Raw genomic sequence first — 54,824 nt, forward strand, 5'->3', positions numbered from 1 at the left:
AAGAAGGCGCCCTTAAGGATCGTTTCGCGCGCGCTTCATTTCGGTTAGGGGTGCGCGTCCCAAGGAGTTTATCACGCATCATGACGATCGTTCCTGTGATCCTTTCCGGAGGGTCCGGCACCCGCTTGTGGCCGATGTCGCGTCCCGAGATGCCCAAGCAGCTGCTGGCGCTGACCGCCGAGGAAACCATGCTGCAGCTGACCGCCAAGCGCGCGCACGGCGAAGCCTTCGCGGCGCCGATCGTGGTCGCCAATGCGCGGCACGCCGATCACATCGACGAGCAGCTCCATGCGGTCGGCGCGGCGCCGCAGGCGGTGATCCTCGAACCGGTGGCGCGCAACACCGCGCCCGCGATTGCGCTCGCGGCGCTCGCCGCCAAGGGTGAAGAGGCGTTGCTGGTGATGCCGTCCGATCACGTCATCGCCGACGTCGCCGCCTTCCACGCCGCGATCGAGGCGGCGATGCCGCTGGTCGCCGACGGCTGGCTGGTCACCTTCGGCATCACCCCCGATGCGCCCGAGACCGGTTATGGCTGGATCAAGGTCGGCGAGCCGCTCGCCGCGGGCGTCCACCGCGTCGCGCGCTTCGTCGAGAAGCCGATCCGCGAGCGCGCCGAAGAGATGCTGGCCTCCGGCGATCACGCCTGGAACGGCGGCATCTTCCTGTTCCGCGCCGACATCTTCCTCGGCGCCCTCGCCGCACACGCCCCCGGCATGCTCACCGCGACGCAGGAGGCGATGACCAAGGCACGGCGTGACGGCGTGCGCATCTACCCCGATGCCGAGGCGTTCGGCGCGTCGCCCGACGATTCGATCGATTATGCGGTGATGGAGCGTGCCGAGCGGGTCGCGGTGGTGCCGGTCGCGATGGGCTGGAGCGACGTCGGCAGCTGGGACGCGCTGCACGCGATCAGCGAGCGCGACGAGAGCGGCAACGCGCATCGTGGCGAGGTGCTGGCGATCGACACGCAGGACTGCCTGATCCGCTCGGACGGAATCCGCATCTCGGCGGTCGGGATCAGCGACCTGATCGTGGTGGCGAGCGGCAACGACGTGATGATCCTGCCGCGCGGCCGCAGCCAGGAGGTCAAGAAGCTGATCGCGGCGATGAAGAACGACTGATGCGGGACCGGACGGTCGCGCTCAGGCGGCGACCGTCCACGCCCACAGTCCGGCGAGCCCCGCCGCGCCGATCAGCAACTGGCGGGGCCGCAACGTCGCGAAATAGGCGGGCGCATTGCCGGCGAGTGCCGCCCGGCGATCGAGCAATGCGGCGAGCACATAGCCGACGATCAGCGGCAGCAGCGCCCCCGACGGGCGACCGATCACCAGCGCGAAACCGGCGAGCGTGAAATAGGCGATGCTGGTCGCGATCTCGACCGGCTTCGACGCGCGCGGATAGCCGAAGCCGAATCCGCGGCGCACGCCGGCGATGAAGGCGAGCACGAGTGCGCCCCAGATGATGCCGAGCTGCACCGCCCAGAACGGCCACGGCGGCGGCAGCACCCAGGCCCCCAAGGCAGCGGCGACCAGCGGCACCATCGGCCCATAGCCGAGCAGCACACCATCGGCGGGAACGTCGGGACGATCGGCATCATGGTTCATGCCGCGAGCAACGAGCGGCAAGCCGCCGGGTTGCCTGGCGAGCCGCGCGTTCAGGGCAGGATTATCGGGATGCCATCCACCGTACGCCGCCGCGCGGCGAGCGCCGCGGGTACCGGCCTGTCGTCGAGCACGACATACAGACGCCCGGCGACGGCTTCGCCGCGCGCGAAGGCGGCGGCGTCGGCGCGCAGGCGATCGAGGGTGACGCGGTCGGTACGGGCGGCATAGACGTTGGCGACCGGGCGACCGGCCTTGGCGGCGCGCCACGCGATCTCCTGGAACACCGCGAGGTTGCCGAACACGTCGGCGGGGAAGAAGGCGATGCTGCGCGACCGGGCAATCAGCGCGTCCCATCGGGGGTCGAGCGTGCGGACGTAGAGACGATGCTCCCCGGCCGGGCGGCTCTGCGCGCGGATCGTGCCGGCCATCGCGGCGAGGTCGATGATCTGGACCGCGACGATACCGATCAACACGAACGTCGCCCGCCGCGCGGGCAGGCGGAAGACGGCGAGCAGCGCCATCAAGACCATCACATAGCCGACGGGCCAGAACATGCGGCCGGATGCCCGCACGGTATGCAACAGGCTCCTGATCTCCGCGGGCAGCGGCAATTGGGCGACGGCGAGGATGGTGAGCACGATCAGCGCCGGGACGAGGTGACGCAGCCGCTGCGCTACCGCGCGCGCGTCGTCGGGGGCCGGCACCCGCCACGCGACGAGCAGCGCCAGCGCCATCAACAGCAACCCGCCGGCACCGAGATACTGGAAGCCTTCGAAACTTCGCCCCGGAGCGGCCTCGTGCGCGGGCAGGACATTCGAGAAGCCACTGCTGCCCGGGTTCCACAACGCATCCAGCGGCATGGCGTAGAGGCCGAAGTCGGGCGCCGGCAGCTGTCCCCCGACACCCAGCCACCGGGCCAGCAACGCGACCAGCAGCAGGATGGCAATGCCCTCCCCCACTACCGCCAACCGGTCGCGGCGCGTGCCCTCGGCAAAGCGCACCAGCAGCGTCGTTGCCCAGATCGCGCCGACCATGACGAGGAGATAATTGTGGATCAGCGTCGCGACGGCGATGAGAGGCAGCCACCAGCGTAGGCGATGGCTCCGGACGGGGTGCAGGAACAACCAGAGCGCGGCCAGGATCAGCCAATGCGCCATCAGATTGACGTGGATATAGCGATTGAACAGCGTCGGCGGGAAGGCGAGCAGCGCGACGCCGATCCAGAGCGCCGCTTGTCCCGGTGCATGGCGGCGGAGGAGCAGCCAGGCGAAGACCGCCTGCAGGATCAAACACAACAGGAGGAACGGGCCGACCAGTTGCGCATCCGCCGGCAGCCGGCCTGCGAACGGCTTCGCGGCGAGCGTCACCAGCGGGTTGCTGTCTGTGAACAGCACCGACACGCCCTCAGGCGCGTCGAGCAGATGGGTCCGTAGCGACGCGCCGGCGCTCGGGTCATGCCAATAGGCATGCGCGCCGAGCGCATTCTCGCCATTGTCGGTGCCCCTGATCAGCCAACCCGGATTGCCGATGTCGAGGATCGCCGGGTGGAAGAAGGCGAGGAACACCGCGATCGGCAGGAGCAGTAGCAGGACGGGGGTGGCAAGGCGGGGCATGCGCGGCACCGTGCTCCCGATGCAGCGTATTTTTGGTTAACGGTGACGGCATGCAAAAAGGGACCGGCGGTTGCCCGCGCGGTCCCTTTTCGTGTGTCGTTGCCTGGAAAGCGCCGTCACGGCGAGAGACCGTGACGTCTGGCGGGTCCGATCGGGCCGGCCCGCCGGGCGTTCCGATGCAGTAACCGGGGCAGGCCGCGCCTGCCCCGATGCCGGATCAGAAGTCCATGCCGCCCATGCCGCCCATGCCGCCACCGCCGGGCATGGCCGGAGCCTTGTCTTCGGGCAGTTCCGACACGGTCGCTTCCGTGGTGATCAGCAGGCCGGCCACCGAAGCGGCGTTCTGCAGCGCGGTGCGGACGACCTTGGTCGGGTCGATCACGCCGGCGGTCACCAGGTTCTCATACGTGTCGGTCGACGCGTTGAAGCCGAACGACGTGTCGTTCTGGTCGAGCAGCTTGCCCGACACGACGGCACCGTCGTGACCGGCGTTCTGCGCGATCTGACGGACCAGAGCCGTCAGTGACTTGCGGACGATGTCGATACCGCGGGTCTGGTCCTCGTTGACGCCCTTCAGGCCGTCGAGCGACTTGGTGGCGTACAGCAGCGCCGTGCCGCCGCCGGGGACGATGCCCTCTTCGACCGCTGCGCGGGTTGCATGGAGCGCGTCGTCGACGCGGTCCTTGCGCTCCTTGACCTCGACCTCGGTCGAACCACCGACCTTGATCACCGCAACGCCGCCGGCGAGCTTGGCGAGACGCTCTTGGAGCTTCTCACGGTCGTAGTCGCTGGTGGTGTTCTCGATCTGCGCACGGATCGCCTCGGTGCGGCCCTTGATCGCATCGGCTTCACCCGCACCGTCGATGATGGTGGTGTTGTCCTTGTCGATCGTGACGCGCTTGGCGGTGCCGAGCATGCCGACGGTGACGTTCTCGAGCTTGATGCCGAGGTCTTCCGAGATCATCTCGCCCTTGGTCAGGATCGCGATGTCCTCGAGCATCGCCTTGCGGCGATCGCCGAAGCCCGGTGCCTTGACCGCTGCGACCTTGAGGCCGCCGCGCAGCTTGTTGACGACGAGCGTGGCCAGAGCCTCGCCCTCGATGTCTTCGGCGATGATTAGCAGCGGGCGACCCGACTGGACGACGGCTTCCAGGATCGGGAGCATCGCCTGCAGGTTGCTGAGCTTCTTCTCGTGGATCAGGATGTACGGATCGTTGAGCTCGACCGTCATCTTCTCCGGGTTGGTGATGAAGTAGGGCGACAGATAGCCGCGGTCGAACTGCATGCCCTCGACGACGTCGAGCTCGAAATCGAGACCCTTCGCTTCCTCGACGGTGATCACGCCTTCCTTGCCGACCTTCTCCATCGCTTCCGCGATCTTCTCGCCGACTTCACGGTCGCCGTTGGCCGAGATGATGCCGACCTGCGCGACTTCCGACGAACCCGAGACGGGCTTCGAGCGCGCCTTGATGTCCTCGACGACCTTCAGGACGGCGATGTCGATGCCGCGCTTGAGGTCCATCGGGTTCATGCCGGCGGCAACCGACTTCATGCCCTCACGGACGATCGCCTGCGCCAGGACGGTCGCGGTGGTCGTGCCGTCGCCGGCGATGTCGTTGGTCTTCGAGGCCACTTCGCGCACCATCTGCGCGCCCATGTTCTCGAACTTGTCCTTGAGCTCGATCTCCTTGGCGACGGTGACGCCGTCCTTGGTGATGCGCGGTGCGCCGAAGCTCTTGTCGATCACGACGTTGCGGCCCTTCGGCCCAAGCGTCACCTTCACCGCATCGGCGAGGATGTCGACGCCGCGGAGGATGCGCTCACGCGCGTCGCGGCCGAATTTTACGTCCTTGGCTGCCATGGTGGCTACCCTTTCAGTTGGTCTAGAAATTCACAAAAGTCACACCAAGGAAGGTGTGACGCGAAGTCAGCCGACGATCCCGAGGATGTCGCTTTCCTTCATGATAAGAAGGTCTTCGCCGTCGACCTTGACCTCGGTGCCCGACCATTTGCCGAACAGGATCTTGTCGCCGGCCTTGACGTCGAGCGGGGTGATCGTGCCGTTCTCGGCGCGCGTACCAGTGCCGACGGCGACGACCTCGCCCTCCTGGGGCTTTTCCTTGGCGGTGTCGGGGATGATGATCCCGCCAGCCGTCTTTTCCTCGGCCTCGACGCGCTTCACGAGGACGCGGTCATGCAACGGACGAAAAGTCATTGCGAAGTCCCTCTTTCAGTCAGTGTTACAGATTTCTGGCACTCACGAAACGCGAGTGCCAACGGGGCGGATATGTGCCGGCCGCACGGGATCGTCAAGGCTTCCGCCGCGCAGAAAATCGCGATGCGGCGGCAGACGGTGCGCTGCGCGGGACGGCGGGCGGTGCGTCCACCATGAACCGTTGGTGCTGAGCCTGTCGAAGCACCGTGAGACTCACCTGCCCTTCGACAGGCTCAGGGCGAACGGGTGGGTGTGGGCCGACCTTTCTAATTGAATCAGCGCGCGATCACCACGTCGCGGTAGCGCGGGTTGAGGAGGTGGAAGGCGAGCAGCGCGACGAGATAGGCGAGGCCGCAGGCGACGAAGAACGGGCCGTAGCTGCCCACCGTATCGAGCAGCAGGCCGAGCGACTTGGAGGCGATGAAGCCACCCGCCGCGCCGGCGAACCCGCCGAGCCCGATCAGCGTGCCCTGCGCGTAGCGGGGAAATTGATCGCCGGGCAGCGCGAACAAATTGGTCGAGAAGCCCTGATGCGCCGCGCAGGCGAGCCCGATCATGCCGACCGCGACCCAGATGCTGCTCGCCTGCGCGGCGAACATCACCGGCAGCGCGAACAAGGCGCAGACGAACATCGCGCGCTTGCGGGCACGGCCCACCGCGACGCCGCGCTTGAGCAGCCGCGACGAATACCAGCCGCCGGCAATCGCGCCAAAATCGGCGAGGATGTAGATGGCGACCAGCGGCGGGCCGAAATTCTTGAGGTCGTAGCCGTAGCGGGTGTGGAAGAAATCGGGCAGCCAGAACAGGAAGGTCCACCAGACCGGATCGATCAGGAAACGACCGGTCATATAGGCCCAGGCCTCGCGATGGCGCAGCACGGCGAGGAAACCCGCGCGGCCGGCATCGTCGGCAGGCTCGGTCTCGATCCACGCGCGCTCTTCGGCGGTGACGCGGGGATGGGCGTGCGGCGGATGGTAGAGCCGCCACCAGGCGGCGAGCCAGACGAGGTTGAACAGGCCGGTGATGATGAACGCCCAGCGCCAGTCGAGCACCAGATTGACGACGATGAAGCCGATCAGCAGCGGCGTAACCACCGCGCCGACGTTGGCGCCGGCGTTGAAGATGCCGATCGCGAGCGCGCGCTCCTTGCGCGGAAACCATTGCGACGCCGCGGCGAGCGCCGAGGGATAGGTGCCCGCCTCGCCGAAGGCGAGCGGGATGCGCGCGATCGCAAAGCCGGTGGTCGAGGTGACGAGCGTCTGCGCGAAATGGCCGATCGTCCAGCTGCCCATCGCGAGCAGATAGCCATTGCGCGCGCCGATCCGGTCGATCAGCCAGCCGAACAGCAGGAAGCCGAAGCCATAGGCGACCTGGAAATAACCGGTGATGTCGCCATAGCCGGCGTTGCTCCAGCCATAGAGCGCGGTGAGCTGCGGCTTGAGCACGCCGAGCACCAGCCGGTCGATATAGCTCAACACCACCGCCGCGAAGAGCAGGCCGCAGATCAGCCAGCGGATGCGGCCGCGCGGCGGCGTCACCGCATGGACGGCGGTTTCGGGTGCGCTGGCCGCGGCGTCGCCGATCTCGCTCACCTTACCAGCTCCACAAGGTGCCGTCTTCGAGACGGTTCACGGGCAGATAGGCGCGCTTATAGGCGTGCGTGGCGGCGAGGTCCGTGTCGATCGACACGCCGAGGCCGGGCGCGTCGCCCGGATGCATCGTGCCGTCGGTGAAGCGATAGGCGTGCGGGAAGACCGCGTCGGTCTCGGCGCTGTGCGGCATATGCTCCTGGATGCCGAAATTGGGCACCGACAGGCCGAAGTGCAGCGCCGCCGCCATAGCGACCGGCGACAGATCGGTCGCGCCATGGCAGCCGGTGCGGACCTGATAGAGATCGGCGAGCGCGGCGATGCGGCGCAAATGGGTGATGCCGCCGGCGTGGACGACGGTGGCGCGGATATAGTCGATGAGCTGGTTTTCGATCAGATGCTTGGCATCCCAGATCGAGTTGAACACCTCGCCCACCGCGAGCGGCGTCGTGGTGTGCTGGCGGATCAGGCGGAAGGCGTCCTGGTTTTCCGCCGGGGTCGCATCCTCGATCCAGAACAAGCGATAGGGTTCGAGATCCTTGCCGAGCCGCGCCGCCTCGATCGGGGTCAGCCGGTGATGGACGTCGTGGAGCAGATGCACGTCCCAGCCGAGCGCCTCGCGTGCCGCGGCGAACAATTCGGGGACGACGCGCAGATATTTCTCGGTCGACCAGACCGCCTCGTTCGGCAGGTCGCCGTCGGCGGGTTCGTAGCGCTGGCCCTGTTTGGCGACGCCATAGGTGGAGGCGAGCCCGGGCACGCCGCATTGCAGCCGGATCGCGCGATAGCCCTCGTCGCGGTGGCGCAATGCGGTCTCGATCGTGTCGGCGATGGTGGTGCCGTTGGCGTGGCAATAGACGAGGCAGGCGTCGCGCGCGGCGCCGCCGAGTAACTGATAGACCGGCAGGCCCGCGACCTTCCCCTTGATGTCCCACAGCGCCATGTCGACGGCGGCGATCGCGGTCATCGTCACCGGGCCGCGCCGCCAATAGGCGCCCTTGTAGAGATATTGCCAGACATCCTCGATCCGGTGCGCGTCGCGGCCGATCAGGCAGGGGACGACGTGATCCTCGAGATAGCTGGCGACGCTGAGTTCGCGGCCGTTCAGCGTCGCGTCGCCGAGGCCGGTGGTGCCGTCGTCGCAGGTGATCTGCAACGTGACGAAATTGCGTCCCGGCGAGGTGACGATGACGCGGGCGTCGGTGATCGTGGGCATCGGATGATCCTTCAGGCGATGTCGAGCGCGACGGTCTGCACGTCGCGGCTGTTGGGGCCGGTCATGATGTCGAAGCGGCCGGGCTCGACCAGTTCGCGCATGTCACGGTTCCACAGGCGGAAGGCGTCCGGGCCGAGCGTCAGCCGGACGGTGCGGCTCTCGCCGGGCTTGAGCGTCACCCGCGCGAAACCCTTGAGCGCCTTGACCGGGCGGGCGACCGACGACACCTGATCGCGGACGTAGAGCTGGACGACCTCGTCACCGGTGCGGTCGCCGATATTGGCGACGTCGACCTCGACGTCGACCGATCCGGCCACGCCGATCCGCGCCGCCGACAGCCGCGGCGGCGACAGGCGGAAGCGCGTGTAGCTGAGCCCGAAGCCGAACGGGAACAACGGCGCGTCGTCGTCGAACAGATAGCCGCGCCGCGCCGACGGCTGGTGGTCGTAGTAGAAAGGCAATTGGCCGACGTCGCGGACCACCGTCACCGGCAGCTTCGCGCCGGGATTGACGTCCCCCCACAATGCATCCGCCATCGCGTGCCCACCCTGCTGGCCCATATACCAGCATTCTAGCATCGCATTGGCGTTGGCGACCACGGTCGGCCAGCTCGGCGGCCGGCCGTTGATCGCGACCACCACCACCGGCTTGCCGGTCGCCTTCAATGCGGTGAACAGCGCAGTCTGCTCGCCGAGCAGGTCGAGCGAGGTGCGATCGCCGAGATGCGTCTTGGCATAGCCTTCGCGGCTGGTCTGCTCGGTGTCGCCGATCGCGAGGATGACGACGTCGGCGGACGCGGCCACCGTCACCGCCTCGGCGATCAGCGCGCGATTGCGGGCGGGATCGGCGAGCAACACCTCGTTCGCGGACCGATCCTCGCTCTGGGTGATGAACACGCCCTGCGCGTGGACCACCTCGGCCCTGCCCTTCAGCTTGGCGCGGATGCCGTCGAGCAGCGAGACGGGATCGGTCGGGATCGACGAATAGCCGCCGAGCCGCGCGACCGCCGCATTGGGGCCGATCACCGCGACGCGGCGATGACGGTCGACCGAGAGAGGCAGCGTGCCGTCGTTCTTGAGCAAGGCGATCGAGCGCGCCGCGGCCTCGCGGGCGAGCGCCAGTGCCTCGGCATTGGCCGTCAGGCGGGCGGCCGCGCGGGAATCGACGCGTGGCTCCTCGAACAGGCCCGCGCGCATCTTGAGTGTCAGCATACGCGCGCAGGCGGCGTCGATCGCGGCGACGCTCACCTTGCCGGCGCGGACCTGATCGGCAAGCGTGCGATAGGCGACGCCGTCGGGCAGGTCGCTGTCCACCCCGGCGGCGAGCGCCAGCCGCGCCGCCTCGCCGACGTCGCCGGCGATATGGTGGAAATAGTCGAGCTCGGGGATGGCGGCGTAATCGCTGACGATCGCACCGTCGAACCCCCATTCGCCGCGCAGCACGTCGCCGAGCAGCCAGCCATTGGCGTGGCTGGGGACGCCGTCGATCTCGTTGTACGAGGGCATCACCGCCCCGACCCCGGTCCGCTCGACCACCGCGCGGAACGGCGGAAAATAGCTTTCGCGCAGCTCGCGCTCGCCGATCTGCGCAGGCGCGACGTTGTTGCCCGCCTGCGGCTGGCCGTGACCGGTCATGTGCTTGAGCGTCGCGAACACCTTGCCCGGCGCCAGCTCCCGCCCCTCGCCCTGCAGGCCGTGGACCGCGGCGACGCCCATCTCGCCGCACAGATAGGGGTCCTCGCCGAACGTCTCCTCGATCCGCCCCCAGCGCGGATCGCGGGCGATGTCGACCACCGGCGAGAGCGCGAGCACGGTGCCGTGCGCGCGCACCTCGCGGCCGATCACCGACTGGACGCGGGTCATCAGATCGGGATCGAAGCTGCCGGCGAGCGCGATCGCCTGCGGGAAGCTGGTCGCCTCGGGGGCCATATAGCCGTGCAGCGATTCCTCGTGGAACAGCACGGGGATGCCGAGCCGTGTTTTGGTGCGCGACCAGTCCTGCGCGGCGTTGACGAAGGCGATCGTGTCGGCGGGCTTGCGCCAGCGGCCGGTGACGTCGGTGCCGGTGTTGGTCGCGGTCGCCGCACCGCCGCGATCCGACGGCCGCGCGATCTGGCCGATGCCGTTTGGATAAGCGGCGCTGGCGCGGGCCGGATCGAAGCCGCGCGCCTCGTCCATCACGTCGCGCTTGGTGGTCGACAGCGTGATGAGCTGCGCCACCTTCTCGTCGAGCGTCATCCGGCCGAGGAGGTCGCGAACCCGCAGGTCGACAGGCGCGCGCGCGTCCTTGTACAGCGGCGACGCCGGTCGCGCGGCGGCGGGGAGCAACGCCATCAGCGACACCCCCGCACTCCAGCGCAACACCTCACGACGGGACGAAACGGCAGGACGCGACGTCAAGACAGGCTCTCCAGGATTGGCAAACCAATACGATGCGGCTTGCCTGTTATGTTGATAGCGATAACATGAAAGCTGGACCGCGGACTTGTCAATCGTTCGCGACGGGAGAGTGAGATGAAAGGGTATCGTGCGCTGATCGGAGCGCTGGGCGCAAGCTGGCTCGCGCTGGCCAGTCCGGCATTCGCCGACGACGGCTATTCCTTGTGGCTGCGGACCAGTGCCCCGGCGACCGGTCAGGCCGCCGTGACGCGGCTGGGCGACAGCGCGACGCTGCGGCTCGCCGAGAGCGAGCTGCGTCGCGCATTGCCCGCGGGGACGCCGCCGGTGGTGGTCGCGACCGCCGCCGCGCCGGGGATCACCGCGCTGGGACTCCCCTTCGCCGGATTGGGCGACGAGGGCTATCTGGTACGCCGCGTGACGCTTGCGGGCCGAAGCGTGCTGCTGGTCGCGGGCAACGGCGATCGCGGCACGCTGTACGGCGCCTTCGCGCTGCTGCGCGCGCTCGGCACCGGCGATCGCGCCGAGACGGTGGCGCTGCGCTCGGCGCCCAAGGTGAAGCTGCGGATGCTCAACCATTGGGACAATCTCGATGGGACGGTCGAGCGTGGCTATGCCGGCCAGTCGTTGTGGGACTGGTGGACGCTGCCCGACTTCAAGGACCCGCGCTACACCGATTACGCCCGCGCCAACGCCTCGATCGGCATCAACGGCACGGTGATCAACAACGTCAACGCCAAGGCCGACAGCCTCACCGCGCCCTATATCGCCAAGGCCGCCGCGCTCGCCGACGTGCTGCGCCCGTGGGGTATCCGCGTCTATCTGTCGGCGCGCTTCTCGGCGCCGGTCGAGCTGGGCGGGCTCAAGACCGCCGACCCGCGCGACCCGGCGGTCGCCGCCTGGTGGCGTGCCAAGTCGGACGAGATCTATCGCGCGATCCCCGATTTCGGCGGCTTCCTCGTCAAGGCGAACAGCGAGGGCCAGCCCGGCCCGCGCGACTATGGCGCGACTCATGCCGACGGCGCCAACATGCTCGCCGCGGCGGTGGCGCCGCACGGCGGGATCGTGATGTGGCGCGCCTTCGTCTATGCCGAGACCGACCCGACCGATCGCGCCAAACAGGCCTATAGCGAGTTCAAGCCGCTCGACGGCCGCTTCGCCGGGAACGTGCTGGTGCAGGTGAAGAACGGCGCGATCGACTTCCAGCCGCGCGAGCCCTTCCATCCGCTGTTCGGCGCGATGCCGAAGACGCCGCTGATGATCGAATTCCAGATCACCAAGGAATATCTCGGCTTCGCCACCCACCTCGCCTATCTCGGCCCGCTGTTCGCCGAGACGCTGCATGCGAAGACCGGTCGCCGCCGCGACGAGACCGTCGCCGACGTCGTCGACGGATCGGCGGAGGGCCATAAGCTGACCGGCATGGCCGGCGTCGCCAATATCGGCCGCGACCGCGACTGGAGCGGATCAACCTTCAACCAGGCCAATTGGTATGCCTTCGGCCGGCTCGCCTGGGATCCGGACCTGACGTCCGAGGGAATCGCGCGCGAATGGGCGGCGCAGACCTTCGGCACCGATCCGCAGGTCGTCGCCACCACGACCGCGATGATGGCCGGATCGCGCGAGGCGGTGGTCGATTACACCGGCGCGTTCGGGCTCGCGCATCTGATGGCGACCGGCCATCATTACGGACCGGGTCCGTGGGTCGCCGATCTGGCGCGGCCCGAGTGGAACCCGACCTATTATCATCGCGCCGACCCGGACGGCATCGGCTTCGAACGCGGTCGTAGCGGCAGCGACGCCGTCGACCAATATGCCCCCTCGGTCGCGCGCCAGCTCGCCCGGCCGGAGACGACGCCGGAACGCGAATTGCTGTGGTTCCACCATGTTCGCTGGGACCGCCGCATGGCCGACGGGAAGACCCTGTGGGAGGATCTGGTCGCGCATTACGACGCCGGCGTCGGCTATGTCGCCGGCATGCAGCGGCAATGGGACACGCTGCGCGACAGGATCGATGCCGAACGCTGGCAGAAGACGGCGACCTATCTGGTGATCCAGAAGCGCGAGGCGCGCTGGTGGCGCGATGCCAGCCTCGCCTATTGGATGTCAGTCAACCACCGCCCGCTGCCCGCCGGGGTGGCGGCACCCGAACACGACCTCGCTTGGTACAAGGCGCAGAGCTACCCCCATGCGCCGGGACATACGTCGTGACGCGGTCGAGGTAACGCTGCTTCTCCCCGTCTCAATCTCCGGTTGGCCTAACCGAAACCGATTGACTTGCTGACCAATACGGAGAAGATAGCGCTATCAAGGCCGCGACAGACGGGCATGACGAGGGACGGGGATGGCTGGAGCATCGCTGACATTGCTGACGGGCGTTCGCCCCGCGCCGACGATGCCTCAGACGGCATCGCGCCGGGGTGATGCGTCGTTCGTCGCCTTCATCATGACCGAAACCTGATCCGCATCCGACGTCTCCGCCGGTGGCCGTCGGCCGCCGGCGACAATCCATGCTGCGCATGCCGCGACGACGGCAGCGCGTCACCAGAGAGGAACCTGAAGTTGAGCACCGTCCGCACCCTTCGCCTGCGCCGCATCGCGCTCCTGTGCGCCACCACGCTCGGCACGCTGGGCCCGTCGATGGCCGCGGCGCAGGCCGTGCCGCCGCCGCAGGAACAGACCCCGGCCGACGGCCAGGACAACGGCCCCGCCGTCGCGCCCGTGCCGCAGACCGACCAGAGCCAGGGCGCGCCGGGTGAGGACATCGTCGTCACCGGCTATCGCTCGAGCCTCGCCAAGTCGACCGAGTCCAAGCGCGCCTCGACCGGCTTTACCGATTCGATCTTCGCCGAGGACATCGGCAAGTTCCCCGACACCAACATCGCCGAATCGTTCAACCGCATCCCCGGCGTGACGATCACCCGCGACGTCACCGGCGAGGGCACCAACGTCGCGATCCGCGGCCTCGGCTCCAACTTCACCAACGTGACGCTGAACGGCGCGACGATCGCCGTCGCCTCGTCGGGCGCGACCGATGCGCAGGGCACCGACCGTTCGGTCGACCTCAGCTTCTTCCCGACCGACCTGTTCACCAAGCTGACCGTCAACAAGAGCTATACCGCCGACCTGCTCGAAGGCGGCGCGGCGGGCAATATCGACCTGCGCTCGGCCCGCCCGTTCGACCGTAATACCTCCTTCCTCGCCTATAACATCCAGGGCACCAAGCAGACTCCCGAGGACCGGATCGGCGCGCGCGGCTCGCTGATCGGCAGCTGGCGCAACGATACGTTCGGCATCCTCGCCGGCGTGTCGGCGCAGCGCCTGTTCACCGAGACGCGCGGGTTCGAGACGATCGGTTATACCAACCCGGCGCTCACCGCGGCACAATGCGGCGCGACCTCGGGCTGCAACAGCACCGGCGGCGGCAATTGGACGATTCCCGCGACGGTGCCGGTCGGCGCCGGTGCCGGCCTCGTCGCCGGTACGCCGATCAACAGCGCCTTCCTGCTCGCCAACAATCCCGGTGCCTCGATCCAGCAGATCGACAACGGCCTGCTGCCGCGCCTCGGCCGCATCGCCAACATCCGTGGGCCGCGCGACCGCCTGAACGCGATTCTGAGCGCCGAATGGCAGCCGACCGACACGCTGCATTTCTATATCGACGGCCTGTACGGCTATAAGAAGAACGACCTGATCCGCGAGGACATGGCGTGGATCGTGCGCAACGGCGCGTCGATCCCGACCAACCTCACCTTCGACAAGGCCGATTGCAGCGCCGGCTGCACCGTCACCGGCGGCACCTTCGCCAATGCGCAGTTCTTCGACGAATTCCGTCCGTATATCGAGACCACCAAGCTGTTCAGCGTCAATCCCGGCGGCGAATGGGAGATCGACGACAAGCTCAAGCTGACGCTGCAAGGCAATTACGCGCGCTCGACCTTCCACCGCGAGAGCCCGACCGTGGGCTTCACCACCCCGCTCGGCGTCGGCAACACCGTCACTTATTCGAACGACGGCGGCATCCCGAGCATCAAGAGCAATCTCGACCTCAACGATCCCGCCAATTTCGGCTGGTACGCCGGCAGCCGCGTCAACATCCAGGACGAGCGCCGGCTGAACGTCAACAAGGGCTTCCGCGGCGATCTGACCTGGGGCGACAAGGCGCTCAACCTGAAGGTCGGCGGCGCGTTCGACGACGTGTCGCGGCGCATCCGCGGTTACGACAACAGCCAAGCGTGGCAGAATGCGGTCTGCGGCAACAACCCCAACGTGTCGCTGCAATCGCCCAATTCGCAGCCGCCCTGCGAGGGCCTGAACGCGCCGGGTGTGATCCCCGCGGGCTATCCGACCTATCCGGGCCTCGGCACCGGGGCGACCGCCGGAACCAGTGGACCGGTCAGCTATGGCGGATCGCTGATCCCCAACAGCGCCGTTCCGACCTATCTGAGGCCCGGTCCCGCCGGTTTCGTGACGGTCGATTTCCCCGCCTTCGCGGCGGCGAGCAACTATGACTTCTATCACGACAATGCGCCCGAGAGCGGCGGTGCCAACACCGGCGCCAGCGGCGGCTCGATCCGCGAGGTGGTGAAGTCCGCCTTCGCCACGGTCAACGGTGCACAGGAGCTGGGCGGCAACACGCTGCGCTTCAACGTCGGCCTGCGCTACGTCAACACGATCCAGACGATCGCGGGACGCGTCTCGCTGCCCGATCCGCGCAACACGACGGCGACGGGGGCCACCCTGCCCGACGGCAGCCGCTATCCGAACATCGTCAACGTCGTGTCGACCCGCAACGAATATGCGAAATGGCTGCCCGCCGCGACCTTCGCCTACGACCTGAGCGAGCATGCGGTAGTGCGCGTCGCCGGATCGCGGACGATGACCCGGCCCGATCCGTCGGCGCAATTGCCCGGCGTCAGCTTCGGCGCGCCGTCCGCCGACCAGGCGAACATCGGCAATCCGGCGCTGTCGCCGTACATGTCGACCAACCTCGACCTCGGTTTCGAATATTATACCGGGCGCGAGGGCGTGATCAGCTTCAACGCGTTCCGCAAGGCGATCACCGGCTTCACCAACACCTCGATCACCACGGTGCCGTTCACCGCGCTGGCGCAATATGGCATCACCTACGATACGCTGAATTCCACGCAGCAGATCGCGATCAACTCGCGCGGCGGGCCCAATACCGCGCAGGTGCAGGTGACCTCGCAGGTCAACGTGCCCAACAAGCTGACGATCAACGGCCTCGAATTCCAGTGGGTGCAGCCGCTCGACTTCCTGACCCGCCATATCGGCGTGACCGGCTTCGGCTTCAACGCCAACGCCACGATCGTCGACCAGACCAGCAGCGGCCCCGCCACCGCATTCGGCGTCGCACCGTTCACCTACAACATTACCGGTTATTACGAGAAGAACGGCATCATGCTGCGCGTCTCGACGACCTCGCGCGAGGGTTCGCAGAACAGCGGCACCGCGCAGAACGGCATCCCGGCGGCGGCGCTGTACGGCACCGATTACACCACCTACGATTTCTCGTCGTCGTTCGACCTCGACAAGATCTTCGGTTTCGCCGGGGCGCCGCAGCTCACCGTCAACGTCGCCAATTTCACCAACGCGACGCTGCGCTCCTACTTCCAGTTCGAGAATGCGACCTTCACCCAGTACAAACCCGGTCGCCAGTTCCTCGTCGGCCTGCGCGGCACCTTCTAGGCCGGAGCGACATTCAGGGTTTTACGAAAATTCCTCCCCCGCAAGGGGGAGGTGGCGCGGCGAAGCCGTGACGGAGGGAGAGGTAAGCGGTCACTTCGGTTCCGTGTCCTCCCCCTCCGTCATGCCTGCGGCATGCCACCTCCCCCTGGCGGGGGAGGACTTTCAATGAATACCGATTTTGCCTGAGTCGATCGCCGATGGCGCGGACGGGGTTGTCCTGCGGTGACGGAGCCAGATAGGGGAAGGCCATCTGACCCGGGAGTGCCGTTTGGAAGCCGTATCGATCGTCCTGTTCCTGTTGCTCGCCGTCGTCATGAGCGGCGCGGTGTCGCGCATGCTGCCGGTGTCGGTGCCGACGCCATTGGTCCAGATCCTGCTCGGCGCGGTGATCGGCCTGTCGACCTCCTATCGCGTCGAGCTCGATCCCGAGCTGTTCCTGCTGCTGTTCCTGCCGCCGCTGCTGTTCCTCGACGGCTGGCGCATCCCCAAGGACGAATTGCTCAAGGATCTGTCGACGGTGGTCGAGCTGGCACTCGGCCTCGTGCTGCTGACGGTGATCGGCATGGGCTTCTTCATCCACTGGATGATCCCGGCGATGCCGCTCGCGGTCGCCTTCGCGCTCGCCGCCGTGGTGTCGCCGACCGACCCGATCGCGGTCTCGGCGATCGCCGCGCGGGTGCCGATCCCGAAGCGGATGATGCATATCCTCGAAGGGGAATCGCTGCTCAACGACGCCTCTGGCCTCGTTTGCCTGCGCTTCGCGATCGCCGCGGCGCTGACCGGCACCTTCTCCGCCGCCTCCGCCGCGACCAGCTTCCTGTGGGTCGCCGGTATCGGCCTCGCGGTCGGCATCGTCGTGACGCTGGTCGTCACCCGCATCAAGGCGTGGGTATCGCGGCGGTTCGGCGAGGAGCCGGGCTCGCAGATCCTCGTCAGCCTGCTGATCCCGTTCGGATCGTATCTGCTCGCCGAGCATATCCATGCCTCGGGCATCCTCGCCGCGGTGTCGGCGGGGGTCACGATGACCTTCGCCGAAATCTCCCGCCAGGCGCTGGCGACGACGCGGATGCGGCGCAATTCGGTCTGGGACACGATCCAGTTCGCGCTCAACGGCATCATCTTCGTGCTGCTCGGCGAGCAGCTTCCCGCGATCCTCGCCGGCGCCAAGTCGACCGTGCTGCTGACCGGCCATCACGGGCCGGAATGGCTCGGCCTCTATGTGCTGGCGATCGTCGCCGGCCTCGCGCTGCTGCGCTTCGGCTGGGTGTGGGTGTCGCTGCGGCTGACCCTGTTGCGGCGGCGGCTGAACAGCGAGGCGACGCTGCACAGCCCCGACTGGCGGCTGGTCGCGGCCATGTCGCTCGCCGGGGTGCGCGGCGCGATCACGCTGGCGGGCGTGCTCACCATCCCGCTGACGATGAACGACGGCAGCCCCTTCCCTGCCCGCGACCTCGCGATCTTCCTCGCCGCCGGGGTCATCATCGTGTCGCTGGTGCTGGCGAGCATCGCATTGCCGATCCTGCTCAACGGCCTGACGATGCCGGCCGAGCCGTCGAAACAGGCCGAAGAGGATGCCGCACGCGTCGCCGCCGCGGAGGCGGCGATCTCGGCGATCGAACGGTCGCAGCACGACCTCGCCGAGCGTGACGGCAACGCTGATTTCTACGCCGCCGCCGGCACGCGGGTGATGGACCTGTACCGCGAGCGGATCGAGAGCCGCAGCGGCTCGGCCAAGGCGTCGGCGGAGGCGCGGTTGCAAGACCGGCTGGAGCGCACCTTCCGCCTCGCCGGGATCAAGGCCGAGCGCGCCGCGGTCGTCGAGCAGGTGCGCGAACGCGCGATCGGCAGCGCCACCGCGCAGAAGCTGATCCGCGAACTCGACCTGCTCGAGGCGCGCTACCGGATCTGACGGTCAGCGCGCGGCGAGCGTCGCGCGGCCGATGCCGCCGCCGCTCTGCTTGGCTTGGTAGAGCGCGGCATCGGCGAGCGCGACCAGCTCGTCGAGATCGCTCTCGTCGCCGCCGGCGGTCACGAAGCCGAGGCTGACGCCGATCTCGATCTGATGCGTGTCGATCTCGTAAGGCGCCATGATCCGCCGCACGAGGGTGCGCGCGAAGAGGTCCGCCTCGCTCTGGCTGCGCACCCCCGACTGGATGATGACGAACTCGTCGCCACCGACCCGCGCCGCCGTGTCGTGCGGCTGGAGCACCGAGCGGACGCGATCGCTGACCGCGGTCAGCAGCGCGTCGCCGGTCGGATGGCCGTAGCGGTCGTTGACCGGCTTGAACGCGTCGAGATCGAGGCAATGGATCGCGATATCATATTCCTCGCGCATCTGGCTGGTGAACGCCTCGCGCAGGCCGAGCCGGTTGGGCAGCTTGGTGAGCGGGTCGACCCGCGCCAGCGCCGCCATCGCCTGACGCGTGATGATATGCTGGCGCGTCGCCTGATAGAGATGGCGGATGCTCTGGAATGCGGCGAGCATGAAGCAGATCAGGCTGGCACCGAGCAATTGATGCGGGCTGTCGGCCCGCAGCATCGCGCTGATCGCGATCGGCATCGCGCTGAGCACGAGGCAGGCGGTCGCCAGCCACGGCCGGATCGAGGTGTGCGCGACCAGCCCCGAGCAATAGCCGAACAGCAGGCCGGTCGCGAGCATCTGCAACAACACCGCGTCATGGACGAAGGCGCGCGCGCCGAGCATCCCCAGCGAGAACGCCAGGCCGAGGCTGAACGCCGCGAACGCCTGCGCCCAGTGGTCCTGCCGGCGCACCGCCAGATCGGCGCGCCGCTGATGCGCAGCGATCAGCGCCAGCTTGAGCGTCGCGCAGACGACGCCGGACACCAGTGCCCCCCAGGCGATGGGATCGTGCAGGTCGCTGGCGATCTTCAGTCCCAGCGCCGTGAAGATCGCCGTCATCACCGCATTCGGCAGCGCCGTCGCGAACAGCGCATTGCGCAGCTCGGCTCGCACCGGCTCGGCGGTCGTACGGCGAGAGGAAGGCGACGTCATGGTCATCGGTTACCGCGATACAACGAATTAGGGGTTAATTTCACGCCAAATTGGCTGTTCCCGCAAGTAAAGTGCGCAAGGCCTTTAATGTCTGATTTGGACTAAATCGAAGGGCTGCTGGTTTATCGGGTCGCGGTGGCGGTCGAGCATTTGTGACGCTGGAGAGAGACAAATCTACCAGCGATCGGGTATTGGCTGCACCTTCGTTCCTTAGGTCGACATCTAAGACTGCGCATCCCGTCGACACCGCACGGGCATGGCGTCGCAGAAGCCGGTAGCGTCACGCACGATGATGCGCTCGCACGCCGCTGCGATAGTCGTCGCAAGACCCCGCACCTTCCACCAGCTGGGCTATCGCACATGGCTGCAGTGATGAGGCTCGATCGATTTCCTCATTAGATTCGTCACCCCGGACTCGTTCCGGGGTCCACCGGGCCGCGAGAGAACGGCGTCGAATCAAGCCTTTCTCCTCGCCGCGGGGTGGACCCCGGAACAAGTGCGGGGTGACGGGGTGGGCTTGGAAGACGGCAGGCTCGCACGAGCGTCCATCTACGATCGCCCTGCTCACACCGGCAAGCTGCTGCATTTCCTGCATTCGTCCGCGCGATTATGCGACGGGCCGAGGGCCGCCGACGGCATTCGTTTGTTTCTTCTACACTTCTGTTGCGCATGGTAACCATATGACCGGTCTCATTTCCCGCCTCAGACGGCTGCGCCATTCCGATCAGGCGATCGCCGCCTCGGTGCGCGAGACGCTGGTAGAATCGCTTTATGCCTCGCCGCAGTCGCTGGTGATCGGCGCGCTGACCAGCAGCGCGATCGTCGCGATCGTCGCGCTGGTCAGCGGTACGCCGTCGATGCGCGCCTGCGCGGTGGCGATCGCGGTCGTCGCCAGCATCCGCGTCGGCGATGCCGTCCGGCTCCACCGCCGCAGCCCGACCCAAGCGCTGCCGACCGGCGCCTGGGCCCGGCGGCAGGAATTCATCTATCGCGCCGGTGCGGTCTGCTATTCGGCGTTGCTAGGCACGTTCGGCATGCTGACGCTGATCAACAGCAGCGACGGCGTCCTCCAGTTGCTCGCGGTGACGACGACGATCGGCTATGCCGCGGGCATCGCCGGGCGCAACGCCGGCCGGCCGTGGATCGCGCTGGCGCAATTGTGCTTCGCCTCGCTGCCGCTCGCCGCCGGGCTGATCGTCTCGCTCGAACCGCTCAAGATGGCGCTCGCGGTGGTCATCCTGTTGTTCGTCGTTGCGATGATGGACATCACGCTGCAGACTTATGGCGTCATCCTCAAGGCCACCGTCGTCTCGCGCGAGAAAGCGGCGCTGGCCGAGCATCATGCCGCGATGGCGCGTCGCGACGACCTGACCGGCGTCGCCAACCGCACCGCCTTCCGCGAACAGTTCGAGGCGCGGTTGCAGGCGCTGGCCGGGGCCGACCGTCGCCTGGCGATCCACTGGATCGACCTCGACCGCTTCAAGGAGATCAACGATTCCTTCGGTCATCTCGCCGGCAATGCGTTGCTCGCCGGTGTCGCGCGCCGCCTCGACGAGGCGTTCGCGGGCGAGGGCATCGTCGCGCGGCTGGGCGGCGACGAATTCGCCGTCGTCTGCGAGATCACGGGATCGGAGGACGCGCTCGCCACCGGTCGTCGGATCATCGATCTGGTCGCGCTGCCGGTGCATCACAACGGCCGCATGCTGCACGTCGGCGCCTCGCTCGGCATCGCCATCGCCCCCGCCGACGGCACCGACGCCGACACGTTGCTCAAGAATGCCGACCTCGCTTTGTATCGCGCCAAGGACAGCGGCCGCGGCCAGATGTGCCTCTACGAACCGCTGATGGACGAAAAGATCGAACGCAGTCGCACGCTCGCCGCCGATATGCAGGGGGCGCTGGAGCGCGGCGAATTCCATCTGATGTTCCAGCCGATCTACGATCTGGCCGGCGAACGCATCCTGTCGTGCGAGGCGCTGCTGCGCTGGACCAGCCGCAACCACGGCGCGATCTCGCCCGCCGAATTCATCCCGATCGCCGAGGACAACGGCCTGATCGTCGCGATCGGCAGCTGGGTGATCCGCGAGGCGTGCCGCGTCGCCAGCGACTGGCCCGCCGAGGTCAAGATCGCGGTCAATCTGTCGCCGATCCAGTTGCGCTCCGCCAATCTGCCGACGGTCATCATGGGCGCACTGGCGAGCAGCGGCTTCGCCGCCGACCGGCTCGAGCTGGAGGTGACCGAATCGGTGCTGCTCGAGGATATCGAGGCGTCGCTCGCCGCGCTCGACGCGATCAACCGGCTCCACGTCCGCACCACGCTCGACGATTTCGGCACCGGCTATTCGTCGCTGAGCTATCTCACCAAATTCCCCTTCCAGACGCTCAAGATCGACCGGTCGTTCATCACCGACCTCGAACAGAGCCATGCATCGGTGGCGATCGTCCAGACGGTGATCGACCTCGCCGCCAAGCTCGGCATGCGCACCGTCGCCGAGGGCGTCGAGACGCAGGCGCAGCTCGACCAGTTGCGCCGGACGCGCTGCGACGCGGTCCAGGGGTATCTGCTGGCGCGGCCGATGCCGGCGAACATGGTCGGCGCCATGTTCGCCGGCGGAGCGGCGGGGAGCGAGGCCAGGGCGCACGGGCGCGCCTGACCCCGCATGGCTCAGGCCACCGCTTTGTCGAGCAGGCGCGATTGCGCGCCGACCAGACGGCGCATCAGCTTGAGGTCGGTCTCGTTGAGCCGCAGCGCCGCATCGGCCCACAGGTCGACCACCGCCTCCAGCTCGGCGAGCGGCAGCGGATTGACCGAGCGCGACGCCTCGTAGATCGCGCAATGGCCGCTGTGCCGCCGCCGGTTCTGGCGGATGTAGGTCTCCACCTCGGCACGCCCCCGCCCCGGATCGGCGAGCGCGTGGATGATGCCGAGGTCGTAGAGTTCCTCCGCGCTGTACGAGCGGCCGCTGAGGATCATCTGTTCGGCCCGCGCCGAACCGAGTCGCCGCGACAGGAAGCAATGCGCCCCCATCCCGGGAAACAGGCCGAAATTGGTTTCGGGCAGGCCGAAACTGGTGCCGCGCTCGGCGATGACGACGTTGAACGACAGCAAGGCCTCGAAGCCGCCGCCCAACGCGTCGCCCTCGACCAGCCCGATGGTGATGATCGGCCGTTCGAGGCTGAGCATGTTGCGATGGAGGATGCGGACGCACGCGCGGCCGTAGCGGACCAGGGCATCGCGATCGCCGTGCCGGATGTGCGCGGCGAACAGGTCGAGATCCCCGCCCAGCGAGAAGACGCCGGGAAAGCGCGAGCCGAGCACCAGATAGCGGATCGGCATCGCGCCCGAGCCATGTGCCGCGACGATATCGTCCTGCCATTGGTCGAACGCGGCGAGCAGACCGGGATTGAAGCTCGGCCGGCTGCGCTGGCGCATATAGGTCCACAACGTGCCGAGGTCGGGATCGAACTCGGTCTCCAGATCGGTCAGGTCGAACGGCGCGCGCCGGATCGGCTGATGGGGGAGATCGGCCGCGACCGGGCCGGATTGCGTCCTCCGCTGAACGGGTACGACGGGGGGATATTCGAGGGTCATGACGACGTCCTTCTGCACGTACAGCAAGGTGCTGCGGCCGGAGTCTACGTCGAAACGCCGTGCTAAGCGGCTGATGGATAAGGGGTCGTGGCGCATGCCATACGGCGTTGGCCACAGTGCCGGCATAATCCCCCGATCCGCCGCTTACGATCTGGTTACCCTTGGCGATTACGATCCGTCGCGAGGGAGAACACCAATGACCTGCTACATCGTGCTCGGTGCGTTCATTGCCAGCAACGTGGCCCTGATCGCAGGGGTGATGCTCAACCAGCGGGGGTGAGCGCTCTGCGCCCGGCCGCCGCACCGGTGGGGTTATGAAAAGTGCCCGCCCCTTTTGACGGAGGCGGGCAGAGGCTGCATGCCCGATGAGAGGTTCCGACTCAGTCGGCCATGCTGAAGCCTACGCTCACCATGGCGAGTCGTCTTGAGCAAAATCGCTGCTTGGCTTGCCGCCACCGGCTCTCTCCATCCGATACCGCGCCGATCGTGAGTCACGGCACGGCGGCTCCAAGAATTTGGACCCTCGATCGGGCCACATCTCGTGAGCGCGAGGAGGAGCCAGCCCGTCGCAGGCCGACGCCACCATGCCGTGATCGTCCGACGTTGCATGTCGCCGTACAGAGTATAGGTCGAGGGGAGCGACCGGATGCAGCGTGTCTGGACGATAAGGCGCCGGCGACGACCGCACGCCATCAGAGAGGATTATGATGCGATCATCGCCGCTTATTGCCACCTTGCTGCTCGGGGCCGTCCTGCCCTTGCCGCTCGCCGCACAGGTCCCTGCGGCCGGCACCGCGGGCGTCATGGCCAACGCCGGTCCCTACAACGTCGCTATCCTGGCCGGGGGCATCGGGGTCGAGCGCCCCCTCGACAAGGCCGGCGACGCGGTCGCGTCGGGCGCATCATGGACGCTCTCCACATGGGTGCGCCCCGATGCGAGCGCGGCCAACGGCATCCTGATCGCCGTCGGCGACCCGCTCGGCGCCTGCCGTTGCCTCGGCCTGATCGACGGGCGGTTGAACGTCACGGACGGCGCGGTGCGGATGACCGGCGGCGGCAGGCTTGCCGCCGGCCGCTGGACGCAGGTCGCGGCGGTCGCGGACGGACGGACGCTCACGCTCTATGTCGACGGTCGCGCGGTCGCGGCGCGGGCGAGCCGCCCGTCCGGGGTCGCGCCGCGGCTGGCGATCGCCCCGGTCGTCGGCGCCGGCGACGCGCAGCGGCATTTCGGCGGTTCGCTCGCCGATGCGCGTTTCATCCCCGCCGCGCGCGGCGCGAGCGAGATCGCAGCCGCGGCTCGCGATCGTCCGGATTTCGCCTCGGTGCAATTCTGGCAGGTCGGCGTCGGCTGGCCCTTCCAGAAGCAGGCGAACATCGGCCTCACCCAGCAGCAGGATGCATGGACGCTGCCACGGGCGCGGGGCGTCGCGACGACGCCGCCGGCGGTGCGCCTGCCGTTGCCACCCACCGGCCTGGCGCGGGCCAGCGACGGACGCTGGCGGGTCAATGGCTGGCAACTCGCCGGCGCGCCCGAGGTTCGCGAAGACGGTGCGGCGCTGTCCCGGCCCGGGCGTGCGAGCGGTACCTGGCGTCCCGCGACCGTGCCCGGCACGGTGCTGACCACGCTGGTCGACCGCGGCGTCTATCCCGACCCCTATTACGGCCTCAACAACCTCAGGATCCCCGAAAGCCTCGCGCGCCAGGATTATTGGTACCGCACCAGCTTCACGGTGCCGGCGGAGGCGGCCGGCAAGCGGCTGACCCTGGTGTTCGGCGGCATCAACTACGCCGCCGACATATGGGCCAACGGCCGCAAGCTCGGCGATACGCGCGGGGCGTTCATCCGCGGCCAGTTCGACCTGACCCCCGTTGCCGGCGAAAACGTGCTGGCGGTCCGCGTTTCGCCACCGCCGCACCCCGGCATCCCTCACGAACAATCGATCAGCGGCGGCGTCGGGGAAAATGGTGGTCAACTGGCGATCGACGGGCCGACGTTCGTCGCGACGGAGGGCTGGGACTGGATTCCGGGCATCCGCGACCGCGACACCGGGCTGTGGCGCCCGGTCGATCTGCTCGCGCACGGCGACATACGGCTGCTCGACCCGCATGTCGTGACCGACCTGCCGTTGCCGCGCACCGATCGCGCCGACGTTTATGTCACCGTCCCGATCCGCAACGATGGCGCGACACCACGCCAGGTGACCGTACGCGCCGCCTTCGGCGACGTCCGCGTCGAGAAGACGGTGACCGCGGCACCCGGCGAAAGCCAGGTGGCGTTCACGCCGGGCGACTTCGCCCAGCTGCACGTCGCCAACCCCAGATTGTGGTGGCCGAACGGCTATGGCGAGCAGGCGCTGTACCAGCTCTCGCTCGAGGCGCTGGCCGATGGCCGGATCTCCGATACCCGCACCGATCGCTTCGGAATGCGCGAGGTGAGTTATGATCTGTCGCTGTTCGACTCCGCGGGGGCCTTGCGCCGGGTCAACGTGCAATTCACCGATGGCAGCCTGCGTGGCGAGCGGTTGCTCGACATCCGCCATGAGGCGATCAAGCAATCCCCCAACGGCTGGGCGGAATCGCTGACCGTAGCCGGCGAGCGATCGCCCGCGGTGACGTCGGTCGCGACGACCATGCCGGAACCGCATCTGACGATCCGCGTCAACGGCGTGCCGATCGCCGCACGCGGCGGCAATTGGGGGATGGACGACGCCATGAAGCGCGTCAGCCGCGACCGGCTGGCGCCATATTTCCGGTTGCAGAAGGAGGCGCATATGAATGTGATCCGCAACTGGATGGGCAACAACACCGAAGAGGAATTCTACGATCTCGCCGACGAGAACGGCATGATGATCCTCAACGACTTCTGGCAGTCGACCCAGAATGCGCAGGTCGAACCGCAGGACCCGCAACTGTTCCTCAGCAATGCCGACGACGTGGTGCGCCGCTACCGCAACCATCCGTCGATCATCCTGTGGTTCGGCCGCAACGAGGGCGTGCCCTATCCCGCGCTCAACGAAGGTCTGGACGACGTCATCGCGCGCGAGGACGGCACCCGCTGGTTCACCGGCAGCTCCAACGTCATCAACCTGCAGGGGTCCGGCCCCTATAATTACCGCCCGCCCGTGGGCTATTTCACCGGACTAGCCACCGGCTTTTCGGTGGAGACGGGAACGCCGTCGCTGTCGACGCTGGAATCGGTCCGAGCCACGATGCCCGACAGCGAGACCTGGCCGCTCAGCGACACGCTCGCCTACCACGACTGGCATGTCAGCGGGAACGGCGACACCAAGACGTTCACGGCGGCACTCGACACGATATTCGGTCCCGCGACGAGCTTCGCCGACTTCGAGCGCAAGGCGCAGATGATGAATCTGGAAACGCACAAGGCGATGTACGAGGGGTTCCTCGGTCATCTCTGGACCAGGAATTCCGGACGGCTGCTGTGGATGACCCACCCCGCCTGGCCATCGAACACCTGGCAGATCTACAGCTCCGACTACGACACCCACGCCGCTTACTACGGCGCGAAGAAGGCGGCGGAGCCGCTGCACGTCCAGCTCAACCTGCCGGGCAACGAACTGGTCGTGCTCAACACCACGCGCGAGGCGCGCGCCGGCCTGCGCGTCCGCACCCGCGTCGTCGGCCTCGACAATGCCGAATTGTTCTCGCGCGAGGATCGGGTGAACGCCGCCGCCAACGCCGCCACCCCCCTCGCCGCCATTCCGCTGGATCGGCTGTTCGCCGCGCACCCGATGCTGCTCGTCAAGATCGCGATGTCCGACGCCTCGGGACGGATGGTGGCCGAAAACTTCTATTGGCGCGGCAAGGACGAGGCCGCCTATCGCGCGCTGAACGACCTACAGGCCGTAGCGCTGACCGCATCGGCGGCGGCGACGCGGGACGACGGCGACGATCGGGTGGTGACGGTGACCCTCGCCAATAATACGGCCGTCCCCGCGCTCAGCGCCAAGCTCACCTTGGTCGACATGCACGGCACGCGGGTTCTCCCGGCCTTCTACAGCGACAATTACGTCGCGCTGCTGCCCGGAGAGGAACGTCATCTCGAGGTGCGTTATCCCAGGACCGGCGGCCAGGCGACCGGACTGACCCTGCGGGGCTGGAACGTCGCGGCAGGAGACGTTGCGATCCGGTGAACCCGAACCGTGCGGCGTCCCGCTGCCGGGACGCACTCGCCAGGGTCGTTACGAACCGCCGGTCGATACGGCGTTTCGCAATCCCACTAGCCCGTTGCCCGCATGCTGATAGGCTGCACCGATATCCGGCGCGACCGTCAGGCCGGGACGCCCGGAGAGACCTATGATGATACGCCTGCTCGCCACCGCCGTGTTCGCCGCCGTCACGGCGTCGCCAGCCGCCGCGCAGCTCAGGCTGCCGCATCTGTTCAGCGACCATGCCGTGCTGCAACGCGATCGGCCGCTGCATATCTGGGGTTGGGCCACGGCGGGGGCGACCGTCGCCGTCGCCTTGCACGACCAGCGCGCGACGGCGGTCGCAGACCGGCTCGGCCGGTGGGAGGTGTGGCTGAAGCCCGCTGCGGCGGGCGGGCCGTATGTCCTCTCCGTCGACGGCGGCGCGAACGAGGGCGCCGTGCGGGTCCAGGACATCATGCTGGGGGACGTCTGGTTCGCCTCGGGCCAGTCGAACATGGAATTCCCGCTCAAGGGCTTCGACGGGGCGCCGTTGAAGAACGCCGCGGCCGAGATCGCCGCCGCGACGAACCCGCGCGTCCGGCTCCTCCACGTCGCGCACAAGGCCAGCACCGTTCCGCTGCGCGACATCGACGCGACGTGGACGACCACCACGCCGGCGACGGCGACCGACTTTTCGGCGATCGGCTATTTCTTCGCGCGCGAGATCGCGGCACGCGAGCACGTGACGGTCGGCGTGATCGATTCGACCTGGGGCGGAACGCCCGCCGACAGCTGGGTATCGACCGACGCCTTCGCGACCAATGCGGCGCTCGCCCCGGCGATCGATGCGCGCGCGCGTTTCCAGCAGGACCAGACCGATGCCGACCTCGCCCTCGCCGCCGAAGCGCGGGAGGACGCCGCCATCCGCGCCACCGGCGGCACGCCGCCGACCCATCCCTGGCACCCGCCGGAGGAGGCATACCGGCCGTCGGCGCTCTACAACGCGATGGTCGCACCGTTCACCGGCTACGGCATCAAGGGCGTAATCTGGTATCAGGGCGAGACCAACAGCAACGTTGCGCGCGCGCCTTATTACGCCGACCTGTTCCGCGGCCTGATCGGCGACTGGCGACACAATTTCGCGCAAGGCTCGTTCCCCTTCCTCTACGCACAGATTTCGTCGTTCGATTCGCCCGCCGAGGAATGGGGCCTGGTGCGCGACGCGCAACGCCGTGCGCTGGATTTGGTCGACACCGCGATGGCGGTGACCACCGATGTCGGCGATCCCGGCAACGTGCACCCGGGCGACAAGCAGACCGTCGCCGCCCGGCTCGCGCTCGCCGCACGCAACGTCGCTTACGGGGAACGCGTCGCCTATGAGGGCCCGTTGTTCCGCCAGGCGACCGGCGAGCCGGGGGGCATGCGCATCTGGTTCGACCATGGCGCAGGATTGACCAGCCGCGGCGCACCGGTGAGCGGTTTCGAGATCGCCGGCGCGAACCGCACCTTCGTCGCGGCGACCGCGCGGATCGAGGGCGACACCGTGATGGTCACCGGGCCGGTCCAGCAGCCCCGCTACGTGCGCTACAATTGGGCCAATGTCGTGCCCGTCAACCTCTACAATGCCGCAGGCCTGCCGATGTCGACCTTCACGTCCGAGGAGCGCATCCAGGGGCATGTCGCCTATCCCTGAGCGCATCACCGCGCGATCCCTCGTCACATCGGCGCCCGGCCGAGGCGCCGCGGGGCGGCGGCCGGCGCTGCGCGAACCGACGACGCACATGCAATCACACGAGAATGGAAGGTCAGCCGTGCTCAGAAAGACGTTGTTCCAGGTCATGGCTGCCGTGCTGGTGCAGGCCGCCACCCCGTCGTCGGCGCAGGAGGTGCTGGATCTCGACCCGAACACATTGGCGCCCTCGAAGGACCCGAAGCGGGTCGCGAACGGCCTCGCGCCGACACCGCCGATGGGCTGGAACAGCTGGAACAAGTTCGCCTGCAAGGTCGACGAAGCGACCATCCGCGCCACCGCCGACGCGATCGCGTCCAACGGCATGAAGGCGGCAGGATATCGCTACGTCGTCATCGACGATTGCTGGCACGGCACGCGCGATGCGAACGGCTTCATCACCGAGGACAAGGCGCGCTTCCCGAGCGGGATAAAGGCGCTGTCGGATTACGTTCATGCCAAAGGGCTGAAGTTCGGCATTTACTCGGATGCCGGCACGAAGACGTGCGGTGGCCGCCCCGGCAGCCAGGGGCACGAATATCAGGACGCGCTGCAATATGCGCGCTGGGGCGTCGACTATCTCAAATACGATTGGTGCTCGACGGGCGTTCGCAACGCCGAGGAAGCCTATGCCCTGATGGCGGACGCGCTCCGCGCTTCGGGTCGCGACATCCTGTTCTCGATCTGCGAATGGGGCAACTCCAGGCCGTGGCTGTGGGCGTCCAAGATCGGCAACTTGTGGCGGACGACCGGCGACATCACGGATAAATGGACCGGCCATCACGGCTATAGCTGGGGCGTGGCGTCGATCGCCGACATGAATGAGCCGCTGTGGCCGTATGCCGGGCCGGGCCATTGGAACGACCCCGACATGCTGGAAGTCGGCAACGGCGGCATGACCGACATCGAATATCGCGCGCATTTCGCGCTCTGGGCCATGATGGCCGCGCCACTGATCGCGGGCAACGACGTCGTCCACATGGACCAGCCGACACGCGCAATCCTGCTCAACGCCGACGTCATCGCGGTCGATCAGGACGCGGCGGGTGCTCAGGGCCACCGCGTGTGGAAAGACGGTGACCGCGAAGTCTGGTCCAAGCCCATGGCGGACGGGGGCCGGGCGATCTTGCTGTTCAACCGCGGCGAAACGCCCGCGACGATCGCCGCCGACTGGACGATGCTGGGATTGCCCGCATCGGTGCGAATGCAGGTACGCGATCTCTGGATGCAAAAGGACGTTGGCAAGCACACGAACCGTTACGCCGCGCAAGTCGCCCCTCACGGCGTCGTCATGCTCAGGCTAAAACACTAATTCTGAAGCCCTAATCGCTATCACCACACAGCCGTCAGGGCACAGCGGCACATGTGGTCGATGCGGGACCGGATGTGAGCCAGATAGAATGGGTTCACTACGGACTTAATAGATGTTTGTTGCGCGCACTTGCTGCGGCGGCATCCTCGGCGCGCGGTGTGAGGCTGGGAACCTTGCACCATGCTGGGGGACATTATGATAGCGAGATACCTTTCCGCCACTGCGCTGGCGTCCTTGACGCTGCTCGCCACGCCGGCAGCAGCACAATCCACACCAGCGGCCGGGGCCCGTACCACGCCGCCCGCAGCCGAACCGGGCGAAGGTGCCGATGGTACCGAAGCGCGCGACGGCGAGATCGTCGTGACCGGTTCACGGATCGCGCGGCCGGAGACGAGCGGCGTGCTGCCTGGCGCGCAGATTTCCGGTCAGCAGATCCAGAACCGCGGCTTCACCAACGCGCTGGAGGCGCTCAACGACAATCCGCTGATCGGTCCGGGCGCCAGCCCGCTAGACGGCAACAACGGCGGCCAGACCGCCAGCCTCGGCGCGGCGTTCGTCGACCTGCTCGATCTCGGCACCGCGCGCACCCTGACGCTCGTCAACGGCCGCCGCTTCGTTTCGGGCAACGCCGCATCCCTGTTCGTCGCCAACAATGCAACCGGCAGCCAAGTCGACGTCAACGTCATCCCGTCGACGCTGATCGACCGGGTGGACATACTGACCGTCGGCGGCGCCGCGGTCTATGGCACGGATGCCATCGCCGGCGTGGTCAACTACGTCCTCAAGGACAAATATGAGGGGTTCGAGGTACGTGGCCTGACCGGCATCACCGACCGCGGCGATACCGGTCAATATCAGGCAAGCGCCATCGTCGGCAGGAACATCGCCGGCGGACGCGGAAACGTCGTTTTCTCGGCCGAATATACCCGCAACGACGGTTTGCAGGCGACGGCGCGCGATTTCCGCCTTGCCCGCCCCGGTTCATATACCAATCCGTTTAATGGCGGCGTCCGCAACCCCGCCTTCGCGCCGACTGCCTTCGTCGATGTCGCCAACCTCAACAACGGCGCCTTCCTCCGCTCGACCAATGACGGTCAACCGAGCTCGCGCTTCGGGCTGGGGTTCGTCAACCAGACCTACAGCAACCCCGGTACGGTGCTGAGCACCGCCAGCAGCAATTTCTATGCACCGTATACGCCAATCACGAGCGGCAACGGGGCAGCGCGGCGGACCAGCAATTTCATCACCTTCGCCAACGGCATCGCGCCGGTTGGTTTCGCGATCGCAGCCACCGACGCGTCCGGGCGGCGCACGACGATATCAACGCTCAACGACGGCTATTTCGCAACCACCGGCGCCCAGATTATCAAGGGCGGTCCGGGGGCCGACGCGATCTCCGGCAACGGTTTGAACGGTCGCACGACGCAGGCCGCCAACGTCCCGTTCACCACCTTCGCGCCCACGGCGCTGCCTTCCAACGTCACGGCGGCACAAGTGTTCGCGGCCTATGGCATCGTGCCGCCGGCACAGACCGGCGGGCAGACCGCAAGCCAATATGGCTCTGCCCTCAACCTCCTCGCGATCAACACGCTTCAGGCGAACCGCTTCACCGCGCGCGAATTCTTTGCGGCCAATCCCGGCGTCAACGTCAATTACTATATCGGCACCTTCGACCCCCTCGTGCCGCGCGTCGCCAACACGGACACAACGCTGGTCAACGTCAAGGTCAATGGCGGCACGGTCCAGGTACCCGTCAACCAAGTGCTGCCGTTCCGCGCGGTGCCGCTCGAGTTCAACCCCGATGGATCGCTGCGCGAGATCCGCTTCACGGGGCCGGTCGGTCCGAACACGCCGCTGACGGTCAGCTCGTCGATCGGCGGCAATGGCGGTCTGCGCCGCGCATTGGAAAATACCGTGCTGCGCACGCAGCAGGACCGCTACATCCTCAATTTTCTGGGCCATTTCGATTTCAACGACGAGATCACCGCCTTCACCGAGAACAATTACGCGAACGTGCTAAACCGTTCGCTCGGCAATATCGGCGGATCACAAAACTACATCGCCTCGTCTCCCGAATATGCGCCGCTGCTGGTCAATTATAACAACCCGTATCTGACGGCACAGAACCGCGCGGTGCTGGCGTCGGTCGGGATTTCGCCGACGGCGGCGAATGGTGGTAATTTTCTCCTTACCCGACCGAACCAGGATATTCTCGGTGCGAACGAAATCACCAATCATCAGGAAACCTATCGTCTCGTCGGTGGATTGCGGTCGCGGTTCGAGTTGCTCGGCAAGGCCTGGAATGCCGAGGTATCCGGCACCTTCGGGCGATCGGTGCAGACGACGCGCATGCGATCGATCGCCGACCTCGAATATCAGCTCGCACTCGATGCGGTCGATCAGGGGCAGGCGACGACCGGCATCGCCAACGGCAACATCATCTGCCGGGCGCAGCTCTATCCCGGCCAGTATCTCGGCCGCACCCCAATCGGTACCGCAGAGAATCTGACACGGGTTCGCGGGGCCGACGGCATACCGACGCAGACGCTCGTCACGCCGGTCATCACGCAAAGCCTGATCGACGCGTGCCGCCCGCTCAATCCGTTCGGCGACAACAATATGTCGGCGGAGTCGAAAGCCTATGTCACCTCGCCGACGATCTTCCGCAACGTCTCGCAACAGACGTTTTTGCAGGCGACGTTCGGTGGCGGGCTGTTCGACCTGCCCGCCGGCGCATTGCTGTTCAATGCCGCCGGAGAATATCGGCGCGACGAGGCGGATTTCTCCTCCAACGAGCTGAACATCCTCGGTCGCAGCCGGCTTGCACCGTCAGCCAATACCCGCGGCCATACGACGACCTATGAAGTTGGCAGCGAACTGGTCGCCCCGATCGCTGGTCCCGACTTCCTGCCGTTTCTCGGCCACCTCGATTTCAAGCCGGCGGTGCGAGTGACACAGCAGAGCGGGGCGTCCGACACGTACCGGACGCTGGCCGGCGCATTGGTGTCACCCAAGGCGCACGGCAAACCGCAGACGATCTATTCGCTGGCCGGCGAATGGCAGCCGATCCGCGACATCACGTTCCGCGGCAACTATACGCGCTCTGTTCGCCAGCCTTCAATCGTCGAACTGTTCCTTAGTGGCCAACCGACTTTCACCTCGACGCCAGACCTGTGCGGTCCCGCGAATATTGGCGCGGGCCAGGTGCCGACGATCCGGGCTGCCAACTGCCGCGCGGCGGTGATCGCGGCAGGCTTTGCCAGCGATCAAAACAGCGCCGCCACCTTCCTCGCCAATTTCACCCCCTCGGGCAACAGCCTGTTGGGCACCTATTCGGGGACGCCCGATCTGAAGCCCGAGCGCGGCAAGAGCTGGACGGTGGGCGCGATCGTAACGCCACGATTCATTCCGGGGTTGAGCCTGACAGCAGATTATATCGATCTGCTGTTGCAGGATACGATCACGCCGACCAGTCTCTCGAAGGTCGTGCAGACCTGTTACGACAGCCCGACCTATCCCAATTCGGCGCCGCAGGTCGGCATCAATACCTGCGGACTGTTCTCGCGCGATGCGCAGTTCCAGTTCGCCAACGGGTTCAACGTCGGCTTCCTCAACCTCGGCGCGATCAAGATCCATGCGCTCAACCTGACCGGGCGTTATCCGATCGAACTGGGCCAAGGGCGGCTGACGCTGAGCGGGAGCGCCTACCATCTCATCACCTATCGCACCTCGTCAGCCGGCCAGTTCGCAACTGGCGACGATGACGAATCAGCCGGTTCGCTCGATCGTCCGAAGTGGAAGACGCAACTGTCCGCGCTCTACTCCCAGGGTGGGTTCTTTGGACAATTGACGTGGAACGTGCAAAGCGCGACGCAGATTTTCGTCAGCGGATTGCCGGCTACGGCAGAGCAATATTCGCTGACGCGCTATCCGGCGCTGCAAAATGTCGATCTGTCCTTCGGCGCGAACTTGAACGACCGGTTTCGCATCCAGTTCAACGTGAAAAACCTGCTCGATCAAACGACGGCCGGTTCTCTCGGCTACGTCTACGCAGATTATTACGACCAGATCGGCCGTCGCTATACGCTCGGCGTAACGACGAAACTATGATGAAGGATCACGGGCTGCAACCGCCTCGGCGATGTGTAGGCGCTGATCGTCGCATTGGGTCCGATCCGGCGGTGTACGACTGAGAACGCGTGCCTCATTGATCCCTGCGCTCTTGTCTCACCTCCGCATCGGTTAGAGCGCAGGGGTCGGTAAGGAATATGGCTTTCGCCCTGTGTATTACTTCCTTCGATCGGAGGGCCCTCAATGCGCTTTGAGCATCGCTTATGCACCTCTCGCAGTCGAAGCGCTTGAAACTCGTGGGCGGAAAGCCATGCACCGAGTTTTCCTTGCCCAAGGTTACGATCCTCGGCTCGCAGGCCGACGATCGCCTCACAGGGTGCCGGACAAGTGATCGTTTACAAAAGGGAGGAAATGGTGCCCCACAAAGGCCGAATATAGGTACTCAAATCATTGGAAGATTTTCGTTCGGCTAGTTTCAGCCGACACTCATGAAGTCGAGCCAGGATGACAACAGCCGTTCTGGTGGTCAACGGACTGGCGGCTTTCTAGTACGAATGTGGCGATAGCTGCCCTTCGCAGAAGTGCCGGCGTCGAGAGGAGATCACGTGCCAAGGAGAGTCCGAGGCTAGAATGGCGGGGGAACCCTACGATATATGTGTAAGGAGATGATGGGTTCAGAACCCGTTACTTCCACTACCCACCCGTCACCCTGCCAAAACTGAAGATGCGTTGCTGGTCCGCGAATCGAGCTAGGCAAATCGACGTTACCCAGATGGCGCCAATTAAGCCCTGCCAACACGCGAACTCCATCGCACGGGTTACGCTTAGCAGTGGTGTCATCTAAGCAAGTGACCGGAACCGAAGCACGGCCGGTCTTTGCTGCCTCGACTGAGAGATCGAGAACGGCCTCGACAATCCGGCGACCGAGCTGTGGCTCACCCGGTGGCAATTGGGCAAAGTTTTCCACGCGAGCGCACGCGGCATCCGTCGCGATTTGATCTAGAACGGTGGCAAGCGGCGCTTCGCTTACAGCAAAAAGGCGCCGAGGCGCATTCGCTGCCTGCTCGGCCGCGTCTGGCGGCATCTTCCCGTGGAGCGTGTCGAAATGAACGACGATCCGGCGTGCGGTACAAAACCTGCCGCCAGCAGCCATCCCTGCTTCGTGGAAAACGACATGGGATAGGGGCATTTCGGGGAAGCCCTCCATCGACCGTCCCACCTCGACCGTACGAATATCACCGTGCGGAAAGTCTCGCAAAAGAAGTGCCTCCAGCTCTAGTGGCGACATCTGCTCTGCTCGCTGTCGAGTGAGGATCACATCTTGTGGCCCGATCGCAACCAGATCGCCTTGGGCGATCGATGAAATTGAGCAACAAAGACCAGCACCAAAAATCGCCGAACGTAACCACATGGCCGACCTCACCTTTTCGGCTGCCTATCAACCAAAGCTGCCTATTGACTAAAAGAGCGGCAGTTTACAGGCATTGCCACAGAACCAATGAAGGTCGACAAGTGGGCGAAGTCGGCCGCCGCTGGCGCCAAGGTGACCGAGCTGATCATCCGCAATCACCGGTAGCTTTCAGGTACAATCCGCCGTTCCAGCGGTATCGCACTATCAAAAACGGCAGAATTGCGTTGCCTGGGCGAAGGGCTCCTCCACCGCTTTGATTACTCCACCATCCCCGACATAGCCAAGGGGATCTAAGCGGCAGGTTTGTCATCATCGTCTGCGGCGTCAGAGTTGATGAGACAGACGCGTCGACGCCTTGCCATTTCGTGCACTGTCAAAATGAACAAAAAAACGCTCGACATTATTAAGAATACTAAGGCAACTATGTTCGCGCAAAACCAAATCGGGTCAACGTCAAGACTGTAAACTGTGTTCCCTCGGCCTGAAAATTCACGCACCTCACCAGAGGACAGGGCAGAGAAAACTTCGTACAAATTTCTAAGAGCCATAAAGATAAGGATTGCGTACCATACCTTCACATAGCGTGCGTTTATTCTGCTCAACAATCTATCAAGTGGGGGTATGGTTTTATCATGAATCCCCCCAACCGATCGGCTGGTATCGTGACGCATCACACAACGTTCCTAGTGCTGTATTAGGGTTCGACCAGGTGGAAGCAAAGTTGCTTTATATTCGTTAACATGTAGGCCGCCGGTTCGGCACGGCTTTGCCTCGATGATCGCTCTGAAGGAGGGCGAGGTTGGGTACCGCCACAGCTCTCGCCTGGTATCGACGAAAGAGAGATAACTGAATTTCGGTGGCCGTGGCGCAGGGTGCCTCCGCCGCTTTATGACCGCAAATCGGCGTCAGAGGAATTTCTGTTTTCAGGCACCCCGCAGGCAAGCCCGGGCGACCAATCCTGGAAGAAAGCGGAACGAGCGCTTAAGAGAACGCCGGCGGCGATAGCCGACATAGCGTGGCACCGCCTTTCCCAAAACAGATCGCTGCCGGGAAGCCGCTATGGTCGGTCCAATGACCTCGCCATGCGGTAGTTGTGGATCGCGACGCCATTAATAAAAAAGTCTCGACGCGCCTCAACGTGGAAGCCCCGGCGCTTAAACAGCGCACGCGCTCCTTCGCTCGCATCGACGGTCAAAGTGGAAATGCCGGCCCTGCGGGCGGCGTCCTCGATGGCAGCGCAGAGTGCTGATCCTACACCCGTGCCAATCCGGTCCGAGCGACAATACAGATGGTCGATGTACCCGTCCAAGCGCATATCGGCATAGCCAATAGGACAGTCCACCTCGTCGACCGCAACGAGCACCGTGCTTCGCGCAGCCCGGCCTTGATAAGCGTCGGAGTCGGGTTGGCTGGGGCTCCAAGCCATGACCTGTGCGGGCGAGTAGTCCCGAAGCCCGCCCTTTCGAACGGAGGCATGGAATATATTGGCGAGCGCGGAAGCGTCGGATGATCGAAACCGGCGAACGTGCATAGGTCCATCTAACAGCCCCCATTCCCTTAAACGAAGGTATTTTGGGAAGGCCTGGGTGTTACGGGATGCGGAATGCCCGCTTGTGGGTTGGCGCTGGCTGTTAGAAGCGACCCAATCCTGTGAAGATCACGGTCGCCGCGAAGACGATGGCTATGAAACCGCAAGCCAGCAGCGAGGCAGCGAACCATGGATGCCGCTCTAGGCGCGCGCTGTGCCAAAGTAAAGAGCCTGTCGCGGCTGCGATGATCGTGACTCCCACTTGGAACGCCTTCCCTGCCGGAGTGACGTTGGCGAGCCAGAATGCCGGATAAAGCGCCGCATAGCAGGCAAAGAAAACCCCAAGCATACTGGTCGGGACGAAAGTGATCGCGAGAGATACACGAAGAGCGGAAAACATCCAATTACCTCCTGAGGGCGGGGACGGCCGCAAGTGGGAGCTTTCCAACGTTTCCACAAACGAACGGAGCTGTTTAAATGGTTCGTCACTGATGGCCAAATATGGTTGGGAGTGAAATGTCACCCCACAGCTTTGCGATCCCGTTGCATTGGAATCTGCTACGGGACGATTTCGGTCGCCTTGATCGCCGTTCGCTTTTTAGAAAGATCGGAAAGACCGCTTACGTGCATTCAAGAACCAACCTTTCGATCCTGGTCGTAAACAACGAACACCGGAACTAGGCGCGCCAGCCCTTCGGTGAGTGTGAACATGCGGGAATATTACGCTCATAGATCGCTGCGAGAAAGGGAGTCGCCAAGTCGGTATAAATCGCACACTCCGTTTGTTGATCTGGAGAGAAAAAATGCAGGGCGTCAGTATCTTTTTTCCGATCTACTGATCCAATGTATATCAAAGTTAATCTGTTAAACTTGCCGATATTTCTATTTGTAGAGAAAAGTCCCGACGCCTCCTTTTTTTCTAAAGAAATTAATAGATCTCCACCCATTCCGTAGACATAAAGACTGTCATTCCCTGTCAAATAGAAGCTAGCGCGTTGTGCCGGACCCCAGTCGCGCCACAAATCGAAGCTTTTCCTTCCTTTCGGTGCGACAACCGTCAAAACATAACGGCCATCATCTAAGCCTTCTACGCGAAGTTCCAGGGTTACATGAACCTCGGGAATGCCCGTCGGTATCGGCACGACCTGAACGGGATTGGGCATGCAGGTTGAGAGTAATAAACTTACGATCGAGGCAAAACCGGTTTCGGGCTTCATCAACATGCGTATTCGATGCTCACACGTGGTTAATATAAGCATCACCCTCAGCGAAAGACAAACCCGACCTATCGTTGCTCGGCAAGCGGCTACCACACCCTTTACAACATGGGATCGCAAGCAGCTACCGAAGTTCTACTTGATCGCCGCCCTTGCGATCGGCGCGCAAATCCCGGAACCCGGCCGGCCACGATAGCCTGATCGCAGGCAGGCGGCGACTTGCTATGATCGAAGAACGGGCAACGGCTACAACGGTGACGACCATTCCATCCGAAAGCGGCCCTTCTGCCTCTGGTGGGAAGCGGCCTGTCCGCTTTCGGCCACCGCGGGCGGTAAGCTACCCTTCGTTCAGCGCCGTGTGATCGGCAGCTACGCGCCACACTCGCGCCTTTGGCGGCGATATCGGAAGTCATTAAAGCTTCTGTCTTGGCGACCGCTGCCTGATCAGGGATAACAATTAATCGCCGTATTGGCAGTCAAACCGCCTCGAAATCGCCGAGCGGCTCATCCTCCTCGTCCTCTCGATGTCCTGCCTGATATACCGAGTTGACCGTGTAGACGACTTGATCGCGAACCGCTCGGTCGCTTCCGGGGAAGGCAATCGCCAGTCCAACGACTGGTGTGATTTCGCTAATATCCGACGCCTGAGGAAGGTATATCATTAAAAGCGGATTGATGCCCGCAGTCTGACGGACTGTGGAGAGAGCTCGCGCCGTTGGCTCGGTCCGTGACTTGCCGGTGACGCGATGTACCGGATCAAGACGCAGTGCGGATTGCCATTCCTCGGCAGTGAGATCGATTGCTGCATCGCGGGTGGTCACTAGACGTTTGATTCGGTATCCATCGCCTTGGTCGATGGCTCCATCTCGTTCCCGCTTGCGACGGCGAAGTTCTAAACCGCCGACATTCTCGAGTATTCCACTCGTGTCTCCGATAAGCGCGACGTTCCAGGTCGCCAGCTCACCATTAGCAGCGATTTGACGATCCACATACCTGACCCAGAGATCTGGACGCGCGCGCGTTGATGTTTTCTGGGCTTTGTAGGCGTCTAGGAATTGCCGTACTGTCGTCCACGGCAGCCCCTTCCAAAAGTGGGAGCCGGGGTAGGACCGATCTACGGGCAGCGCGAGCGGCTCGCCAATTTGTCGTCTGATCGTCTCCACTAATATGTCCAGCGCCCGCTTATTGTGGTCGAGCACGAGTGGATCAAGACTAAAGCTCTTTCCTTCACTTATTCCGCCAGCATACGAGCTGTAGAGAATAATGTTCTGAGCGTGGCGACGCTTGTTTGAGCTGGTCGGAGCAAGCACGGGGTGCGCATTAACCTTTAACCCATAGTCGATCGGCTTGGCGCCGATATCCACCATGTAGTCAAATTCTCTTCGCAGTTCATCGCTAGCGACCGCGATATGGGTGAAAGCGCGCTCAAGTTGCCAGGTCGTGTAAAGGCGGCATAGGTCCAAATAGCCATTCCGGTATCCGAACCACCGACCCATCTGGAGCAGTGTGTCGTACATGTCGGTCTGGCGAGTGAAATAGCTGATGCTGAGCCCTGGCAAAGTAAGACCACGGGACAGCTTGTCGCCACCTACCACAATGACGTCGATGCCCTCCTCGCGATAGCTATCATAGTCGAGAACGTCCTGTGCCAATCCGTTGATTTGCTTGACCCGGATGCCGGTCGCCACGTCCGCAAGCATCGATTCGACAAGCGGCCAGTCGGGCAGCTCGCCGATATCCGGCTCGTCCGCTTCCTGTAGCAAGAGCGAAGTCGGAACGAAGTCGCTATCCCAAAGTGACCGCATCTCGACGAGGATTGAGTCGTCCGCAGATGTGTCGCCGAATCGCAGGCGCCGCCTGAATCTCAGAAGCGCCTCCTCGATCTGATCGAACACGATGCTCTGAAGTCGAGTAAAGCGGGTCACGTGCACGAGCATGGAATTGTGATCGGTGACCTGCCCCCGAAGCTTGCGGACAGCACAGCCGATGATGAAGGAAAGGATTGCCCGCCTAAGGGTGTCGGGCATCGGCCCCGGTTCGAGAGCCTGCTTGTGTTTAGCAGGTATCCAGGCGCGGAGCTGGCCAGCATCGTCATCCGAGGCGTCAATCTGCCGAATCAACTGGGTGGGCGAAGGCTCGTCGCCCTCCAGTCCGAATGCGCGTAGCGGGCCGAAATAGTTCGAAGGCGCATGCAGGTTGACGATGAAATTCTTGGGAAACAGATCCTTGTCCGCCTCAGCCGTAGCACCTTCGTGGTGGATGAAGATGTTAGCGAACGGCGTAGCCGTGTAACCGACGTAAGATTTCCGCTCGAAGATCGCCAGGATCTTGCGGATGAGTTCGTTGATCGTAGTGGGCCGATGGGTCAGGTCGGGCTGTCGCTCGCTATTGAAAGATTGCTCGCTAGTGTCCACCGACGCGTTGTCACTCTCATCATCGATAATCAACGCCGGAACTGCGCTTATTACGCGATGGCCGGCCGCGTCAGTGCTCCGCGCAATCCTCTCCAGCCAAGCGTGCAGATTGCGCAGCATCATTGCGTTCTTCTTGACGACGAGAAGGATCGGCGGACCGCTATCTAGCGGCACGACAAACTGCTCGGCGACGATCTTATTGAAGTCTCCCTTCTGCGATCGGGCGGTGGCCGCAATCGCTTGAACAGATGGGTCGAGGAGGCCCACTCCCGTGAGCGCTTGCGACCCGTCGGTACGGAAACCGAGAAATGCCTCGTCCATACGAATCTGCGTTTGCATCCGCAGGCTTTCGTGGATGCCTGCCAATATGATGATGATCTTGTAACCAGAATCCGCAGCCTTGCACGCCAGGGACGCATAGTTGCTGGTTTTGCCGAACTGCACCTCGCCCACCACGAGACCGCGCCGATCCCATGGCGCTACGATCCTAGGATCGCCGATCAAGTCGAGAACACGGTCGGTGTCTTCGTCAATCGTGTCGACCACAGGGGCTGGCAGCAGCGTTTGTAAGTAGGTCCGGCAGCGGGGCCAGAATTGCCAGGCCTGCCTGTCGACATCCCGCGCCCACCTGACGTGCGCATCGTCGTCTATGAGGATGCCGGCGCGTTGCACAAATACGTCAAACCGTCGGACGAGTTCGTCTACCAGCGCGTCGATATTCGCGTCTGTGGCGCCGGACAAAGTCGCGGCGATCGTAGCCTGCTCTCGGATGATTTCAGGCGTCAGCGATTCAATGCGCCGGCTCTTAATAAGGGAGCCGAGCAGCATCTGCGTCACGGAAAGGATTGTATCCTGCTCAGTGCTCATAGATCGACTCTAAGCTCTTTTTCGATGTTTTCGACCAGCAAGACAACCATCTCTTCATGCTGGCGCATCGGAGGATGCTCCATGAGGCGGGCCCTGGCAGCCTCTGGAGAGAGGCCCGCCGCTTTTCGAGCATTCACGTATACCGTCCGCACCAGACGACCGAGATCGGATTCGATCTGAAATTGCCGCGCCGCGGCAACGGCATCGAGCGGGCGGGGAGCAGGGTTTGGCCCGTGCCGTGGTGCCGTGCGTTCGATGGCGTCGAGCAAGGACCGTAAAGCCCCTGGGTCAACGCAACCTTGTCGGAGACGTGCGACTAACGGATGGCGCCTATTCAGTTGAAAGTTCACTCCGCCATTGCCCTTCAGGACCCAAATGGGAATTGGTCCAGAGGTGGATTGCGCCGCGCTTGAGGGCGTCCCTGCCAGCTCTACACGCGACGCTGCCTTTCGACGAACGCGGCTAGCAAACCGGTAAAGTTCGACGCGCAGGTTGCTAGGAGGGACCGCCGTCGACTTCCGGACGTCAATCGACCAGGCTACATCCTGACTGTTGTCCAGATCTACGCTGAGCCGCGCAAGATTGTACTTCTTGTCCAGCCGCCAAGATTGCGTTGACCGGCCGATGCCTAGCCAGCCCCCACCCACTATTAATCGATCCTCCCGGTAAACGTAAAAACCCTGCTGCTCAAGGAATTCATTCGGTCCGGCCAGCCTTCGCATTTCTTCTTCGTCGAGACCGTCGGGCGACGGAAGGATCGAGCCGCGAAGGGCAATGTGCGCCGGCTCAAGTACCTCGGAGAACACCTGCTCTGCCGCGTGCAGGGCAAGGGGATCCCAAGGTGCCACTTCAATCTCGTTCACGGAGATTTGCGCTCGGTCAGACTCGATGAAGCGGTGAAAGGTCATGCCGAGGTGTCGCGCGACGATCTCGGCCGTTCCGTAAAGCTTGTCGATCGTGCCGTCGTGTCCGAGCAGAATATCGAGATTTTCCCAGATAACCGCTGTGCCAGTCGGACCAATTGGTAGATCGCCTGCCAAGCCAAGTTCATCGGGGCAGCCGACTTCAAGTTCCCAGTCCGACGCCGCATCGATGCGGTCAAGATTCCATCGCGCCGCGCATGCCTGCTGCCCATCGGCTTTGCTGACGACCACCAGGGAACTTGCTTGGGAAAAACTTGCGGTCTTTAGCCCAAGGCCAAATCTTCCCAAATCGCCGGGATTGCGGTCTGCGCGGGGGTCGCTGCCCAGTCGCATCGCCGAAATCAGTTCATCGCGGTCCATTCCGCGGCCGTCATCCCTAAACACCACTCGGGGTGCTTGCGCCCATTCGAAGTCCACATGGATTCGCCGCGCGCCTGCCGCGAGGCTATTGTCGACCAGATCCGCAGCGGCGGACCCGGCGGAATATCCGAGCCCTCGCAGCGACCTGACGATGTCTGGGGCGAGCGGCGGAAGGCGCAATTTTCAGGCCTCAACCATCGGCGAGGTTGACAGCGCGCGTGCGCGCTGCGACCAAGGGCCGCGTTGACAAAAGGGGTGGGCGTCGGTCACCATATGATGCGTTTTGGCCAAATTTAAGTATGATTGGAATTGATTTGTTCTCTGGCGCGGGGGGAATGTCCCTCGGTGCTGAATGGGCCGGCGTTGAAGTCAAGCTCGCAATAGAAATAGACAAGGCGGCGTTCGAGACGTATTCCCACAATCATCCAGACTGTATCACTTTGCGGCTTGATGCCAGCGCACTGCTGGATTTTCGCTGGCCGCACGCAACTGATGACCTAATCGTTTTTGGCGGCCCCCCATGCCAAGGCTTCTCTACTTCGAACCAGCGAACCCGGGGCGAGGACAACAAGAAGAATTGGCTTTATCAGGCGTTCATCGGCTTCATCCGGAATGTGAAGCCTGCCTGGGTCGTTTTTGAAAACGTTCGCGGGATACTGGAAACGGAAGAAGGCGTATTCGCCGATAGGGTCGAGGACGATCTCCGGAGGGCGGGATATTCTACCGAAGCCGGGGTGCTCAACGCGGCCCTGTTTGGCGTGCCGCAGACGCGTCACCGCTTCTTCATCATCGCGAGGCGCGGCGACGTCCCCCCGTCATTGCCGTCGCCACCGGCCGATGTCGCAAAAGTGAGTGTTGGCGAGGCAATTGGCGATCTGCCGGCTCTCGCGGTGGGCGCTTCCAAGAATGTACTGCCTTATCGCGCCGGCGCAACCTCAGACTATGCGAGGAGTATGCGCGGTGATCTCGAGGAATGCACCGGTCACCTCGTTTCACATAACGCGGATTATGTTGTCGAGCGCTATCCCTTCATTCCCCAAGGCGGAAATTGGCAAGACATACCTGCCGAAATGATGACCAACTACAAGGACAGGATGCGTTGCCACACCGGTATCTACCGGCGACTGAGGGCGAGCGAGCCATCGGTGGTGATTGGGAATTACCGGAAGAACATGCTGATCCATCCGACTGAGGACCGGGGCTTGTCGGTTCGGGAGGCGGCCAGACTCCAATCCTTTCCTGACTCTTTTGAGTTCAAAGGATCGATCGGCCTTCAGCAGCAGCAACTCGGCAATGCCGTTCCGCCGCTGCTAGCTAAGGCGGTCTTCCGCCAGATCGTCGCCTGCCACAGCATGGAAGACGAGCAAGACCACGACGTGCATATCGACCAGGGGGTTGTGGGCGTTGCGCAACAATTTACGGAAGCTGAGGTAGCTTGAGCCAAGTCCGTCAGACCAACGAGGCTTATCAGGATCGCTACCTTGCGTTTGTAGACGTCTTGGGTTTCGCAGAGCTGGTAGCGCAGAGCGAGACGTCCTCCGAGATAGTCACCCGCCTCAGCCGTACCCTGTTGCGGCTCAGCGAACGCGCTTCCTCCGCCCGGTCGGAGGAGCTTCACATTGAAGCGACGAGTTTCTCTGACACCGTCGTGATCTCCGCACCTGCTACCAGCGATGCTCTATACCGCATGTTCGAGATCACGGAGGAGCTAAGTTTCGAACTGCTCAGCGCCAATATGCTACTGCGTGGAGCCATCGTCCGGGGGGCCGTGCTTCATACGTCGGAGTTCGTCTTCGGCCCCGCCCTGATAAGCGCGTACCGATTGGAGACTGGCACGAGCTTCCATCCTCGCATCATGCTAGAGCCATCCGTCTACGTGGATACCAAGGCGGAAGGCGAGAGCGAGCGGTTCAGTCCGTTTGTGGTGTTAGATAACTACGACGTGCCATACCTGAATCCGTTTGCCCGCTGGCAAACCTTGGACAGCTTCGAGCCGCTGGCCTTGGGGCAGCTCGTTCAACTTCAGGGCATCATTGCGGCGGGGTTACTCGCCGGAGCCAGTAACCCGTCGGTGGGTGAAAAGTACAAATGGCTGGGGCGAAAGCTGAATCGCTTCATTCGATCGGCTTCATCAAAGCTCACCCTACAGGAACTTGACGTCGATTAAGCCGAAGACGCCGCTTGGCGGGACGCAAAGACGAGATAGGAATGTCTGCTGGATCAATAGCCGAGTGCGAGCGTCGGTTTTCAGCGGCTTCGTTCTGTTAGCCGCGTGTCGGCAAGCAGCCAGTTCTGGCTGTCTAGAGGCACCTGAACCAACGACCCCTTTGTGGGAACGCTAATGGCGGCTTGAGCGTCAACTTCTGGGTCGTGACTGCCGCTTTAGCGCGGCCGGCCGCGCCGATCCAAGGCGGCTTGCGGGACGATGGAAACGATAACCCCTGTCACTGCGAAAGATAGATAGTGCGCCGGGTTGAGGCGATCGGATATCGTCAGCCTTGCCTTGGAAGCCTCCAATCGCATGCCTAGACCCGTCCACGGCGACGGGGATATAAGGATCGTTGTGCCAGCAAGATTCAGCACCGGGACTGTCGACGTCTCGACTCCGGCGGTTGCCGCCGGGCCACTCGGCCTCAGAATGATCGCGAAGCGCCGCGAGGACGATCTTGTCATCCAGGTGACCAGCACCCCGACCGGCCACGACATCGACGTCGTGCTCGGCGGACGGGCGTTGGCGTCCGCCGTCGCCGCGAACGCGTCCGCAAACCACCACGGTGGGCAGCGCACGCTGCTGGGGCGCTACGACCAGGCTTCGAACACGCTCACCACGCATCCAGTGACGCTGACCGCCGGGAGCCCATATTTCTTGTTGCCGAAGTACGATCGGGTCGCGACGATCACCTTCGAGGGATATGGGAGCCTCGACGATGGGTTTGGGAACCTCGACTACGAGGCGCTGAAGCTGCCCTCGGGGTTCGTTAAGGACATGTTCGGCGGCTTCGGCGCGACTTACGAGCTGCGCTTCATCATCGAGGAGATCGAGCGCGCCGGCCATTTCACCCATCTCGCCTTATCCGAGCATCCGGCGACGGGCGGGGGGACGACCGCGCACCTCACCTATGGCGCGTTCGACACGTGGAGGCGGGCGATCCGGCGCAGCCATGACCGCGCGGTGCAGTTTGGAAACAGGGCGAAGCGCGACTACCTCCGCAGCGCCGTGGCCGGCGAACTCGGCATCGTGCCGGCGGCGACGCCGCCCGGCCTCGATCCGGCCGCCCTCGCCGACTCCGTCCTGATCGCACTCAACCTGCAGGGTCGGCAGGCACCGGTCTCCGCCGCCACGGACGTGGTCAGGGGCGTCCGGCGCAACCACAAAGCGCTCAAGGCCGCCGGGTCCGAGCTGCTCGAACTCAACCGCGAGATCGAGCTGCTCACCCTGGAGGACCTGATTGCCCGGCTGGAGGCGCACATCACTAAGCGCCACAACGAGGCGTTCTGGCAGGCCTTCTTGTCCGACAACCCGTTCATCATCCGGCTCGCCTTTGGCCTGCCGATCGCCGTTTTTGGCGAGCAGGTCGCGGTGGGCGGGATCAAGTTCGACGGGTCCGGCGGCAAGATCGCGGACTACCTGCTGCGCGCGGGCGCCTATGGGAACATGGCTATCGTCGAGATTAAGACGCCCGACACCGACCTCGTGCGTAAAAAGCACTACCGCGGTGGCGTGCACGCACCAGACAAGGAGGTGGCCGGTGCCGTCACGCAGGTCCTCGACCAGCGGTATCAGCTGCAGATGGAGATCAACAACAAGAAGGTGGCTTCGGGCCAGTTTGACGTGTTCACGTATTCCATCCAGGCCCTCATCATCGCGGGCCGCGACATGGACGACGCCGATCACCGGAAGTCGTTCGAGCTGTTTCGCAACGGCCTGAAGGACGTGACCATCGTCACTTTCACCGAACTGCTGATGAAGCTGAAGGCGCTGCACGCCTTCCTCACCTTCGATCCGGCGGCAGGCCCGTCCGTGGCCGGTTCGCTCGCACCGTCCGCCGGCGATCTGACGGCCGCGCAGACGCCGACTCCAACGCCAGCGCCCTAGAAGTGGCTGTGGACTCGCATGCCTTGACTTGCCCCTTTATCGGAGAGAGGGACAACCGCTCCTCGTCTCCGCCCTCTCCACTTGTGCGGACCTCGTCCGCTTTATAGAGCGCCGTCCGGAAACGAGAACGTGGCTCATGGCGGCCGACTAATTCGTTGGCGACAAGGGACGCCCGAATTACGTCTTTGCCTTCTGGCTGCTGCCCGACGTCGAGGAGCCGGACGCCTTGCCCAGGCGTCGGGCGGTCGGTTTACCACGCGACATCAAGGCTACGCGGCAGTTCACGCGCTTCCGCGGGCCGCCCTACTGAATGTCTCGTGCTATATGATCCTTATCAAAGCCGCGACGCGGCACATGGCTCTGTCGAGCGAGTCCGCGCAGACGGAATTGCGGAATAAAGTGCGGTGCTGGCCTGCCCGCAGGTGCCAGCATCCGGTTGGATTCAGTCAGCCCATTCGTTCGGCGCTGGAACCGTGGCTTCGTTGAAAGCGATCAGAACCGCCCGTATGTGCCTACTCACGACCAAGGACTGCCTTGGCTAAGGGGACGAACAATGGCCAAGCCGCGAATATTCCTCAGTTCTACCTGTTTTGACCTCGGCGATGCTCGGGCCGAGCTGACGTCGCACCTCGAAGGGTGTGGATTTGAGGTGCTGAACTCGCAAAGCGGAAAGTTCGGCGTGAAGCCGAAGGTGCATTCGCATGATGCTTGCCTAGTGATGATGGAACAGGCGGATTACGTGGTGCTTATCATCGGCGGGCGCCGCGGTGGCACCTATGTCGGCAGTGAGAAGTCGATCACGAACGAGGAGATCCGCGCGGCGCAGAAGCTAGACCGACCAATTTTTGCGTTTTTGGACAAACGCGTCGATGCGCTACGGGCGACCTACCGCAAAAATCCCGGCGCGGATTTTGCCCCGACCGTAGATGACGTTCGTATCTTCGATTTTGTCGACACGATCGCTGCAGGGCACGAGGATAACTGGCTACGCCTCTTTGACAACGTGACCGATATAAAATCGGCACTTACCGCCCAGTTCGCCTACATTTTGCTCCTCTACTCTCAAAGTCTGCGGAAGAGGGCCGCCAAGACGCCAGCCAAAGGGCTCAGGACGGTACCTTTTCCGGCGTCACTCGACGGAGTTCCCGGGGACGACGAAGCTGAGCGCACGGTCGCTCGTGCCGGGTTACGCCAAGTTTACGACTGCCTGAAAGCCTTGCTTGCTGCCGATGTAAAGGACGGCATCAAAGGCGAGCAGTTGAAGTCAATTTGGGTGATCGCTCGCCACGGCGACGCCGACGATCGGCGCCTCAAAGTGCGTGAAGATCGGTTCAAGGCCTCCGCGTGGGGAAAGTATCGCGGCGAACGGGTGTTCGCGCAGATGACCGATTGCGGGATCAACGGCGAGTATGGTTTCGATGAGGACAGCCTGGGACGTGCGTATGGGACTGTGGAATTGGTTTTCGACTCGAAAAAGCAAGAAACCTATCCTGCCCAAGCACTCAAAATGTGGGTCACCACGCTGATCAAGCGGCATGGTGAGGACGATTCTCTCGACTTCTTCAGGCGGCTCGACATGCGCGTGTTCGAGGAAAGTTCGAAGACCAAGAAGGTGGGAAAGACGAAGGCCTGAAACAGGCCCCCTAAGTCGCCAGTCAGCAACCGGCCCCATCTCAGCCGCTGCGGCTCCCTGAACGAACGGCTGCTTCCGGATGGCGCTTAGATGTCGTTGAATGGCGCCTTCTGGGTCATGCGAGCCGATCATTTGGCGGCATCGTCATTCGTTGTTGCTTGTGTAGCGGCAAGGATAACTCGGATGGTTTCTGCGGGCATGTCCCACATGGGAAAGTGGCCGCTTGACTCAAACCAGTGCAGTTGCGCGGAGGGAAACGCCGCCATTGCCCGCGCCGCCTGCCTTGGCAGGCAGAGCCTGTCATGCTTGCCCCACCCGATCACGATATGGCCGGTGCTATCGGCCGCGGGTCCGATCTGCTCGGGACCTGACGCAAGGCTATCGACCAGCGCATCGAACGTCGGGGTCAGGCTAAGACCCTTCAGCTCAGTTCCCACAATCTCCGGATCGAGCGCCCACGGATGCGCGGACAGCTGGGCCAGCAGTGCGGTGCGTGACGCAGCATTCTGGCTGAGCATCGGCAGACCGGGCCGGATCGCCCGCAACAAGCGGCCCGAAAGGCCTATGGTGATTTTGAAGAAGGCACGCTCCCAGCCGCGCCAGAACCCGCCCGGATCGAGCGCGACGACGTTTCCGACGACACCGCGCCGAGCGAGTTCGAGCACCAATCGCGCGCCCATCGAACTGCCGACGACATCGATCCCCGTCAGCTCGTTGCTCTCAATGTAACGCTGCACGCTGCTGACCAAGCCGTCAAAGGTACCGCTATCGTGCTCGACCGGCGTCGCGCCATGCCCGGGGAGGTCGACCGCGATTACTGTGCGGCTGACGCTGAGCCCATCCAGAACGGTGCTCCACGATTGCCAGCTACCTCCCAAGCCGTGGATCAGTAACAGCTTGCGACCGGTGCCGCGCTGGATATGGTTCATCTCGGATCACCTGTCTTATTGAAACAGCTCAACGATCACGGCCGGTGCGTGGGGCCAGCGGCCATCACGAAACTGCTGACTCAAGGGAGAAGTTTTCGCAGCGGCGAGATCGGCCCTTTGAAATGTCCAATTACAAGCGTTCACTGCTCGAAGGCGCTGGAGGTGACCTGGACGTCGCCTCTGGATTTCTTTGGCCTGATAAATCGAGTTAGATGCCGTGTGGAAATCTCGACTACGGCAGATGTGCCGCTTCGATCGGACCGGTCAGCCTTTGTCGCGGCAACGTTGCGGTGTGCTGAAGCGTCTTGAGGGTCCATGCCAATCGATCCGACCCTCAATCGTCTGCTGACCGCCCTCGAGGTGGCGCCGCATGCCTTTTCAGTGTGCCGGATCCAGTCCGGTTGGCGAATGAGCTTTCCGGTGTTCAAGGCGGTCACGGTCCATTTCGTGCTGCGCGGATCGGGACATGTCCAGGCTGGCGAGAGGGCGCCGGTTCCATTTGCTCCATCGAGTGTCCTGGTCGTGCCGGCGTTGCAGCCACACTGGGTCGGGGACGCTGATGTAACCGCCGCGACCGGCGCTGCGGCCGACAAGTGCGAGCTGATCGGTGACGGCCTTGTCGAGTTCACTGCGGGCAACGGCGCCGACGACACACTGCTGCTGTGCGCCGCGCTGTCCGCGCCGGACCAGGCGGCGCTCGGTCTGTTCGACCTGATGCGCTGGCCGGTGGCCGACGACCGCGCGGCAAGCGGCGTGCCGGCTGCGATCATCGATGCCATGCGCCACGAGGTCACCAACGCCGGGCTGGGGACTCAGGCGATGTGTCAGGCGCTGATGAAGCAGGCGCTCATCACGCTTCTGCGCCGGCACTGGTCGCAGGCGGACAGGTCCAGCGTCCTCGATGCGCTCCATCACCCCCGGCTTGCCCGCGCGATCGCCGCCATCATCGAGCAACCCGGGGCAAACCACAGTGTGGGCAGCCTTGCCGATCTCGCCGGCATGAGCCGGGCGTCGTTCTCCGATCATTTCTCGCGCACCTTCGGCCAGGGCCCGATCGACTTCGTGCAAAAGGCGCGGTTGCGGGTGGCGGCGCGGTTGCTCAGGGTTACCGACCTTCCGATCAAGGCCATTGCTCAAAGCGTAGGCTATGGCGGATCGCGGCCGTTCTCTCGCGCGTTCGAAGCGACCTATGCCATGTTGCCATCGGCGTACCGGCTGGCACCGCTCCCGTCGCCGATACATCCAGACGACGCAGATCAATCGTCTGCAAGTCACCGATCGTCCAGATTGACCGCCTCGCTGTCCAATCCTTGAGCGACTAGGGAACGGGTCAATCGACGAGCCGTCCTGCCAGAGACCCTCGCGCATGTGTGCCTTTGGTCACCATGAGAGGATTGCCCATGATTACCGATCGCCGCACCATTCTGACCGGGGCCGCCGCTGCCCTAGTCGCCGCTCCCGTCATGGCGATGGCGCAGCAGCGCCGAGTGGAAACGGACCCGGCCATGATGCCGATGCCTGATGTCTCCGGCACGCGCACGCACACTCAATTCGAAATGGGCGTGTTCGGCCCCGCAATGCTGTCACTGGCGACCAGCCAGATCGCAGTTGACCGGGCGCGGAAGGCCGACGCGCGCGAGTTTGCCGGTTTCGAGCTGACCGAGGCGGTCGCCGTCACGACCGTGCTGAAGCAGCTAGGCAATACGCCGCCGCCGTTGGACGCCAAGGCGCAGGCGACGCTGGACAAGATTCGCTCGGCGGCACCCGGTGCGGCGTTCGACCGCGCGTACATCGACGCCCAGTACGAAAACCACGTGTTTCTGCGCGATCTCGCCACCGCCTACCTGGCCAGCGCGGCGAATACGAGCGACATGATGGAGATGCACGGACGCCATCTCGCGACGCTCGCGCTGGCGACGTTCAAGGAGCATACGATGATCACGCAGCGTATCGCGCACGAACTCCGTGTCTGACGAGAAGACCGGTCTCCTCTTCGCCGGAGGAGACCTCCCCCATCAGCTCCGTTTTAAAATTGGAGATTCCGCCATGCCTGACGACATCAAACACGCGCCTGTTCCATTTACCCCCAATGTCGAAGTCCGCGCTGAAGACGAGGCCGAGACGATCCAGGGGTTGAACGAGCAGATCCGCCTTATCCAGGAAACGACCGCCAAGGATTATGGCACCGCGGTTCGCGGCGTTCATGCCAAGGGCCACGCAATCGTAAAAGGCAAGCTTGAGGTGCTGCCAGGAATTGCGCCGGAACTCGCCCAGGGGCTGTTCTCGACGCCCGGCAGCTATGACGCCCTGCTGCGCTTCTCGACTTTGCCCGGCGACATCCTCGACGACAGCGTCAGCGTGCCGCGGGGTCTTGCCATCAAGCTGTTCGATGTACCCGGCGAGCGGCTGCCTGGATCGGAGAACGACACCACCCAGGATTTCATCCTGGTCAACGGCCCGGCATTCGCGTCGCCGACGCCCAAGGCGTTCCTCGCCAACCTCAAGATGCTCGCTAAGACCACTGATGTTGGCGAGGGCCTGAAGAAGGGGCTGTCGGCAACGATGCAGACGCTTGATGCGGCATTGGAGACGGTTGGCATCCAGAGCCCGACGATCCAAACGCTGGGCGGCGCACCTAACACCCATCCGCTCGGCGAGACCTACTACACACAGGTGCCGTTGCGGCATGGTGGCTACATCGCCAAGCTGTCGGTCGCGCCCATCTCGATCAACCTGACCGAGCTCGCCGGCAGCAAGGTCGATACTTCCGGCCGTCCCGATGCCCTGCGCGAGGACATGGGAGAGGTGCTGATCGAGCAGGACAGCGTCTGGGAGGTGCGCGTCCAGCTCTGCACTGATCTAGAGAAGATGCCGGTTGAGGATACCTCGGTGGTCTGGGACGAGAAGGTGAGCCCTTACGTGGCCGTCGCACGGCTCACTGTGTTGGCGCAGCTCGGCTGGGAGCGGGGCCTTAGCGAGCATCAGGAGCAGGCGGTCGCATATAGCCCGTGGCACGGCCTGACGGCTCATCAGCCGATCGGCGGCGTCAACCGGGCTCGCAAACCGACCTACGAGCGCTCAGTGCAGTTCAGGGGCGAGCGAAACGGCTGTCCGGTTCACGAGCTTCGGACGATTGGCGATTTGCCAGCTCAGGGCATGACGATCGATTGAGCGCAGATCTGAGGCGCTGGATCATGATCCGGCGCCTCAAACCCATATGCGGTGGAGATCGCGCACGTGATCCGAGATGATCCGAACCTGCGTCCGATCACTGGCAACTGGATCGTGATCATCCAAGCTACCTATGGCCGATCGCCTTGGTGAACGAATGTCCGGAGCAGGGAGCGGGTCGCAGGTCATTAAGTGACCGGATCTGGGTCGGCTCAGACCTCAGTGCGTTCGGCCAGTTCCAAAGCGTCCTCCACGTCAACGCCCAAGTAGCGGACCGTGCTGTCGATCTTGGCATGGCCGAGAAGGATCTGAACGGCTCGGAGATTGCCAGTCGCCTTGTAGATGATCGATGCTTTCGTACGCCGAAGCGAGTGCGTCCCGTAATCCTGAGCCGGAAGGCCGATGCCGACCACCCACTCGTGCACGAGGCGGGCATATTGCCGCGTGCTCATGTGAGCCATGTAGTCGTTTCGGCTCGGGAAGACGAAGTCGTTCAGTGTCCCGCCGCGCCGCTCCAACCACGCCCGCATCGTCTTTCGTGCCGTGTCCATCAGCTCGAACTGGACCGGTCGTTTGGTCTTCTGCTGAACCACGACGGCGCGGTCGCGGACGCGCCCGCCGGAAACGACATCGCCGATCCGCACCCTGACCACATCACAGCCGCGCAGCTTGCTGTCGATGGCGAAGTCGAACAGCGCTCGGTCGCGCAATCGTCTATGCTGGTCAAGCCAGAAGCGAATGGCCCAGACCTGTTGCTGTTTCAGCGCCCGCTTCGCACCGATAAGCCGGCCCTCGTTCCAGGGTCGAAGTTCGTGAAAGGCGGGGTCCATCGACGAGTGGCCCATCGATCATCTCCATCGGGACGGACCGGCCAATCGAGCGTACGCAGGCGCGGTAAACCGACGGTTCGGAAATCTGGTTGATCGGCCGTCGGTGATGCTGAACAAGCGGCCGGTTTCGGGCGGCGCCTCTTAGGCTCTGAGCGGCCGGATGTGGGTCTTCCACAACGAACTTGGCGAAAGCACCCCAACTATGACCCACGGAACGACCATGCCGAAAGGCCGTTGAGCCCTGGCAATCGCCGTTCCCTCGTGGAAGTGCTATAAAAAAGGTGGTGCCGCTTACAGGACTCGAACCTGTGACCCCCGCATTACGAATGCGATGCTCTACCAGCTGAGCTAAAGCGGCACGGGGTGATACGGGTGTAACGCCGTTCGGGGGTGCGCCTAACAGGTCGGATTGCCGCTGACAAGCGCCCAAGCACGCCGCATCTTCGCTTTGCCGGCTTTACGACCCGTTTACCACGGAGCGTGCACAAGCGGTCCGGACCAGGGTCGTGCGGCCCGGTGGATGAAGGGTTTGGGCATGGGTATCGCGCGCGGCTTCGAGGACGAGCGGCTAGACATCGACGGGGCGATCGGCGGAGCCCTCGACGGGGCCGGCGAGCCGGACGTCGATGAGGGCGGCGTCGGGGATGCGATGTTCGAGCTTGGCGGCGACGAGCGGCGCATGCACGTACGCGCCTATAATCATTGGGTTTCGTTGCTGAGAGGACGCCCCTATCCGGAGATCGGCGATCTCGATCCGGCGCATATCGACTTTGGGCCGCACAGCGTCCTCATCGACTTCACCGGCGGGATCGACGACCCCACGATCGCCTTCCTCGGCGAGCGGCTGCGTCGGGAATGCGGGCTGGAGAGCGACATCGTCCGCATCGCCGACGTGCCGGGCCGTTCGCTGCTGTCGCGGCTGACCGACCATTATCTGCAGATCATCGCGAATCGCGCGCCGATCGGCTTCGAGGCCGAGTTCGTCGGCATCCGCGGCCGCACCACGCTGTATCGCGGCATCTTGATGCCGTTCTCGTCCGACGGCGAGGCGATCGATTTCATCTACGGCGTGATCAACTGGAAGGAGATGGTCGACGACGCGACGCAGGCGACGCTCGACGCCGAACTCGACGCCGCGGTCCGCGCCGCACCGCGCGTGCCGGTCGCCACGCCGATCTGGGCGGACGGTCCGAGCAGCGGGCTGGAGATGGTGCACCTACCCCCCGCCCCCTTCG

General features: G+C 64.3%; 35 protein-coding genes and 1 tRNA gene. 18 read left to right on the plus strand and 18 right to left on the minus strand.

The genetic code is table 11. The features are described 5' to 3' along the window. The first annotated feature begins 80 nt into the window (after positions 1–80). Positions 81–1,121 (plus strand): mannose-1-phosphate guanylyltransferase/mannose-6-phosphate isomerase, encoded by a 1,041-nt coding sequence (locus FFS23_RS04935; RefSeq protein WP_137897688.1) that lies wholly within the window; start codon positions 81–83, stop codon positions 1,119–1,121. 21 nt (positions 1,122–1,142) lie between these two features. Here FFS23_RS04935 and FFS23_RS04940 read toward each other — a convergent pair whose 3' ends face one another. The 7 genes from FFS23_RS04940 to FFS23_RS04970 form a co-directional block, all read right to left on the minus strand. Continuing rightward, positions 1,143–1,604 carry a DUF3429 domain-containing protein gene (locus FFS23_RS04940; protein ID WP_137897689.1) on the minus strand — a complete coding sequence of 154 codons (462 nt, stop codon included), beginning with the start codon at positions 1,602–1,604 and terminating at the stop codon, positions 1,143–1,145. A gap of 50 nt (positions 1,605–1,654) precedes the next feature. Then, positions 1,655–3,217: a DUF6311 domain-containing protein gene (locus tag FFS23_RS04945; RefSeq protein ID WP_137897690.1), complete on the minus strand. Its 1,563-nt coding sequence runs from the start codon at positions 3,215–3,217 to the stop codon at positions 1,655–1,657. A gap of 217 nt (positions 3,218–3,434) precedes the next feature. Next, positions 3,435–5,078: a chaperonin GroEL gene (gene groL / locus FFS23_RS04950; RefSeq protein ID WP_038661989.1), complete on the minus strand. Its 1,644-nt coding sequence runs from the start codon at positions 5,076–5,078 to the stop codon at positions 3,435–3,437. A gap of 66 nt (positions 5,079–5,144) precedes the next feature. Further along, positions 5,145–5,432 (minus strand): co-chaperone GroES, encoded by a 288-nt coding sequence (gene groES / locus FFS23_RS04955; protein ID WP_038661992.1) that lies wholly within the window; start codon positions 5,430–5,432, stop codon positions 5,145–5,147. 275 nt (positions 5,433–5,707) lie between these two features. Further along, positions 5,708–7,015 (minus strand): MFS transporter, encoded by a 1,308-nt coding sequence (locus tag FFS23_RS04960; protein WP_052075802.1) that lies wholly within the window; start codon positions 7,013–7,015, stop codon positions 5,708–5,710. A 10-nt stretch (positions 7,016–7,025) separates the two neighbouring features. Beyond that, entirely contained in the window at positions 7,026–8,237 is a 1,212-nt protein-coding gene (gene manD, locus FFS23_RS04965; protein ID WP_137897691.1) for a D-mannonate dehydratase ManD, read from the minus strand. A gap of 11 nt (positions 8,238–8,248) precedes the next feature. Beyond that, on the minus strand, positions 8,249–10,570 hold the full coding sequence (locus FFS23_RS04970) for a glycoside hydrolase family 3 N-terminal domain-containing protein (RefSeq protein ID WP_137897717.1): 2,322 nt from the start codon (positions 10,568–10,570) through the stop codon (positions 8,249–8,251). A gap of 180 nt (positions 10,571–10,750) precedes the next feature. Here FFS23_RS04970 and FFS23_RS04975 point away from each other — a divergent pair, with 180 nt between their 5' ends. From FFS23_RS04975 to FFS23_RS04985, 3 genes are all read left to right on the plus strand, one after another. Continuing rightward, complete coding sequence (locus FFS23_RS04975) at positions 10,751–12,844, plus strand: alpha-glucuronidase family glycosyl hydrolase (protein WP_137897692.1); 2,094 nt, start codon at positions 10,751–10,753, stop codon at positions 12,842–12,844. Positions 12,845–13,273: 429 nt separating this feature from the next. Next, the gene (locus FFS23_RS04980) at positions 13,274–16,342 is read left to right on the plus strand and encodes a TonB-dependent receptor (protein WP_081974543.1); all 3,069 of its coding nucleotides are present in this window, start codon (positions 13,274–13,276) and stop codon (positions 16,340–16,342) included. Positions 16,343–16,610: 268 nt separating this feature from the next. Then, on the plus strand, positions 16,611–18,251 hold the full coding sequence (locus tag FFS23_RS04985) for a Na+/H+ antiporter (RefSeq protein ID WP_171009356.1): 1,641 nt from the start codon (positions 16,611–16,613) through the stop codon (positions 18,249–18,251). 3 nt (positions 18,252–18,254) lie between these two features. Here FFS23_RS04985 and FFS23_RS04990 read toward each other — a convergent pair whose 3' ends face one another. Beyond that, positions 18,255–19,361 (minus strand): GGDEF domain-containing protein, encoded by a 1,107-nt coding sequence (locus FFS23_RS04990; protein WP_137897693.1) that lies wholly within the window; start codon positions 19,359–19,361, stop codon positions 18,255–18,257. A gap of 674 nt (positions 19,362–20,035) precedes the next feature. On the opposite strand from FFS23_RS04990, the gene FFS23_RS04995 reads away from it, so the two are divergent. Next, a complete protein-coding gene (locus tag FFS23_RS04995; RefSeq protein WP_137897694.1) occupies positions 20,036–22,009 on the plus strand; it encodes a putative bifunctional diguanylate cyclase/phosphodiesterase in 1,974 nt (657 codons plus the stop codon). Positions 22,010–22,020: 11 nt separating this feature from the next. On the opposite strand, the gene FFS23_RS05000 is transcribed toward FFS23_RS04995, so the two are convergent. Then, positions 22,021–22,947, minus strand: coding sequence for a crotonase/enoyl-CoA hydratase family protein (locus FFS23_RS05000; protein ID WP_137897695.1), 927 nt, complete (start codon positions 22,945–22,947; stop codon positions 22,021–22,023). Here FFS23_RS05000 and FFS23_RS05005 point away from each other — a divergent pair. The 5 genes from FFS23_RS05005 to FFS23_RS05025 all read left to right on the plus strand — a co-directional run bounded on the left by FFS23_RS05005 (position 22,946) and on the right by FFS23_RS05025 (position 34,249). Next, on the plus strand, positions 22,946–23,227 hold the full coding sequence (locus FFS23_RS05005; protein ID WP_137897696.1) for a hypothetical protein: 282 nt from the start codon (positions 22,946–22,948) through the stop codon (positions 23,225–23,227). The genes FFS23_RS05000 and FFS23_RS05005 overlap by 2 nt on opposite strands. Positions 23,228–23,681: 454 nt before the next feature. Continuing rightward, positions 23,682–27,101: a glycosyl hydrolase 2 galactose-binding domain-containing protein gene (locus FFS23_RS05010; protein ID WP_249340525.1), complete on the plus strand. Its 3,420-nt coding sequence runs from the start codon at positions 23,682–23,684 to the stop codon at positions 27,099–27,101. Between the two features lie 163 nt (positions 27,102–27,264). After that, positions 27,265–28,791, plus strand: a complete 1,527-nt coding sequence (locus FFS23_RS05015; RefSeq protein ID WP_212742910.1) for a sialate O-acetylesterase — start codon at positions 27,265–27,267, stop codon at positions 28,789–28,791. Beyond that, positions 28,721–30,139, plus strand: a complete 1,419-nt coding sequence (locus FFS23_RS05020) for a glycoside hydrolase family 27 protein (RefSeq protein ID WP_249340526.1) — start codon at positions 28,721–28,723, stop codon at positions 30,137–30,139. The genes FFS23_RS05015 and FFS23_RS05020 overlap by 71 nt, the downstream gene beginning before the upstream one ends. Positions 30,140–30,334: 195 nt before the next feature. Continuing rightward, positions 30,335–34,249, plus strand: coding sequence for a TonB-dependent receptor domain-containing protein (locus FFS23_RS05025; protein ID WP_171009357.1), 3,915 nt, complete (start codon positions 30,335–30,337; stop codon positions 34,247–34,249). A 586-nt stretch (positions 34,250–34,835) separates the two neighbouring features. Here FFS23_RS05025 and FFS23_RS05030 read toward each other — a convergent pair. The 6 genes from FFS23_RS05030 to FFS23_RS05055 all read right to left on the minus strand — a co-directional run bounded on the left by FFS23_RS05030 (position 34,836) and on the right by FFS23_RS05055 (position 43,110). Next, positions 34,836–35,621: a hypothetical protein gene (locus FFS23_RS05030; protein WP_137897698.1), complete on the minus strand. Its 786-nt coding sequence runs from the start codon at positions 35,619–35,621 to the stop codon at positions 34,836–34,838. A gap of 1,057 nt (positions 35,622–36,678) precedes the next feature. Further along, a complete protein-coding gene (locus tag FFS23_RS20700) occupies positions 36,679–37,152 on the minus strand; it encodes a GNAT family N-acetyltransferase (protein ID WP_137897699.1) in 474 nt (157 codons plus the stop codon). A gap of 100 nt (positions 37,153–37,252) precedes the next feature. Beyond that, positions 37,253–37,549: a hypothetical protein gene (locus tag FFS23_RS05040; RefSeq protein WP_137897700.1), complete on the minus strand. Its 297-nt coding sequence runs from the start codon at positions 37,547–37,549 to the stop codon at positions 37,253–37,255. 277 nt (positions 37,550–37,826) lie between these two features. Then, positions 37,827–38,372, minus strand: coding sequence for a hypothetical protein (locus FFS23_RS05045; protein WP_137897701.1), 546 nt, complete (start codon positions 38,370–38,372; stop codon positions 37,827–37,829). Between the two features lie 470 nt (positions 38,373–38,842). Further along, positions 38,843–41,647, minus strand: a complete 2,805-nt coding sequence (locus tag FFS23_RS05050) for a Z1 domain-containing protein (protein ID WP_137897702.1) — start codon at positions 41,645–41,647, stop codon at positions 38,843–38,845. After that, positions 41,644–43,110 carry an ATP-binding protein gene (locus FFS23_RS05055; RefSeq protein WP_137897703.1) on the minus strand — a complete coding sequence of 489 codons (1,467 nt, stop codon included), beginning with the start codon at positions 43,108–43,110 and terminating at the stop codon, positions 41,644–41,646. Before FFS23_RS05055 ends, FFS23_RS05050 begins: the two co-directional genes overlap by 4 nt. Positions 43,111–43,229: 119 nt before the next feature. On the opposite strand from FFS23_RS05055, the gene FFS23_RS05060 reads away from it, so the two are divergent. From FFS23_RS05060 to FFS23_RS05075, 4 genes are all read left to right on the plus strand, one after another. Continuing rightward, positions 43,230–44,369 (plus strand): DNA cytosine methyltransferase, encoded by a 1,140-nt coding sequence (locus tag FFS23_RS05060; protein ID WP_137897704.1) that lies wholly within the window; start codon positions 43,230–43,232, stop codon positions 44,367–44,369. Further along, positions 44,366–45,097 (plus strand): hypothetical protein, encoded by a 732-nt coding sequence (locus FFS23_RS05065; protein WP_137897705.1) that lies wholly within the window; start codon positions 44,366–44,368, stop codon positions 45,095–45,097. Before FFS23_RS05060 ends, FFS23_RS05065 begins: the two co-directional genes overlap by 4 nt. A gap of 471 nt (positions 45,098–45,568) precedes the next feature. Continuing rightward, positions 45,569–47,026, plus strand: coding sequence for a Shedu immune nuclease family protein (locus FFS23_RS05070; protein WP_171009359.1), 1,458 nt, complete (start codon positions 45,569–45,571; stop codon positions 47,024–47,026). 553 nt (positions 47,027–47,579) lie between these two features. Beyond that, entirely contained in the window at positions 47,580–48,659 is a 1,080-nt protein-coding gene (locus tag FFS23_RS05075; protein ID WP_137897707.1) for a DUF4062 domain-containing protein, read from the plus strand. Positions 48,660–48,787: 128 nt separating this feature from the next. Here the strand turns inward: FFS23_RS05075 and FFS23_RS05080 are convergent, their stop codons facing one another. Continuing rightward, a complete protein-coding gene (locus tag FFS23_RS05080; protein ID WP_137897708.1) occupies positions 48,788–49,588 on the minus strand; it encodes an alpha/beta fold hydrolase in 801 nt (266 codons plus the stop codon). Between the two features lie 315 nt (positions 49,589–49,903). Here FFS23_RS05080 and FFS23_RS05085 point away from each other — a divergent pair, with 315 nt between their 5' ends. The 3 genes from FFS23_RS05085 (at position 49,904) to FFS23_RS05095 (ending at position 52,759) form a co-directional block, all read left to right on the plus strand. After that, positions 49,904–50,902 carry an AraC family transcriptional regulator gene (locus FFS23_RS05085; RefSeq protein WP_137897709.1) on the plus strand — a complete coding sequence of 333 codons (999 nt, stop codon included), beginning with the start codon at positions 49,904–49,906 and terminating at the stop codon, positions 50,900–50,902. An 86-nt stretch (positions 50,903–50,988) separates the two neighbouring features. After that, positions 50,989–51,561, plus strand: coding sequence for a DUF4142 domain-containing protein (locus tag FFS23_RS05090; RefSeq protein WP_169742578.1), 573 nt, complete (start codon positions 50,989–50,991; stop codon positions 51,559–51,561). A gap of 73 nt (positions 51,562–51,634) precedes the next feature. After that, positions 51,635–52,759, plus strand: a complete 1,125-nt coding sequence (locus FFS23_RS05095) for a catalase family protein (protein ID WP_137897711.1) — start codon at positions 51,635–51,637, stop codon at positions 52,757–52,759. A 212-nt stretch (positions 52,760–52,971) separates the two neighbouring features. Here FFS23_RS05095 and FFS23_RS05100 read toward each other — a convergent pair whose 3' ends face one another. Continuing rightward, positions 52,972–53,604 (minus strand): tyrosine-type recombinase/integrase, encoded by a 633-nt coding sequence (locus FFS23_RS05100; RefSeq protein WP_137897712.1) that lies wholly within the window; start codon positions 53,602–53,604, stop codon positions 52,972–52,974. Positions 53,605–53,871: 267 nt separating this feature from the next. Further along, positions 53,872–53,947: transfer RNA gene (locus FFS23_RS05105), tRNA-Thr, on the minus strand. A 177-nt stretch (positions 53,948–54,124) separates the two neighbouring features. Here FFS23_RS05105 and FFS23_RS05110 point away from each other — a divergent pair. Then, positions 54,125–54,824 (plus strand): PAS domain-containing protein (locus FFS23_RS05110; RefSeq protein WP_502702114.1); only part of this gene is annotated, 700 nt, incomplete at its 3' end.

Source organism: Sphingomonas sp. 2SG (assembly GCF_005503285.1).
GTDB lineage: Bacteria > Pseudomonadota > Alphaproteobacteria > Sphingomonadales > Sphingomonadaceae > Sphingomonas > Sphingomonas taxi.

Excerpts from the sequence above, each read along its gene's own strand:
- FFS23_RS04935 (WP_137897688.1), top strand. The coding sequence starts at position 81 with ATGACGATCGTTCCTGTGATCCTTTCCGGAGGGTCCGGCACCCGCTTG.
- FFS23_RS04940 (WP_137897689.1), bottom strand. The coding sequence starts at position 1,604 with ATGAACCATGATGCCGATCGTCCCGACGTTCCCGCCGATGGTGTGCTG.
- FFS23_RS04945 (WP_137897690.1), bottom strand. The coding sequence starts at position 3,217 with ATGCCCCGCCTTGCCACCCCCGTCCTGCTACTGCTCCTGCCGATCGCG.
- groL (WP_038661989.1), bottom strand. The coding sequence starts at position 5,078 with ATGGCAGCCAAGGACGTAAAATTCGGCCGCGACGCGCGTGAGCGCATC.
- groES (WP_038661992.1), bottom strand. The coding sequence starts at position 5,432 with ATGACTTTTCGTCCGTTGCATGACCGCGTCCTCGTGAAGCGCGTCGAG.
- manD (WP_137897691.1), bottom strand. The coding sequence starts at position 8,237 with ATGCCCACGATCACCGACGCCCGCGTCATCGTCACCTCGCCGGGACGC.
- FFS23_RS04970 (WP_137897717.1), bottom strand. The coding sequence starts at position 10,570 with ATGGCGTTGCTCCCCGCCGCCGCGCGACCGGCGTCGCCGCTGTACAAG.
- FFS23_RS04975 (WP_137897692.1), top strand. The coding sequence starts at position 10,751 with ATGAAAGGGTATCGTGCGCTGATCGGAGCGCTGGGCGCAAGCTGGCTC.
- FFS23_RS04980 (WP_081974543.1), top strand. The coding sequence starts at position 13,274 with ATGGCCGCGGCGCAGGCCGTGCCGCCGCCGCAGGAACAGACCCCGGCC.
- FFS23_RS04990 (WP_137897693.1), bottom strand. The coding sequence starts at position 19,361 with ATGACCATGACGTCGCCTTCCTCTCGCCGTACGACCGCCGAGCCGGTG.
- FFS23_RS04995 (WP_137897694.1), top strand. The coding sequence starts at position 20,036 with ATGACCGGTCTCATTTCCCGCCTCAGACGGCTGCGCCATTCCGATCAG.
- FFS23_RS05005 (WP_137897696.1), top strand. The coding sequence starts at position 22,946 with ATGACGACGTCCTTCTGCACGTACAGCAAGGTGCTGCGGCCGGAGTCT.
- FFS23_RS05000 (WP_137897695.1), bottom strand. The coding sequence starts at position 22,947 with ATGACCCTCGAATATCCCCCCGTCGTACCCGTTCAGCGGAGGACGCAA.
- FFS23_RS05015 (WP_212742910.1), top strand. The coding sequence starts at position 27,265 with ATGATGATACGCCTGCTCGCCACCGCCGTGTTCGCCGCCGTCACGGCG.
- FFS23_RS05020 (WP_249340526.1), top strand. The coding sequence starts at position 28,721 with ATGCCGCAGGCCTGCCGATGTCGACCTTCACGTCCGAGGAGCGCATCC.
- FFS23_RS05025 (WP_171009357.1), top strand. The coding sequence starts at position 30,335 with ATGATAGCGAGATACCTTTCCGCCACTGCGCTGGCGTCCTTGACGCTG.
- FFS23_RS05030 (WP_137897698.1), bottom strand. The coding sequence starts at position 35,621 with ATGTGGTTACGTTCGGCGATTTTTGGTGCTGGTCTTTGTTGCTCAATT.
- FFS23_RS20700 (WP_137897699.1), bottom strand. The coding sequence starts at position 37,152 with ATGCACGTTCGCCGGTTTCGATCATCCGACGCTTCCGCGCTCGCCAAT.
- FFS23_RS05040 (WP_137897700.1), bottom strand. The coding sequence starts at position 37,549 with ATGTTTTCCGCTCTTCGTGTATCTCTCGCGATCACTTTCGTCCCGACC.
- FFS23_RS05045 (WP_137897701.1), bottom strand. The coding sequence starts at position 38,372 with ATGTTGATGAAGCCCGAAACCGGTTTTGCCTCGATCGTAAGTTTATTA.
- FFS23_RS05050 (WP_137897702.1), bottom strand. The coding sequence starts at position 41,647 with ATGAGCACTGAGCAGGATACAATCCTTTCCGTGACGCAGATGCTGCTC.
- FFS23_RS05060 (WP_137897704.1), top strand. The coding sequence starts at position 43,230 with ATGATTGGAATTGATTTGTTCTCTGGCGCGGGGGGAATGTCCCTCGGT.
- FFS23_RS05070 (WP_171009359.1), top strand. The coding sequence starts at position 45,569 with ATGATCGCGAAGCGCCGCGAGGACGATCTTGTCATCCAGGTGACCAGC.
- FFS23_RS05075 (WP_137897707.1), top strand. The coding sequence starts at position 47,580 with ATGGCCAAGCCGCGAATATTCCTCAGTTCTACCTGTTTTGACCTCGGC.
- FFS23_RS05080 (WP_137897708.1), bottom strand. The coding sequence starts at position 49,588 with ATGAACCATATCCAGCGCGGCACCGGTCGCAAGCTGTTACTGATCCAC.
- FFS23_RS05085 (WP_137897709.1), top strand. The coding sequence starts at position 49,904 with ATGCCAATCGATCCGACCCTCAATCGTCTGCTGACCGCCCTCGAGGTG.
- FFS23_RS05090 (WP_169742578.1), top strand. The coding sequence starts at position 50,989 with ATGATTACCGATCGCCGCACCATTCTGACCGGGGCCGCCGCTGCCCTA.
- FFS23_RS05095 (WP_137897711.1), top strand. The coding sequence starts at position 51,635 with ATGCCTGACGACATCAAACACGCGCCTGTTCCATTTACCCCCAATGTC.
- FFS23_RS05100 (WP_137897712.1), bottom strand. The coding sequence starts at position 53,604 with ATGGGCCACTCGTCGATGGACCCCGCCTTTCACGAACTTCGACCCTGG.